Origin of the sequence: Streptomyces mangrovi, from assembly GCF_900114215.1 — a bacterium.
Lineage (GTDB): Bacteria > Actinomycetota > Actinomycetes > Streptomycetales > Streptomycetaceae > Streptomyces > Streptomyces barkulensis.
Genome location: NZ_FOSG01000019.1, coordinates 57,085 through 111,433, shown reverse-complemented (window position 1 = coordinate 111,433; position 54,349 = coordinate 57,085). Strand labels below are relative to the sequence as shown.

At 73.6% G+C, this 54,349-nt stretch carries 58 protein-coding genes, 1 tRNA gene and 2 pseudogenes (2 of these 61 running past the window's edge); 31 read left to right on the top strand and 30 right to left on the bottom strand.

The features are described from left to right. From mshC to BM237_RS22945, 4 genes are all read right to left on the bottom strand, one after another. Positions 1-1,050, bottom strand: the 5' portion of a protein-coding gene (gene mshC / locus BM237_RS22960; protein ID WP_093851637.1) for a cysteine--1-D-myo-inosityl 2-amino-2-deoxy-alpha-D-glucopyranoside ligase. Its footprint begins 180 nt before the window's first position; the window shows 1,050 of its 1,230 coding nt (coding positions 1-1,050); the start codon lies at positions 1,048-1,050; its stop codon lies beyond the left edge, outside the window. A 170-nt stretch (positions 1,051-1,220) separates the two neighbouring features. Continuing rightward, positions 1,221-2,126, bottom strand: a complete 906-nt coding sequence (locus tag BM237_RS22955; RefSeq protein WP_093851612.1) for an SCO1664 family protein — start codon at positions 2,124-2,126, stop codon at positions 1,221-1,223. After that, positions 2,090-2,680, bottom strand: coding sequence for a DUF3090 domain-containing protein (locus BM237_RS22950; protein ID WP_093851611.1), 591 nt, complete (start codon positions 2,678-2,680; stop codon positions 2,090-2,092). Before BM237_RS22950 ends, BM237_RS22955 begins: the two co-directional genes overlap by 37 nt. Before the next feature lie 191 nt (positions 2,681-2,871). Continuing rightward, on the bottom strand, positions 2,872-3,576 hold the full coding sequence (locus tag BM237_RS22945; protein WP_093851610.1) for a histidine phosphatase family protein: 705 nt from the start codon (positions 3,574-3,576) through the stop codon (positions 2,872-2,874). A gap of 98 nt (positions 3,577-3,674) precedes the next feature. Between BM237_RS22945 and corA the strand changes: the two genes are divergently transcribed. Then, positions 3,675-4,667 carry a magnesium/cobalt transporter CorA gene (gene corA / locus BM237_RS22940; RefSeq protein ID WP_093851609.1) on the top strand — a complete coding sequence of 331 codons (993 nt, stop codon included), beginning with the start codon at positions 3,675-3,677 and terminating at the stop codon, positions 4,665-4,667. On the opposite strand, the gene BM237_RS22935 is transcribed toward corA, so the two are convergent. Both BM237_RS22935 and BM237_RS22930 read right to left on the bottom strand, forming a co-directional pair. Beyond that, positions 4,645-5,556: a ferritin-like domain-containing protein gene (locus BM237_RS22935; RefSeq protein WP_139238157.1), complete on the bottom strand. Its 912-nt coding sequence runs from the start codon at positions 5,554-5,556 to the stop codon at positions 4,645-4,647. The genes corA and BM237_RS22935 overlap by 23 nt on opposite strands. 305 nt (positions 5,557-5,861) lie before the next feature. Then, on the bottom strand, positions 5,862-6,914 hold the full coding sequence (locus BM237_RS22930; RefSeq protein WP_093851607.1) for an LLM class F420-dependent oxidoreductase: 1,053 nt from the start codon (positions 6,912-6,914) through the stop codon (positions 5,862-5,864). Between the two features lie 75 nt (positions 6,915-6,989). Here BM237_RS22930 and BM237_RS22925 point away from each other — a divergent pair, with 75 nt between their 5' ends. Then, a complete protein-coding gene (locus BM237_RS22925; protein ID WP_093851606.1) occupies positions 6,990-7,973 on the top strand; it encodes an aldo/keto reductase in 984 nt (327 codons plus the stop codon). A 77-nt stretch (positions 7,974-8,050) separates the two neighbouring features. Further along, on the top strand, positions 8,051-10,057 hold the full coding sequence (locus tag BM237_RS22920; RefSeq protein ID WP_093851636.1) for a helix-hairpin-helix domain-containing protein: 2,007 nt from the start codon (positions 8,051-8,053) through the stop codon (positions 10,055-10,057). A 76-nt stretch (positions 10,058-10,133) separates the two neighbouring features. On the opposite strand, the gene BM237_RS22915 is transcribed toward BM237_RS22920, so the two are convergent. Then, complete coding sequence (locus tag BM237_RS22915) at positions 10,134-10,841, bottom strand: hypothetical protein (RefSeq protein WP_093851605.1); 708 nt, start codon at positions 10,839-10,841, stop codon at positions 10,134-10,136. A 47-nt stretch (positions 10,842-10,888) separates the two neighbouring features. Between BM237_RS22915 and BM237_RS22910 the strand changes: the two genes are divergently transcribed. Continuing rightward, positions 10,889-11,077, top strand: a complete 189-nt coding sequence (locus BM237_RS22910; protein WP_093851604.1) for a DUF5703 family protein — start codon at positions 10,889-10,891, stop codon at positions 11,075-11,077. Between the two features lie 100 nt (positions 11,078-11,177). Here BM237_RS22910 and BM237_RS22905 read toward each other — a convergent pair whose 3' ends face one another. The 3 genes from BM237_RS22905 to BM237_RS22895 all read right to left on the bottom strand — a co-directional run bounded on the left by BM237_RS22905 (position 11,178) and on the right by BM237_RS22895 (position 13,967). Further along, positions 11,178-12,068, bottom strand: coding sequence for a chaplin (locus tag BM237_RS22905; RefSeq protein ID WP_093851603.1), 891 nt, complete (start codon positions 12,066-12,068; stop codon positions 11,178-11,180). 167 nt (positions 12,069-12,235) lie between these two features. After that, the gene (locus BM237_RS22900) at positions 12,236-12,469 is read right to left on the bottom strand and encodes a chaplin (protein WP_093851602.1); all 234 of its coding nucleotides are present in this window, start codon (positions 12,467-12,469) and stop codon (positions 12,236-12,238) included. Positions 12,470-12,629: 160 nt separating this feature from the next. After that, positions 12,630-13,967, bottom strand: coding sequence for a M20/M25/M40 family metallo-hydrolase (locus tag BM237_RS22895; protein WP_093851601.1), 1,338 nt, complete (start codon positions 13,965-13,967; stop codon positions 12,630-12,632). A 139-nt stretch (positions 13,968-14,106) separates the two neighbouring features. Here BM237_RS22895 and BM237_RS22890 point away from each other — a divergent pair. Next, positions 14,107-14,191, top strand: a tRNA-Leu gene (locus tag BM237_RS22890). Positions 14,192-14,316: 125 nt separating this feature from the next. Here BM237_RS22890 and BM237_RS22885 read toward each other — a convergent pair. Then, the gene (locus BM237_RS22885; protein WP_093851600.1) at positions 14,317-15,972 is read right to left on the bottom strand and encodes an FAD-binding dehydrogenase; all 1,656 of its coding nucleotides are present in this window, start codon (positions 15,970-15,972) and stop codon (positions 14,317-14,319) included. Between the two features lie 94 nt (positions 15,973-16,066). Here BM237_RS22885 and BM237_RS22880 point away from each other — a divergent pair, with 94 nt between their 5' ends. The 7 genes from BM237_RS22880 to BM237_RS22850 all read left to right on the top strand — a co-directional run bounded on the left by BM237_RS22880 (position 16,067) and on the right by BM237_RS22850 (position 21,856). After that, complete coding sequence (locus BM237_RS22880) at positions 16,067-16,615, top strand: NUDIX domain-containing protein (RefSeq protein WP_093851599.1); 549 nt, start codon at positions 16,067-16,069, stop codon at positions 16,613-16,615. A gap of 10 nt (positions 16,616-16,625) precedes the next feature. Further along, complete coding sequence (locus BM237_RS22875) at positions 16,626-17,036, top strand: YidH family protein (protein WP_093851598.1); 411 nt, start codon at positions 16,626-16,628, stop codon at positions 17,034-17,036. Continuing rightward, positions 17,033-17,389: a DUF202 domain-containing protein gene (locus BM237_RS22870; RefSeq protein ID WP_281253951.1), complete on the top strand. Its 357-nt coding sequence runs from the start codon at positions 17,033-17,035 to the stop codon at positions 17,387-17,389. Before BM237_RS22875 ends, BM237_RS22870 begins: the two co-directional genes overlap by 4 nt. 17 nt (positions 17,390-17,406) lie before the next feature. Next, positions 17,407-17,880, top strand: coding sequence for a gluconokinase (locus tag BM237_RS22865; RefSeq protein ID WP_093851634.1), 474 nt, complete (start codon positions 17,407-17,409; stop codon positions 17,878-17,880). 153 nt (positions 17,881-18,033) lie between these two features. Further along, entirely contained in the window at positions 18,034-19,056 is a 1,023-nt protein-coding gene (locus tag BM237_RS22860) for a phosphotransferase family protein (protein WP_093851597.1), read from the top strand. A gap of 6 nt (positions 19,057-19,062) precedes the next feature. Next, positions 19,063-20,289, top strand: a complete 1,227-nt coding sequence (locus tag BM237_RS22855; protein WP_093851596.1) for an acyl-CoA dehydrogenase family protein — start codon at positions 19,063-19,065, stop codon at positions 20,287-20,289. A 76-nt stretch (positions 20,290-20,365) separates the two neighbouring features. Next, entirely contained in the window at positions 20,366-21,856 is a 1,491-nt protein-coding gene (locus tag BM237_RS22850) for an ATP-binding protein (RefSeq protein WP_093851595.1), read from the top strand. 73 nt (positions 21,857-21,929) lie between these two features. On the opposite strand, the gene BM237_RS22845 is transcribed toward BM237_RS22850, so the two are convergent. Next, on the bottom strand, positions 21,930-22,721 hold the full coding sequence (locus BM237_RS22845; RefSeq protein WP_093851633.1) for a DUF4037 domain-containing protein: 792 nt from the start codon (positions 22,719-22,721) through the stop codon (positions 21,930-21,932). A 142-nt stretch (positions 22,722-22,863) separates the two neighbouring features. Here BM237_RS22845 and BM237_RS22840 point away from each other — a divergent pair, with 142 nt between their 5' ends. Beyond that, entirely contained in the window at positions 22,864-23,265 is a 402-nt protein-coding gene (locus BM237_RS22840; protein ID WP_093851594.1) for a hypothetical protein, read from the top strand. 74 nt (positions 23,266-23,339) lie between these two features. Here the strand turns inward: BM237_RS22840 and BM237_RS22835 are convergent, their stop codons facing one another. Together BM237_RS22835 and BM237_RS22830 are read right to left on the bottom strand one after the other, a co-directional pair. After that, on the bottom strand, positions 23,340-23,822 hold the full coding sequence (locus tag BM237_RS22835) for a nitroreductase family deazaflavin-dependent oxidoreductase (protein ID WP_093851632.1): 483 nt from the start codon (positions 23,820-23,822) through the stop codon (positions 23,340-23,342). Between the two features lie 131 nt (positions 23,823-23,953). Continuing rightward, positions 23,954-24,601, bottom strand: a complete 648-nt coding sequence (locus BM237_RS22830; RefSeq protein WP_093851631.1) for a TetR/AcrR family transcriptional regulator — start codon at positions 24,599-24,601, stop codon at positions 23,954-23,956. Positions 24,602-24,878: 277 nt separating this feature from the next. On the opposite strand from BM237_RS22830, the gene BM237_RS22825 reads away from it, so the two are divergent. Together BM237_RS22825 and BM237_RS22820 are read left to right on the top strand one after the other, a co-directional pair. Continuing rightward, complete coding sequence (locus BM237_RS22825; RefSeq protein ID WP_093851593.1) at positions 24,879-25,664, top strand: DUF6928 family protein; 786 nt, start codon at positions 24,879-24,881, stop codon at positions 25,662-25,664. A gap of 112 nt (positions 25,665-25,776) precedes the next feature. Next, complete coding sequence (locus BM237_RS22820; protein WP_093851630.1) at positions 25,777-26,379, top strand: 3'-5' exonuclease; 603 nt, start codon at positions 25,777-25,779, stop codon at positions 26,377-26,379. A 158-nt stretch (positions 26,380-26,537) separates the two neighbouring features. Here BM237_RS22820 and BM237_RS22815 read toward each other — a convergent pair whose 3' ends face one another. From BM237_RS22815 to BM237_RS22800, 4 genes are read right to left on the bottom strand one after another with little or no spacing between them, the layout of a single operon-like run. Next, positions 26,538-26,810 carry a hypothetical protein gene (locus BM237_RS22815; protein WP_093851592.1) on the bottom strand — a complete coding sequence of 91 codons (273 nt, stop codon included), beginning with the start codon at positions 26,808-26,810 and terminating at the stop codon, positions 26,538-26,540. Continuing rightward, positions 26,807-27,232, bottom strand: a complete 426-nt coding sequence (locus tag BM237_RS22810) for a hypothetical protein (protein ID WP_175541102.1) — start codon at positions 27,230-27,232, stop codon at positions 26,807-26,809. The genes BM237_RS22815 and BM237_RS22810 overlap by 4 nt, the downstream gene beginning before the upstream one ends. Further along, complete coding sequence (locus tag BM237_RS22805; protein WP_139238156.1) at positions 27,229-27,855, bottom strand: hypothetical protein; 627 nt, start codon at positions 27,853-27,855, stop codon at positions 27,229-27,231. Before BM237_RS22805 ends, BM237_RS22810 begins: the two co-directional genes overlap by 4 nt. Positions 27,856-27,857: 2 nt before the next feature. Then, positions 27,858-28,256, bottom strand: coding sequence for a hypothetical protein (locus BM237_RS22800; protein ID WP_217655910.1), 399 nt, complete (start codon positions 28,254-28,256; stop codon positions 27,858-27,860). Positions 28,257-28,616: 360 nt separating this feature from the next. Between BM237_RS22800 and BM237_RS30090 the strand changes: the two genes are divergently transcribed. The 6 genes and pseudogenes from BM237_RS30090 (at position 28,617) to BM237_RS22780 (ending at position 32,612) form a co-directional block, all read left to right on the top strand. Continuing rightward, positions 28,617-28,817 carry a hypothetical protein gene (locus BM237_RS30090; RefSeq protein WP_245793950.1) on the top strand — a complete coding sequence of 67 codons (201 nt, stop codon included), beginning with the start codon at positions 28,617-28,619 and terminating at the stop codon, positions 28,815-28,817. Further along, positions 28,814-29,695 (top strand): hypothetical protein, encoded by an 882-nt coding sequence (locus BM237_RS22795; RefSeq protein ID WP_245793947.1) that lies wholly within the window; start codon positions 28,814-28,816, stop codon positions 29,693-29,695. The genes BM237_RS30090 and BM237_RS22795 overlap by 4 nt, the downstream gene beginning before the upstream one ends. 208 nt (positions 29,696-29,903) lie before the next feature. Continuing rightward, positions 29,904-30,809 (top strand): aminoglycoside phosphotransferase family protein, encoded by a 906-nt coding sequence (locus BM237_RS22790; RefSeq protein ID WP_093851589.1) that lies wholly within the window; start codon positions 29,904-29,906, stop codon positions 30,807-30,809. Between the two features lie 136 nt (positions 30,810-30,945). Next, positions 30,946-31,428, top strand: a pseudogene (locus tag BM237_RS30085) (HD domain-containing protein); the annotation flags it as partial. A gap of 20 nt (positions 31,429-31,448) precedes the next feature. Then, complete coding sequence (locus tag BM237_RS30080; RefSeq protein WP_245793945.1) at positions 31,449-31,925, top strand: hypothetical protein; 477 nt, start codon at positions 31,449-31,451, stop codon at positions 31,923-31,925. Positions 31,926-31,967: 42 nt separating this feature from the next. After that, positions 31,968-32,612, top strand: coding sequence for a GNAT family N-acetyltransferase (locus BM237_RS22780; RefSeq protein WP_093851587.1), 645 nt, complete (start codon positions 31,968-31,970; stop codon positions 32,610-32,612). A gap of 461 nt (positions 32,613-33,073) precedes the next feature. Here BM237_RS22780 and BM237_RS22775 read toward each other — a convergent pair whose 3' ends face one another. From BM237_RS22775 to BM237_RS22760, 4 genes are all read right to left on the bottom strand, one after another. Continuing rightward, entirely contained in the window at positions 33,074-33,646 is a 573-nt protein-coding gene (locus tag BM237_RS22775) for a GNAT family N-acetyltransferase (protein WP_093851586.1), read from the bottom strand. A 245-nt stretch (positions 33,647-33,891) separates the two neighbouring features. Next, positions 33,892-34,884, bottom strand: a complete 993-nt coding sequence (locus BM237_RS22770) for an NADPH:quinone oxidoreductase family protein (protein ID WP_093851585.1) — start codon at positions 34,882-34,884, stop codon at positions 33,892-33,894. An 89-nt stretch (positions 34,885-34,973) separates the two neighbouring features. Then, positions 34,974-35,582, bottom strand: coding sequence for a TetR/AcrR family transcriptional regulator (locus tag BM237_RS22765; protein ID WP_093851584.1), 609 nt, complete (start codon positions 35,580-35,582; stop codon positions 34,974-34,976). A 27-nt stretch (positions 35,583-35,609) separates the two neighbouring features. Beyond that, the gene (locus BM237_RS22760; RefSeq protein WP_093851583.1) at positions 35,610-36,389 is read right to left on the bottom strand and encodes an SDR family oxidoreductase; all 780 of its coding nucleotides are present in this window, start codon (positions 36,387-36,389) and stop codon (positions 35,610-35,612) included. Positions 36,390-36,606: 217 nt separating this feature from the next. On the opposite strand from BM237_RS22760, the gene BM237_RS22755 reads away from it, so the two are divergent. Both BM237_RS22755 and BM237_RS22750 read left to right on the top strand, forming a co-directional pair. After that, positions 36,607-37,143 carry a hypothetical protein gene (locus BM237_RS22755; protein WP_245793942.1) on the top strand — a complete coding sequence of 179 codons (537 nt, stop codon included), beginning with the start codon at positions 36,607-36,609 and terminating at the stop codon, positions 37,141-37,143. A 231-nt stretch (positions 37,144-37,374) separates the two neighbouring features. Continuing rightward, positions 37,375-37,839 carry a MaoC family dehydratase gene (locus BM237_RS22750; RefSeq protein ID WP_093851582.1) on the top strand — a complete coding sequence of 155 codons (465 nt, stop codon included), beginning with the start codon at positions 37,375-37,377 and terminating at the stop codon, positions 37,837-37,839. A 19-nt stretch (positions 37,840-37,858) separates the two neighbouring features. On the opposite strand, the gene BM237_RS22745 is transcribed toward BM237_RS22750, so the two are convergent. Together BM237_RS22745 and BM237_RS22740 are read right to left on the bottom strand one after the other, a co-directional pair. Continuing rightward, the gene (locus tag BM237_RS22745) at positions 37,859-38,599 is read right to left on the bottom strand and encodes a TetR/AcrR family transcriptional regulator (protein ID WP_093851629.1); all 741 of its coding nucleotides are present in this window, start codon (positions 38,597-38,599) and stop codon (positions 37,859-37,861) included. Positions 38,600-38,683: 84 nt separating this feature from the next. Beyond that, complete coding sequence (locus BM237_RS22740; protein ID WP_093851581.1) at positions 38,684-39,844, bottom strand: acyl-CoA dehydrogenase family protein; 1,161 nt, start codon at positions 39,842-39,844, stop codon at positions 38,684-38,686. Between the two features lie 66 nt (positions 39,845-39,910). Between BM237_RS22740 and BM237_RS22735 the strand changes: the two genes are divergently transcribed. Continuing rightward, on the top strand, positions 39,911-40,579 hold the full coding sequence (locus tag BM237_RS22735) for a TetR/AcrR family transcriptional regulator (protein WP_093851580.1): 669 nt from the start codon (positions 39,911-39,913) through the stop codon (positions 40,577-40,579). On the opposite strand, the gene BM237_RS22730 is transcribed toward BM237_RS22735, so the two are convergent. The 3 genes from BM237_RS22730 to BM237_RS22720 all read right to left on the bottom strand — a co-directional run bounded on the left by BM237_RS22730 (position 40,576) and on the right by BM237_RS22720 (position 45,644). Then, positions 40,576-41,658 (bottom strand): Zn-dependent alcohol dehydrogenase, encoded by a 1,083-nt coding sequence (locus BM237_RS22730; RefSeq protein WP_245793939.1) that lies wholly within the window; start codon positions 41,656-41,658, stop codon positions 40,576-40,578. The genes BM237_RS22735 and BM237_RS22730 overlap by 4 nt on opposite strands. Positions 41,659-41,772: 114 nt before the next feature. After that, positions 41,773-43,191 carry an aldehyde dehydrogenase family protein gene (locus BM237_RS22725; RefSeq protein ID WP_093851579.1) on the bottom strand — a complete coding sequence of 473 codons (1,419 nt, stop codon included), beginning with the start codon at positions 43,189-43,191 and terminating at the stop codon, positions 41,773-41,775. 56 nt (positions 43,192-43,247) lie between these two features. Continuing rightward, positions 43,248-45,644 carry a molybdopterin-dependent oxidoreductase gene (locus BM237_RS22720; RefSeq protein WP_093851578.1) on the bottom strand — a complete coding sequence of 799 codons (2,397 nt, stop codon included), beginning with the start codon at positions 45,642-45,644 and terminating at the stop codon, positions 43,248-43,250. A 213-nt stretch (positions 45,645-45,857) separates the two neighbouring features. Here BM237_RS22720 and hmgA point away from each other — a divergent pair, with 213 nt between their 5' ends. From hmgA to BM237_RS22705, 3 genes and pseudogenes are all read left to right on the top strand, one after another. Next, a complete protein-coding gene (gene hmgA, locus BM237_RS22715) occupies positions 45,858-47,198 on the top strand; it encodes a homogentisate 1,2-dioxygenase (RefSeq protein WP_093851577.1) in 1,341 nt (446 codons plus the stop codon). Between the two features lie 153 nt (positions 47,199-47,351). Then, positions 47,352-48,101: a GntR family transcriptional regulator gene (locus BM237_RS22710; protein WP_093851576.1), complete on the top strand. Its 750-nt coding sequence runs from the start codon at positions 47,352-47,354 to the stop codon at positions 48,099-48,101. Positions 48,102-48,229: 128 nt separating this feature from the next. Continuing rightward, positions 48,230-49,298, top strand: a pseudogene (locus tag BM237_RS22705) (type ISP restriction/modification enzyme). Between the two features lie 219 nt (positions 49,299-49,517). On the opposite strand, the gene BM237_RS22700 reads toward BM237_RS22705, so the two are convergent. Continuing rightward, on the bottom strand, positions 49,518-49,784 hold the full coding sequence (locus BM237_RS22700) for a hypothetical protein (RefSeq protein WP_093851575.1): 267 nt from the start codon (positions 49,782-49,784) through the stop codon (positions 49,518-49,520). A gap of 177 nt (positions 49,785-49,961) precedes the next feature. On the opposite strand from BM237_RS22700, the gene BM237_RS22695 reads away from it, so the two are divergent. The 3 genes from BM237_RS22695 (at position 49,962) to BM237_RS22685 (ending at position 52,802) form a co-directional block, all read left to right on the top strand. Next, on the top strand, positions 49,962-51,017 hold the full coding sequence (locus tag BM237_RS22695) for a serine/threonine-protein kinase (protein WP_093851574.1): 1,056 nt from the start codon (positions 49,962-49,964) through the stop codon (positions 51,015-51,017). 64 nt (positions 51,018-51,081) lie between these two features. Continuing rightward, positions 51,082-52,212 (top strand): DUF5925 domain-containing protein, encoded by a 1,131-nt coding sequence (locus BM237_RS22690; RefSeq protein ID WP_175541100.1) that lies wholly within the window; start codon positions 51,082-51,084, stop codon positions 52,210-52,212. Beyond that, the gene (locus BM237_RS22685; RefSeq protein WP_425443732.1) at positions 52,209-52,802 is read left to right on the top strand and encodes a riboflavin biosynthesis intermediates N-glycosidase; all 594 of its coding nucleotides are present in this window, start codon (positions 52,209-52,211) and stop codon (positions 52,800-52,802) included. The genes BM237_RS22690 and BM237_RS22685 overlap by 4 nt, the downstream gene beginning before the upstream one ends. Before the next feature lie 7 nt (positions 52,803-52,809). Here BM237_RS22685 and BM237_RS22680 read toward each other — a convergent pair whose 3' ends face one another. Together BM237_RS22680 and BM237_RS22675 are read right to left on the bottom strand one after the other, a co-directional pair. Further along, complete coding sequence (locus tag BM237_RS22680) at positions 52,810-53,190, bottom strand: GntR family transcriptional regulator (RefSeq protein ID WP_093851571.1); 381 nt, start codon at positions 53,188-53,190, stop codon at positions 52,810-52,812. 176 nt (positions 53,191-53,366) lie between these two features. After that, the gene (locus tag BM237_RS22675) at positions 53,367-53,822 is read right to left on the bottom strand and encodes a MarR family winged helix-turn-helix transcriptional regulator (RefSeq protein WP_093851570.1); all 456 of its coding nucleotides are present in this window, start codon (positions 53,820-53,822) and stop codon (positions 53,367-53,369) included. A 120-nt stretch (positions 53,823-53,942) separates the two neighbouring features. Between BM237_RS22675 and BM237_RS22670 the strand changes: the two genes are divergently transcribed. After that, positions 53,943-54,349, top strand: partial view of a dioxygenase family protein gene (locus BM237_RS22670; RefSeq protein ID WP_093851569.1) — the start only. Its footprint extends 409 nt past the window's final position; 407 of the gene's 816 nt are visible here — the first part of the coding sequence; its start codon is at positions 53,943-53,945; its stop codon lies off the right edge, out of view.

Genomic DNA, 54,349 nt, shown 5'->3' with positions numbered 1-54,349 from the left:
CGGGCCGTCGGGGCGGGAGACGGCGGCCCGCCAGCGCCCGAGCCGGGCCACCGCCTCGTCGAGAACGGCGTCGGTCCACTCCCAGTCGGCGCGGTAGTGGTGGGCCAGCAGGGCCAGGCGGACGGCGGCCGGGTCGGTGCCGTCGCGGCGCAGCGCGCTGACGAAGACCAGGTTCCCCTTGGACTTGGACATCTTCTCGCCGTGGAGGGCGACCATCCCGGCGTGGACGTAGGCGCGGGCGAAGGGGTACTGACCGGTGAGCGCCTGCGCGTGCGAGGCGCCCATCTCGTGGTGGGGGAAGGCCAGGTCGGAGCCGCCGCCCTGGACGTCGAAGCCCATGCCCAGGTGGTCCAGGGCGATGGCGACGCACTCGACGTGCCAGCCGGGGCGGCCGGGGCCGAGCGAGCCGCCGTCCCAGGAGGGCTCGCCCTCTCGGGCGGCCATCCACAGCAGCGGGTCGAGCGGGTTCTTCTTGCCGGGGCGGTCCGGGTCGCCGCCGCGCTCGGCCGACAGGTGCCGCATCGCCTCGGCGTCCAGACCGGAGACCTCGCCGAAGTGGGGGTCGGAGGCGACGGAGAAGTAGACGTCGCCGTCGAGGTCGTAGGCGGCGCCGGTCTCCCGCAGCCGCTCGATGACGGGGACGATCCCGGGTATGGCCTCCACGGCCCCGATGTAGTGCCTGGGCGGGAGCATCCGCAGGGCGGTCATGTCCTCGCGGAAGAGGGCCGTCTCGCGCTCGGCCAGCGCCGTCCAGTCCTCGCCGGTGGCGGCGGCCCGCTCCAGCAGCGGGTCGTCGACGTCGGTGACGTTCTGCACGTAGTGGACCTGCCGCTTGGTGTCGAGCCACACGCGCTGCACGAGGTCGAACGCGTTGTAGGTCGCCGCGTGCCCGATGTGGGTCGCGTCGTACGGCGTGATGCCGCAGACGTAGAGGCGGGCGACGGGACCGGGGGCGAGGGTCACCCTTCCGCCGGTCGCGGTGTCGTGGAGGCTGAGGTCTCGGCCCTGACCTGGCAGGGCGGGCACCTCGGAAGCGGGCCAGGCATGCATGGTCATGAGCGTAACCGGCACGCTGTGCCGTCCACGAACGGGATGCGCGCAATGGCCTGAACCGGGGCGCCGCGGCCGATGTGGCCCGCTTGACGGACCGCCGCCGGACGGGTCCGTCCCTCCGCCCGGACGGGGCGGGCAGGGCCGGCAGGGCGGACGGGTCCGACGGCTCAGACGGGTGGCCAGGGGATCGCGGGCCAGTCACCGCCGGGCAGCGGGTGGCGGCCGGCGGCGATCAGGGTGTCGGTCCGCTTGCGCAGGGCGTCCAGCTCGGCGGAGGTGATCAGTCCGGCCAGCCGGGTGGCGAGCGGCCCGCCGTCGGCCAGCGCGGCGGACAGGCCGCGCAGCGCTTCCAGCGCCTCCTCGGGCAGCGGCTCGCCCGCCCAGCCCCACAGCAGGGTGCGCAGCTTGTCGTCGGTGTGAAAGGTCACACCGTGGTCGATGCCGTACAGCTTTCCGTCCGGGGCGGTCAGCAGATGCCCGCCCTTGCGGTCGGCGTTGTTGATCACCGCGTCGAGCACGGCCAGCCGGCGCAGGCGGGGATCGTCGGCGTGCACCAGCAGCGCGGTGCGGTCCCCGCCCACGCCGACCGGGACGACGGACTTCCAGCCCGGTCCCGGCTCCCCCTCCTCGACCAGCGCGAGCAGTTCCGCCGCGGCGGGCCCGCCGTCCTCTCCCGGCTCCTGCGTACCGTCCGGCCGGGGCCCGATCCACAGCTGGCACATGCCCTCGCCGTACGGGCCGTCGCGCAGCACGGTCGGCGGCACCAGATGCCAGCCCAGGGCCTCGGAGACCTCGTAGGCGGCCACCTCGCGCCGGGCGAGACAGCCGTCGGGGAAGTCCCACAGCGGGCGCTCCCCGCGTACCGGCTTGTACACGCAGGGCACCTCCCGCCCGCCGTCCCCGCCTTCCGCGCCCGCCTCGGCGACCGTGCAGTACAGCACCGTGTTGGAGGCGCCGCCGAGGCGTCCGCGCACCGTCAGCTCACCGCCGGCCAGCAGTTCGGCCGGCGGTGAGCCGCCGTGGTCCGCCTCCGGCCTCACAGGCCGCGGCGGTATCCGTTCTGGCGCGGGCATACGTGTCCCTCCGGGTCGAGCGGCAGACTGCACAGCGGGCACGGCGGCCGGCCGGCCTTGACGACCTCCATGGCGCGCTTGGCGAAGGCCCGGGCCATGGTGCCGCTGATCCTCACGCGCAGCACCGGCGGGCCGTTCTCGTCGTCCCTCAGCAGCCGCTCCTCGGCCTCGGCCAGATCCTCGTCGGAGTCGGCCTCGATCTCGACGAGGGCCTGCGCCTCCACGATCACGCACTCGTCCTCGCCGTCCCAGGCCAGCGCCATGGTGCCGACCCGGAACTCCTCCTCCACCGGAGCCCTCAGGGGAGCGTTGTCGGCCGTCTCGGCGGGCGCGACGGCCGGGACCGGGGCACTGCCGCCGGTGCGCCGCACGACCTCGTCCAGCAGTTCGTCTATGCGCTCGGCGAGCGCCTCGACCTGCGCCTTCTCCAGGGCGACGCTGGTGGTGCGGCCGGCTGCGGACGCCTGGAGGAAGAACGTCCGGCGGCCAGGCAGCCCGACCGTGCCGGCCACGAAGCGTTCCGGGGGGTCGTAGAGGAACACCTGACGGGACACGTTCCTGCTCCATCGGTCGACTGCTGGGACACTGGCACCCTACTGCGCCCGGCGATCACCGTGCCGACCACCGCACCCGCCACCGTGTCCACCGCCGCGCCGGGTGCCGTGCCGGGTGCCGCGCCGGATGCCGTGCCGGACGGACGCCCGTATGGTGCGGGCGGCTTCCGGGTGGTCTCCGGGTCGTGCTGTCAGGCGCCGCCCCCGACGACCGCGTCCCCGTCACCGCCGGCCCGAGGCGTGCCGTGCGCGGCGTCCGCCTCGCGCGGAGCGAGCGAGGCGAGGTCACCGGTGTCGCCCAGCCTCAGCAGGAAGGGGCGCAGCGGGGTGTAGCGGATGGCGGTGACCGAACAGGGCTCGACGTGGACGCGCTGGAAGAGGTCCAGGTGCATGCCGAGGGCGTCGGCGACCAGCGACTTGATGATGTCGCCGTGCGAGCACACCAGATAGGTGGCGTCCGGTCCGTGCTCCCGCTCGATCCGCTCGTTCCACTCCCGTACGGCCTCCACCGCCCGGGCCTGCATACCGCGCATCGTCTCGCCGCCGGGGAAGGCCGCGGCCGAGGGGTGCTGCTGGACGGTGGCCATCAGCGGCTCCTCGTTCAGCTCGGCGAGCTTGCGGCCGGTCCAGTCGCCGTAGTCGCACTCGCCGACGCGCTCCTCGGTGTGCAGCGGCAGGTCCGGCCTGGCGGCGGCCAGCGGCGCCAGGGTCTGGCGGCAGCGCTCCAGCGGGCTGTGGACGGCGGCGGCCAGCGGGAGCGCGGCCAGGCGCGCGGGGAGGGCGGCGGCCTGGGCGGCACCGAGCTCGTCCAGCTCGACCCCGGGGGTTCGTCCGGCCAGCAGTCCGGAGGTGTTGGCGGTGGACCGGCCGTGCCGGACGAGGAGCAGCGTGGGCATGGCAGCCAGCGTAGGCGAGGGCGGCGGGGCCGAGTAGGGGCGGGGGGCGGAGGCCGGGCGGGTGGCCGCCGCACACGCCGCCGGGCCGGCGGGGGAGAATCGTGGGTGTGATTGTGGACTGTGCGATCTACCGGGACGGGCGCCGCGCCGAGGACCCATCCGGCCTCGCCGAGGCCTTCCGGGCGGCCCGCGCGGACCGCGAGGCCTTCGTGTGGATCGGACTGCACGAGCCCACCGAGGAGGAGTTCGGTCAGGTCTCCCGGGAGTTCGGGCTGCACCCGCTGGCGGTGGAGGACGCCCTGTCGGCCCACCAGCGGCCCAAGCTGGAGGTCTACGAGGACTCGCTGTTCCTGGTGCTCAAGCCGGTGGACTACGACGAGGCGGCCGACACGGTGCACACCGGGGAGCTGATGCTGTTCCTCGGCGACTCCTTCGTGGTGTCGGTGCGGCACGGCACGACCAACCCGCTGGGCTCGGTGCGCGAACGGCTGGAACGCAACCCGCGGGTGCTGCAGCACGGTCCGACGGCCGTGCTGTACGCGGTGAGCGACGCGGTGGTCGACCACTACATGGAGGTGGCCGCCGAGCTGCAGATCGATCTGGAGGAGCTGGAGGAGGAGGTCTTCACCCCCGGCGGAACGGCGCGCGGCACCGTGGCGAGCCGCATCTACGCCTTCAAGCGCCAGGTGCTGGAGTTCCGCCGGGCCACCGGGCCGCTGGTGGAGCCGATGGAGCGGTTGGCGGGCATCGGCGTACCGTTCGTGCACGACGACTCGCGTCCGTTCTTCCGCGACGTCAGCGACCATCTGACCAGGGCGAACGAGCAGGTGGAGGCGTTGGACCGGCTGCTGTCGGACATCCTGTCGGCCTATCTGGCGCAGGTGGGCGTCCGGCAGAACGACGACATGCGCAAGATCTCGGCGTGGGCGGCCATGGCGGCGGTACCCACCATGATCGCCGGGGTGTACGGCATGAACTTCGACCACATGCCCGAGCTGACCCACCCGCTGGGGTATCCGGGGGTGGTGGTGCTGATGGTCGCCGTGAGCACCGGCCTGTACCGGTTCTTCAAGCGCCGGGGCTGGCTGTAGCCGCGTCCCCGGGCCAGGCCCCCGCCCCGTTCCCGGGCTCCGCCTCGGAGTCGGGCTCCGCCTCGGGGTCGGGCCCGCGCCCGGGTTCGGGCAGTGCGGGCAGTGCGGGCAGTGCGGGCAGTACGGGCAGTACGGGCAGTACGGGCAGTACGGGCAGCGGATCCAGACGCACGGCACGGTGCCGGCCGACCAGCCGCTCGTAGGCGTACCGGGCCTGGACACCCCCCTCCAGCACCACCGACCTGGCCATGCTCCAGCCCAGCAGATGGCCGGTGCGGGCCAGTACGGCGAGGGCGGCGTCGCGGTGGGCACGGGCCTCCGCCAGCGCGTTCTCCCTGAGCACCAGTTCGACGGCGGCGACATGGCCGGCGCGGGCGAAGCCCAGCATCCCCTCGCGGCACCAGGCCAGGTACTCCCGTTCGGCGCGGCAGACCTCCCGGACCGCCTCGCCGGCCCCGGGACGGGCGAAGGCGTACCCGGCCAGACGGGCGAGCCAGCCGGCGGCGCGGGCCGAGGCGGCGTGCCCGTGGGCGAGGTGGGCGAGGACGTCCCGCTCGCTCAGCGGCTGCCCGCACCGCATCCGGGCGTGCGCCGGGCAGCTCCCCCGCCGCTCCAGGAGGGCGGCGTGGTCCGCCTCGGGGGGCACCTCGGCCGGTTCCGGACCGCAGTCGGCGAGCAGCCCGGTCAGCAGCCGGGCGTGCCGCTCCTGGAGCTCGCCGTACCGGGCCATCGCGGGGGCGAGGCCGCGCCGGCCCTGGGGGACGAGGGCGGCGATCCGGCGGTTCTCCCGGCCGTTGCGCGCCTGGGCCGCGGCGGCCAGCGAGCACAGCAGCCGGAAGGACGCGTCGTCGTCGAGGACCTCCCGCACCAAATCCCTTCTGCGCAGCATGGCCCGACACCTTCCGTGGACGTATCCGCAGAAATCCGAGTCAACCGGCGCGGGCGGGCGGCGGCAACAGCTCACCTGCGCCCCTGGGCCGAACGGACGTGTCCGCCGTGCCGGGCGTGACCCCGGCGGCTCCGCGCCGTTGTGCCGGGAGACGGCCGTGGCGGGGAGGACCCCCGAGCCCCCACCGCGGCCGTGGGCACGTCCCGGCGCGGGGTGCGGCCGGACGGCCCGGTCCGGCCGCGCCCCGCGCGGCGTTCACGGCGGGGGCGGGACACCGGAGGCGGAGGGCCGGATGCGGCGGCTCCTCAGGAGGCGGCCCCGGACCGCTCCAGGGCCTCCACGCCGGCCCGCAGCGCGGCGATCCGCTCCTCCAGGGTGAAGCCGGCCGGCGCCAGCGACAGGGTGGTCACCCCGGCCTCGGCGTAGGCCCGCATCCGGTCGGCGATCCGCTCGACGGGGCCGAGCAGCGTGGTGGAGTCGATGAGCTGCCGGGGCACGGCGGCCGCGGCGCCCTCCTTGTCCCCGGACAGGTACCTGTCCTGGATCTCGGCGGCCTCCTTCTCGTACCCCATCCGTCGGGCGAGCCGGTTGTAGAAGTTCTGCTTGCGGCTGCCCATGCCTCCGACGTACAGGGCGGTGTACGGGCGGAAGGTGTCGGCCAGGGCGTCGACGTCGTCGCCGAGGGCCAGCGGCACGGTGGGCGCCACGTCGAAGCCCTCCATGGTCAGGCCCGCCTTCTCGCGTCCGGCCCGCAGCGCGCCGAGCGTGGTCTCCTCGGCGTGCTCGGGGGCGAAGAAGATCAGCAGGGCGCCGTCGGCGATCTCACCGGTCTGCTCCAGGTTCTTCGGGCCGATGGCGGCGATGTACAGCGGGATCCGCTCACGGACCGGGTGGACGGTCAGCTTCAGCGGCTTGCCGGGGCCGTCGGGCAGCGGCAGCGTCCAGTGCTCGCCGGAGTGGGTCAGCCGCTCGCGGGACATCGCCTTGCGGACGATCTCCACGTACTCGCGGGTGCGGGCGAGCGGCTTGTCGAACCGCACCCCGTACCAGCCCTCGGACACCTGCGGTCCGGAGACGCCCAGGCCCAGGCGGAAGCGTCCCTTCGAGAGGGTGTCGAGGGTGGCGGCGGTCATGGCCGTCATGGCGGGGGCGCGGGCGGGGATCTGGAAGATGGCCGAGCCGATGTCGATCCGCTCGGTCTGGGCCGCCACCCAGGCCAGGACGGTGGGGGCGTCCGATCCGTAGGCCTCGGCGGCCCAGCACACGGAGTAGCCCAGCCGGTCGGCCTCCCGGGCGACCGCGAGATTGTCGGCGTCCATCCCGGCGCCCCAGTAGCCGAGGTTGATCCCGAGCCTCATCCGCGTCCCCTTACCGATCGGTAACGTGCCCGTCGCCGGGACTCTAGCGCGCGGCCGCAAGTACTCTCAACGCCCATGAAGCACAGGCACGTGGGCCGCACCGGCCTCCGCGTATCCCGGATCGGGCTCGGTACTCTCACCTGGGCGAGGGACACCGGGGAGCGGGAGGCGGCCGACCTGCTGAAGTCCTTCTGGGAGGCCGGCGGGACGCTGGTGGACACCGCCGACGTGTACGCCGACGGCGGTGCCGAGTACCTCCTGGGCCGGCTGGTGCAGGATCTGGTGCCCCGCCGGGATCTGGTGATCGCCACCAAGGCGGGCGGCGTACCCGACCCCGAGCGTCACTTCGACTGCTCGCGCGGTCATCTGCTGGCCGCGCTGGACGCCTCCCTGGAGCGGCTGGGCACCGACTACGTCGATCTGTGGCAGGTCCACGCCTACGACCCCTTCACTCCCCTGGAGGAGACCCTCCAGGCCCTCGACACCGCGGTGGCCAGCGGCCGCGCCCGCTACGCGGGGGTGGCGGGCTTCTGCGGCTGGCAGCTGGCCAAGGCCGCCGCCTGGCAGCTCGCCGCCCCGGGGGCGCGCGCCCGGCTGGCCGGCGTCCAGATGGAGTACTCCCTGCTCCAGCGCGGTGTGGAGCGGGAGGTGCTGCCGGCCGCGCTGGACCTGGAGGTGGGGCTGCTGGCGTCCTCGCCGCTGGGCCGGGGCGTGCTCACGGGCAAGTACCGGCACTCCACCCCGCCGGGCTCGCGCGGGGCGTCGGAGCATCTGGCGCCCTTCGTGGAGCCCTACCTGGACGACGCCGCGGCGCGGATCGTCGACGCGGTCGCCACGGCCGCCGACGGACTGGCCGTCACCCCGCTCCAGGTGGCACTGGCCTGGGTGCGCGACCGGCCCGGGGTGGCCGCACCGGTCATCGGCCCGCGTACGCCGCAGCAGCTCGGCGAGGCTCTGTCAGTGGAGGGCCTTACGCTTCCCGACGAGATCTGCCGGGCGCTGGACGATGTGTCGGCCCCCGTGCACCGCTATCCCGATCACGACTGGAGCACGCTTTGACCGCGTCCGGCGCCGACAACGCCGATCAGGCCCGCCAGCCCGCCGCCCCGGGCGCCCCGGACAAGGCCGCCGAGCTCATGGCCGCCGTACGCGCCGTGGAGAGCGGCGAGCGCTCGGCCGCCGAGTTCTTCGCCGAGCCGAAACCCGCGCCCCGGCCCCGGCGCGCCGCCCCGGCCGCCCGTCCCGGGGGCGGCCCCGGCGGTCCGCAGGCCGTACCGGGCGGCGGCCCGGTGGCCGTGCCCGAGGGCGTCACCGCGCTGCTGGCCGAGGGCGGCGCGCCCGCGGCGCTGGGCACGGCCGTGGTGGAGACCTTCGGTGAGGGTGCCGAGGAGGTGCTGCGCGCCGATCCGTGGGAGCTGCTGGCCGTTCCGGGCGTGGCGCCAAAGCAGGCGGACGGCTTCGCGCGGGCGCTGCTGGGGCCGGACGGCGGTCCGGGCGACGAGCGGCGCTGCCGGGCCCTGGCGGTGTGGCTGCTGGAGCGGGCGGCGCTGTCCGGGCACACGGTGCTCGGCCCCCAGGCCCTGGCCGAGGGCCTGGCCCGGTACGGCGTACCGGACGCGGAGACGGCGGTGGGCGAGGCGATCGACGCGGGCGCGGTGCTGGCCTTCGAGGACGCCGGCGAGGAGGACCCCGCAGCCGGGGCCGGGGAAGCCGGGGCAGCCGGAACCGGGAGCACCGCGGCGGGCGAGGAGGAAGAGGAGGGCGGGCGGCCCGTACGGCTGCTCGTCGGCCTGGAGCGCCACGCGCTGGCCGAGGAGAGCCTGGCCGAGGGCCTGGCCCGGCTGAGCAGCACCTTCGTCCCGCCCGGCGAGGAGGAGGCGGCCCGCTGGGAGGAGGCCGCGGGCAGGGCGCCCGGCCCGTCCGCGGCCGAGCTGGTGCGCGCCGCCGCCCGCGGCGGTCTGGTGGCGCACACCGGCGGCGAGGCCGCCCGTGCCGAGCCGGCGGCGCTGGTGGCCGCGGCCCGGGCGCTGGGGCTGCGGGCGTACGCCGCCGCGCACAGCGAGGACGGCAGGCGGCGGCTGGCAGAGCTGCTGGACACCGAAGGCGGTGGCGGGGGCGGCCGGAGCGACGGTCAGGACGGGGACGGCCCGGACGGCGGTATGGGCCCGGCGGCCGTCACCGTCGACGGACTGCTGGCCGGCCGGGAGGGCCCCGGACGCGACGAGGAGGGCGCGTACGCGCTGGATCTGCTCGCCGTGCTCGACGCCCCCCAGCTCGACGCCGAACGCGCGGCGATGCTGGTCGAGGCGGTGCCGGACGGTGCGCGGCTGGTCCTCAGCGGCGATCCGCACCTGCTCGGCTCGGCGGGTGCCGGTCAGGTGCTGGCCGATCTGCTGGCGGCGCGCGTCTGCCCACAGGTGGTCTCCCGCACCCCGGATCCCGGGCCGGTCGGCGAACTGGTCTCGGGCATCGGGATCGGCGAGCTGAACCAGGTGGAGGCGCCCGGCCGGGAGGTGGTGATCGTCCCGGTGCGCGACGCCGGGGAGGCGGTGCACCGCACCGTGCAGCTCGTCGCCGACTCGGTGCCGCGTGCGCTGGGGGTGCCCGCCGAACTGACGCAGGTGATCACGCCCGGCCACGGCGGCGCCGCGGGCACCCGGGTGCTCAACGCCGCGCTCAAGGAGCGGCTCAACCCCGGCCCCGGCCGGTTCGGCGGCTTCGACCCGGGCGACCGGGTGGCCCACTCCCCCGCCCCCGGACACACCGCGCTGGGCACGGTGGTGTCGGGGGACGAGGAGGGGCTGCGGCTGGACTGCTCCGGCCGCGCCGTCACCGTCCCGCGCGAGCGGGTGGCGCGGACGGTGCGGCACGGCTGGGCGATCACCGCCCACCAGGCCGTCGGGACGCGCTGGTCGGCTGCCGTGGTGGTGCTTCCGGGCGACGCGGTCCCGGCGCTCAGCCGCGCCTGGGTGTACACGGCGTTCGGCCGCGGCGAGCGGCATCTGTCCGTGGTGCACGGTGTGGATCAGGCGCTGCCGCGGGCGGTGGAGCGGATCCCGGCCCCGGAGCGCACGACACGTCTGCGCACACTGCTGCGCGCGCAGGCGGCGCAGGCGGCCCCGTCGCCGGAGACCGCGGACTGACCTCCGGCGGCGCGTCCCTGCCACCGGAGGCCGCCGGGCCACGGGCCGGCATCCCGGTGGCAGGGGCGGGCCCGGGTCAGTCCGCGGCCCGGAGCACCGGCCCGCGGTCCCCGTCCTCGCCGTAGAGGTCCTCCTCCTCGTCGAAGACGGTGCTGACGTCGAAGCGGCAGACGACCTGCTCGGGGTCGGCCCCGTCGAAGGGCGAGCCCAGCCACTCCCCCGGCTCGGCGGGCTCGTCGCCCGCGATCACCCAGAGCGTGGAGTCGCCCTCCTCCAGGCCGAACTCCTCGTGCCGGGTGGCGATCTCGTCGGGTTCGTACTCGCCGAACAGCACGCTGAGGGCGGCGTGCACCCCGCTCCCGGCGAAGGGGCCCTCCAGCGCCTCCTCGTCCGCGTCCGCCGAGTCCGGGTCGAGCGCGGTGACGCGCTGCGCCTGGGCCATCAGCCGCTGCGGCTCCACGACTGTGTAGTCGCGGCGGATGAGGACGCCGATGGTGCTGGGCTCCTCCGGCCCTGCGTAGGCGGGCATGCTGTCGCCGCCCGGGATCTCGAAGGGTGTGACCTCGTCGTAGACGTCGTACAACAGCTCGTCGTACGCCTCGCCCGCCGCGGCGAGTTCGTCGAAGGCGGCGTGGACGGCGGCCTCGGCCCGGGCGGCCCCGGCGCCCGAGCCCCCCTCGGCAGACCGTCGTTCGACGGCTTCGAGGTGACGGTCCAGCGCGGTCTTCAACGCTTCGGCGGCGGCTCGTACCTCGGCAGCACCGGGCTGCGCAGCATCAGACATAGTGCAGACGCTATCCGTACCGGGGCCCCGCACGCACAATAGATTTGATGCCGGAATACGAATTTCGTGATGTGTACGTCCCGCGCGGGGTCTCCCGCAGGGCCGCCACACGTCTGCTGACCGAACACGCCGAGTACGGACACTGGGAACTGGACCGCCTCAGGCTCAACTCCGACGGCAGCCGCCAGGTGCGGCTGCGGCGGCGGATCATCCGCCAGTTGCGCGCCACCTGGTGACGCGGAAGGCGGAAGGAGCGGGCCCCGACCCCGGTAAGGGGCGGAGCCCGCTCCTCGTCGTGCTTTTGGCCGTGGTCCCTGGCGTGGCCCCCGGCGCCGGTCAGCCCCGCATGGCGCGGGCGCGCCGGTAGAGCAGGGCGCCGCCGAGCAGGACCCCGGCGCCGACCGGGACGACCGCGCCCAGCCCGCTGCTGCCGGTCTGGGCCAGCTCACCGCCCATGACCTGGGGAGCGGGCTTCCCGGGGGCCTCGGCACGGGGCTCGTCCCCCTTCTCCGGCTGCTTGGGCTCCTCCGGGTGCTTGGGCTTCTCCGGCTTCGGCTTCTCCGGCTTCGGCTTCTCCGGGTGCTTGGGCTCCTCGGGCTTCGGCTTCTCCGGGGACGGCCTGTAGTCGCTCACGTTGGCGCACTCGTTGCCGGCGGCCGGGTTGAGCGCGCCCACCACGTTCACGGAGTTGCCGCAGACGTTCACCGGCGCGTGCACCGGGGCCTGGACGGTGTTGCCGGACAGCACGCCCGGCGAGCCCGCGGCCACGCCCTCGGCCCTGGCGCCGCCGTCGCCGGCGTGCTTCCCGTGCTGCTTCCGGCCGTGGCCCTCGCCGTGCTCCCTGTCCTGCTCCCAGTGCTGCCCGCCGCGGTCCTCCTGGTGGCCGCCCTGGTGCCGGCCGTCCTGGTGGCGGCCTCCCTCGTGCCCGTCTCGGTGCCGGCCGCCGTCGCGGTCGCCCTGCTGGTGGCCGCCCCGGTGGTCGTCCACGTTGGCGCACTTGTTGCCGAAGGCCGGGTTGAGGCCGCCGCCGACGGTCGCGGTGTTGCCGCAGGCGTTCACCGGCGCGTGCACCGGGGCCTGGACGGTGTTGCCGGACAGCACGCCCGGCGAGCCCGCGGCCACGCCCCGGGCCTCGGCGTCCGCGTGGGCGGCGTGGCCGCCCGTCATGGCCAGCACGCCGCCGGCCGCGGCGATGGTGATCAGGCCCTTCCTTGTGACCTGTCGCATGTGTACTTCCCCTTGCCCTCTGATGTGCGGGTGGCTTGCGGTCTACGGGTTGTGCGCGGGCAGGAGGCACTCCTCGACTCCCCGCCCGCCGAAACAGCGGCCCCGGAGCGCATGGCGCGCGCTCCGGGGCCGCCGCGCACAGGCCCTTCGCGGGCCCGGGCGCGACGTCAGTCGTTGACGCAGAAGTTGCCGAAGGCGGGGTTCAGCAGCCCGATCACGCTGACCGTGTTGCCGCAGACGTTCACCGGGACGTGGATCGGCGCCTGGATGACGTTGCCGGAGATGACACCGGGGGAGCCGATGGCAGCGCCCTGGGCACCGGAGTCGGCGGCGGCCACACCCGCGCCCGCGAGCACGAGACCACCGGTGGCAGCCGCGACGGCGACGACCTTCTTGATCATTCTTCCTCCTTGTTGGCAATGCGATCCCAGCCGCGGACCGCACTCCCTGTAACGACACCGGAGGAGGCGGGCTACGGCCCGAGGGCGCATTCACCCGTCCTGGTCGCACACGCACACATGGACGATTACCGAGGAGGCCGGACGTACGGTGCCGGGCCGGTCAGCACTGGTCGAGGAAGCGGTCCAGCACCCGCACTCCGAACTTCAGCCCCTCCACCGGCACCCGCTCGTCCACCCCGTGGAACATCCCGGCGAAGTCCAGCTCCGGCGGCAGCTTCAGCGGGGCGAACCCGAAGCAGCGGATGCCCAGGTCGTCGAAGGACTTGGCGTCGGTGCCGCCGGAGAGCATGTACGGCACGGCCCGCGCGATCGGGTCCTCGGCCTTCAGCGCGGTCTGCATGGCGTCCACCAGGGCGCCGTCGAAGCCGGTCTCCAGCGCCTTGTCGGCGTGCACGTCCTCGCGCCTCACGCGCGGGCCCAGGATCCGGTCGAGGTCGGCCAGGAACTCCTCCTCGTGGCCGGGCAGGAAGCGCCCGTCGACATGGGCGGTGGCCTGGCCGGGGATGACGTTGACCTTGTAGCCGGCGCCCAGCATCGTCGGGGCCGCCGTGTTGCGCAGCGTCGCCCCGATCAGCTTGGCGATGCCGCCCAACTTCTCCAGGGTCGCGTCCATGTCCTCCGGGTCCAGCTCCACGCCGAGGGCGTCGGAGAGCTCGTCGAGGAAGGAGCGCACCGTCTTGGTGACCCGGACCGGGAACCGGTGCCGGCCCAGCCGTCCGACCGCCTCGCACAGCTCGGTGATCGCGTTGTCGGTGTTGGTCATCGAGCCGTGCCCGGCGGTGCCGTCCACGGTGAGCCGCATCCAGTGCATGCCCTTCTCGGCGGTCTCCACCAGGTACAGCCGCAGCTTCTCGTTGACGGTGAAGGAGAAGCCGCCGACCTCGCCGATCGCCTCGGTCACGCCCTCGAACAGCCCCGGGTGCCGTTTGACCAGGTGCTTCGCCCCCCAGGTGCCGCCCGCCTCCTCGTCGGCGAGGAAGGCCAGCACGATGTCGCGCGGGGGCCTGCGGCCGCTGCGCAGCCGGTCGCGCACGACCGCCAGCGTCATCGCGTCCATGTCCTTCATGTCGACCGCTCCGCGGCCCCACACGCAGCCGTCGGCGATCTCGCCGGAGAACGGGTGGTGGGTCCAGTCCTCGGCGTTGGCCGGGACGACGTCGGTGTGCCCGTGGATGAGCAGCGCGGGCCGGGAGGGGTCCTCGCCCTCGATCCGGGCGACGGTCGACGCCCGGCCCGGGTGCGACTCGAAGATCTCCGGCTCCAGTCCCACCTCCGCGAGCTTCTCCGCCACGTACTCGGCCGCGGCCCGTTCGCCCGGTCCCGAGTGGTCGCCGTAGTTGCTGGTGTCGATCCGGATGAGATCGCGGCACAGGTCGACGACCTCGTCCTCGCCCCTGACCGCGTCGGCCGCGGTGGTGGTCGCGTTCGGCTCGCTCACACTGCCTCCTCGTGTTGCGGGGTCCGCGCCCATCCTCCCGTCTCCGGGGTCCGGGGCACAGGAGCCGGGGTGATCGCCCGGCTCCGCTCCAGTGCTATGGTTTACACGTCGCCACGACCACGGTCGGCGGCACGCACCTGTCCGGGTGGCGGAATGGCAGACGCGCTAGCTTGAGGTGCTAGTGCCCTTTATCGGGCGTGGGGGTTCAAGTCCCCCTCCGGACACAGAGAGAGGTAAAGGCCCCGCGGACGTCCGCGGGGCCTTCGCCGTTTCCGGTCCACCGGCGGGGCGGCGGGCCCGGTCCGGGCGCGGTTGCCCGTCCCGGGCCGGCCTGTCGGCCCGGGACGGCTCAGCCCACCGCCTTCGCCGCCGCGCGGCCGGCGGTGCGGCCCGAGAACAGGCAGCCGCCCAGGAAGGTGCCCTCCAGGGAGCGGTAGCCGTGCATGCCCCCGCCGCCGAAGCCGGCGGCCTCGCCCGCCGCGTAGAGGCCGGGCAGCGTCTCGCCTTCGGTGGTGAGGACGCGGGAGGACAGATCGGTCTCCAGGCCGCCGAGGGTCTTGCGGGTGAGGATGTTCAGGCGCACGGCGATCAGTGGGCCCGCCTTCGGGTCCAGCAGCCGGTGGGGCGGGGCGACGCGGATCAGCTTGTCGCCGAGGTAGGTGCGCGCTCCCCGGACGGCGGTGATCTGGAGGTCCTTGGTGAAGGGGTTGGCGATCTCGCGGTCGCGGGCGGTGATCTCGCGGCGCAGGGCGGCCTCGTCGATCAGACCGTCGCCGGTGAGCGCGTTCATCCCGCGCACCAGGGCGGACAGGTCGCGTTCGACGACGAAGTCGGCGCCCTTGTCCATGAACGCGCGTACCGGGCCGGGCGCTCCGGATCGGGCCCTGCCGAGGACCTGGCGGATGCTGCGGCCGGTGAGGTCGGGGTTCTGCTCGGAGCCGGAGAGCGCGAACTCCTTCTCGATGATCTTCTGTGTGAGGACGAACCAGGTGTACTCGTACCCCGTGCCCATGATGTGTTCGAGGGTGCCGAGCGTGTCGAAGCCGGGGAAGAGCGGCACCGGCAGCCGGCGGCCGGTGGCGTCCAGCCACAGGGACGAGGGGCCGGGCAGGATGCGGATGCCGTGCCGCGCCCAGATGGGGTCCCAGTTCTCGATGCCCTCGGTGTAGTGCCACATCCGGTCGCGGTTGACGATCCGGCCGCCGGCCTCCTCGGCGATGCCCAGCATCGCGCCGTCGACGTGGGCGGGCACTCCGGAGAGCATCCGCCTGGGCGGAGTGCCCAGCCGTTTCGGCCAGTTGGCGCGCACCAGGTCGTGGTTGCCGCCGATGCCGCCGGAGGCCACGATCACCGCCTGGGCGCGCAGTTCGAAGACGCCGGTCACCTCCCGGCCGCTGGCCGTGCCGCGTGCGGCGCCGCTGGGGGCGAGCACCTCGCCGGTGACGGTGTCCACCGCTCCGGCGCTGCGGGCCAGCCCCGTGACGCGGTGCCGGAAGCGCAGGTCCACCAGGCCCCGTTCGGCGCCCTGGCGCACCCGCCGCTCGAAGGGTTCGACCAGGCCCGGTCCGGTGCCCCAGGTGATGTGGAAGCGCGGCACCGAGTTGCCGTGGCCGCCGGCGTCGTAGCCGCCCCGCTCGGCCCAGCCGACGACGGGGAACAGCCGCACGCCCTGGGCGCGCAGCCAGGCGCGCTTCTCCCCGGCGGCGAAGTCGACGTACGCCTCGGCCCAGCGGCGCGGCCAGGCGTCCTCCTCGCGGTCGAAGCCGGCCGTGCCGAGCCAGTCCTGCCAGGCCAGCTCGCGGCTGTCGCGCACGCGCATACGGCGCTGCTCGGGCGAGTCGACGAGGAACAGCCCGCCGAAGGACCAGTGCGCCTGGCCGCCCAGGGACGCTTCGGGTTCCTGGTCGAGCAGGATCACCTTCCGCCCGGCGTCGGCCAGTTCGGCGGTGGCCGCGAGCCCGGCCAGGCCCGCCCCGATCACGATCACATCGGCGTCGTACGCCATCGGCCCATCCGTTCCTCGGTCCGTCCCGCTGGTGACCGGAGAGTAACCCGCCGCCCGGAGGCGCGGCACCCCCGCGGGCTGCTTTGATGATCGGATGACAAATAAGGAGGCGGCGGGTAGATCCGCGGACGAACTGCTGGACATCGTGGACGGGTACGACCGTGTGGTCGGCCGGGCCCGGCGCGGCACGGCCACCGCCCGGCGGATGCGGCACCGGTGCGTGTCGGTGCGGGTGCGGGACGCCGAGGGCCGGATCTTCGTGCACCGCCGCACCCCGGGCAAGCTGGTCTTCCCCTCGATGTACGACCTGGTGGTCGGAGGTGTGGTCGGCGCGGGCGAGAGCTACGACGAGGCGGCGCTGCGCGAGGCCGAGGAGGAGCTGGGGGTGAGCGGGCTGCCGCATCCGGAGCACCGGCTGACGTTCCTGTACGAGTCGCCGGAGCACACCTGGTTCCTGGCCGTCTACGAGGTGCGGTGCGAGCTGCCGGTGCGCCCGCAGCCCGAGGAGGTCGCCTGGTGGGACTTCCTGCCGGAGGACGAGGTGGAGCGGCGGCTGGAGGAGTGGGACGTGGTGCCCGACGGGCTGGAGTGCCACCGGCGGCTGGGGGAGTGGCACCGGGAGCGGGGCGGGGGTCCCGCGTAGTGTCGGAAGCATGATCAAACGGCTCTGGTACGGACTGCGGGACCCGCTGCGTCTGTGGCTGGCGCCGGAGCGGATGCGGGCCGAGGGCACCACCCCCGACTACCGCTTCTCGCTGGCCAACGAGCGCACCTTCCTGGCGTGGATCCGCACCGCGCTGGCACTGGTGGCGGGCGGCTTGGCGGTGGACCAGTTCCTGACCGGGCTCCGCCCCGGCCCCCGGGCGGCGATCGCCGTGGTGCTGCTGGCCGGCGGCGCGCTGTGCGCGGTACGGGCGGTCAACCACTGGCTGCGCACCGAGCGGGCCATGCGGCGCGGCGACGATCTGCCGCTGTCCCGCTTCCCCGTGCTGCTGGCGCTGGGCACGGCGGTGGCCGCGCTGGTGGTGGTCGCCGGAGTGCTGCTGGGAGAGCTGGGCCGGTGAGCGCGGACCGCCGGCCGCACGGGGACGGGCCGCACGAGGACGGGACGGCCGTACGCGATCCGGCCGCGCAGCCGGAGCGCACCCGGATGGCGTGGCGGCGCACCACCCTGGCCTTCGCGGCCGTGGTGGCGCTGCTGGCCCGCGGGACGCTGCACGACGGCGGGCCGCCGCAGGCCTACGCCCCGGCCGCGCTGGGGGCGCTGGTGTGGCTGGGGTTCCTGGCGCTGGCCCACCGCCGCATCCGCGCGCTGGATGTGCCCCGGCCGGGCCCGCTGGGTACGCGCACGGCGTACACGGCGGCCGTCTGTACGCTGTCCGTGCCGATCTTTGGAGTGGTGGTGTGGCTGTGGTGAGTCCGCTCGTCGTGGTGATGGGTGTGTCCGGGTCCGGGAAGACGACGGTGGGCACGGCCCTGGCGGAGCGGCTGGGGGTGCCGTACGCGGAGGCCGACGACTTCCACCCGCCGGAGAACGTGGCGAAGATGGCCTCGGGCGTCCCGCTGACGGACACCGACCGCGCGCCATGGCTGGACACGATCGCCGCCTGGCTCAAGGCCCAGGGAGGGGCGGGCGGCGTGGTCACCTGCTCCGCCCTCAAACGCGCCTACCGCGACCGGCTGCGCCGGGCCGCGCCGGATGTGTTCTTCCTCCACCTGGACGGCCCGCCCGAGCTGATCGGCGAGCGACTGACGGGCCGCACCGGGCACTTCATGCCGTCCGCGCTGCTCAAGTCCCAGTTCGAGACGCTGGAGGCGCTGGACGCGGACGAGGCGGGCGCGGTCGTCCCCATCGACGGGACGCCGGACGAGGTCACGGAGCTGGCCGTCGCCGCCGTCCCCCGCTGATCCGGCCCACGTACCCCCCTCGTATCGGCCTCGACACCGTCTCCGCGCGGTGTCGAGGCTCTCTTTTCGCCCCCCTCTCTGGACTCCATACCGACTGGTCGGCATCATTACCCGGTACGCACGACCACCCTCTTCCCGCCGAGGAGCCTGCCGATGACCGAGCACCACCCACCGGGCCTCGATCCCGCGCGGCTGCGCGCGTACCTGGACGGCGAGCGCCCGGGGCTCGTCCAGGGGCCCCTGAGCGCGGAGCTGATCGAGGGCGGCCGCTCGAACCTGACCTACAAGGTGAGCGACGGGGCCTCGCGCTGGGTGGTGCGGCGCCCTCCGCTGGGCCACGTCCTGGCCACCGCGCACGACATGGCCCGCGAGCACCGGGTGATCAACGCCCTGGGCCCCACCGACGTGCCCGTGCCCGGCGCGGTGCTGCTGTGCGAGGACACGTCCGTCCTCGGCGCGCCCTTCTACGTGATGGAGTACGTGGAGGGCACCCCCTACCGCACCGCCGAGCAGCTCGCCCCGCTCGGCCCCGAGCGCACCCGCGAGCTGGTGCTCGGCCTGTCCGACGCCCTGGTGAAGCTCCACTCGGTGGACCCGGAATCCGTCGGCCTGGGCGACTTCGGCCGCCCCGAGGGCTTCCTGGAGCGGCAGCTGCGGCGCTGGGGCAAGCAGCTGGACGCCTCCCGCAGCCGCGAACTGCCCGGCATCGACGAGCTCCACGCCCTGCTCGGCAGCCGGCTGCCCGACTCCCCCGCCCCGGCGATCGTCCACGGCGACTACCGGCTGGACAACGTGCTCATCGGCGCGGACGACGAGATCGCCGCCATCCTCGACTGGGAGATGTCCACCCTCGGCGACCCGCTGACCGACCTGGGCCTGCTGGTGATGTACAGCAGCCAGCAGCGCATCCCCGGCGCCCCCATCGCCACCACCCGCGAGGCCCCCGGCCACCCCGACGCGCGGGAGCTGATCGAGCGGTACGCCTCCTCATCGGGCCGCGACGTCTCCGGCATCGCCTGGTACACGGCGTTCGCCTACTTCAAGCTCGCCGTGATCCTGGAGGGCATCCACTACCGCTACACCCTCGGGCAGACCGTCGGCGCGGGCTTCGACCGCATCGGTGCGCTCGTCCCCCTCTTCGTCTCAGAAGGCCTCACCACCCTGCAGGAAGGCTGACCCGCCATGGACTTCGGATTCGACGCACGCACCGAGGAGCTCCGCGAGAAGCTGCTGGCCTTCATGGACGAGCACGTCTACCCGGCGGAGGCCGTGGCCGACGAGCAGCGGGCGGCGCTGGACTCGCCGTGGCGCACCCCGCCGGTGGTGGCGGAGCTGAAGGCCGCCGCCCGCGAGCGCGGCCTGTGGAACCTCTTCCTGCCCGATGCCGAGCACGGCGCCGGACTGACCAACCTCCAGTACGCGCCGCTGGCCGAGATCACCGGCCGCAGCCCGCAGCTCGCCCCGACCGCCACCAACTGCGCCGCGCCCGACACCGGCAACATGGAGGTGCTGGCCCAGTTCGGCAGCGCCGAGCAGCGCGAGCGGTGGCTGAAGCCGCTGCTGGCCGGGGAGATCCGCTCGGCCTTCGCCATGACCGAGCCCGAGGTCGCCTCCTCGGACGCCACCAACATCGAGACGCGCATCCGGCGCGAGGGCGACGAGTACGTCATCACCGGCCGCAAGTGGTACATCTCAGGGGCGATGAACCCCGACTGCGCGGTCTTCATCGTGATGGGCAAGACCGACCCGGACGGCGACGACATCCGCCGCCAGCAGTCGATGGTGCTGGTGCCGCGCGACACCCCGGGCGTCGAGGTGCGCCGCGCGATGACGGTCTACGGCTACGAGGACCACTGGCACGGCGGCCACGCCGAGGTCCTCTTCCACGACGTGCGCGTCCCCGCCGCCAACCTGATCGGCGAGGAGGGCGGGGGCTTCGCCATCGCCCAGGCCCGCCTGGGCCCGGGCCGCATCCACCACTGCATGCGGCTGATCGGCATGGCCGAGCGGGCGATCGAGCTGATGTGCCGCCGGGCCAACACCCGTACCGCCTTCGGCAGGCCGCTGGCCGCGCAGGGCGTCGTCCAGCAGTGGATCGCCGACGCGCGGGTGTCGGTGGAGCAACTGCGGCTGCTGGTGCTCAAGACGGCCTGGCTGATGGACACCGTCGGCAACCGGGGCGCGCACACCGAGATCCAGGCCATCAAGATCGCGGTGCCGCGCGAGGTGGTGGGCATCCTGGACCGCGCGGTGCAGCTGCACGGCGCGGGCGGCGTCAGCCAGGACTTCCCGCTGGCCGAGCTGTGGGCCGGCGCCCGCACCCTCCAGCTCGCCGACGGCCCGGACGAGGTCCACCAGCGTTCCCTGGCCCGCCGCGAACTCAAGCGCTTCGCGCCTGCTCAGGCCTGAGGCCCCGCGCCCAGCGGGCACGCGAAGGTGTTAGGACTACACTCCTAAGGAGTGTAGTCCTAACACCTGGAGCGAGATGCCCCGCCCGAGTCTCCCCGCCAAACCACCCCACGTCTTCGGCCGGGACGCCGAATGGGACGGCCTCTCAGCCTTCGCGGCCCGCCCGCTGCCGCACGCCATGCTTGGAGTCGTCAGCGGCCGGCGGCGCATGGGCAAGACCTATCTGCTGCGCGCCCTCGTGGAGCAGCGGGGCGGTTTCTACTTCGGTGCCACGACCGCGACCGCCGCGGAGTCGCTGCGCCAGTTCGGCGCCACTCTGGCCGAATACACCGGCTCCCCGGCCCCGTTCTCCTTCGCCACCTGGGACGACGCGATCTCCTATCTGTTCGGGCTGGCCCTGCCCGAACGCGGCGAGGGACCGGTGCTCGTGGTCATCGACGAGTTCCCCTACCTGGTGAAGACGGCTCCGGAACTCCCCTCCTTGATCCAGCGGGAGATCGACCGCTTCCAGGTGCGGGAGAGCCGGATGCGGCTGCTGCTGTGCGGCTCGGCGATGTCCGTCATGGGCGGGCTGCCGGCGAGCACCGCCCCTCTGCGCGGCCGGGCCCAACTGGAGCTCGTCGTGAGGCCCTTCGGATACCGGGAGGCGGCGGACTTCTGGGGCGTGGCGGACGATCCCGCCCTCGCGGCCCGCCTCCACGCCGTCCTCGGCGGCACACCCGCGTACCGGCGGCAGTTCCTGGCGGACGACGTTCCCGGCAGCCTGGAGGAGTTCGACGACTGGCTCTGCCGTACCGTCCTCTCCCCCCTCAGCCCGCTCTTCCGGGAGGCCCGGTACCTGCTGGCCGAGGAGGCGGACATCCGCGACACCGCGCTCTACCACTCGGTCCTCGCCGCGGTGGCCCAGGGCAACACCTCCCGGGGCGCGATCGCGGGCTACATCGGCCGCAAGTCGGTGGACATCTCCCACCCCCTCCACGTCCTGGAGGACAGCCATCTGCTGGTCCGCGAGGCGGACGTCTTCCGAGCCGGGAAGTCGCACTACCGCATCAGCGAGCCGCTGATCACCTTCTACGAGGCCGTGATGCGACCCTCCTGGGCGCGACTGGAGAGCGGTCAGGCCGCACAGGTGTGGGAACGGTCGGCCGAGCGCTTCGCCTCCCAGGTGGCCGGACCGCACTTCGAGGCGGTGTGCCGCGAGTACGTGCTCGGCCCGGGGCAGGCCCTGCTCGACTCCTTCCCCGGGCAGGTGGGCAGCGGCGTCGTCACCGACCCGGCGGCGCGCAGACAGATCGAGATCGACGTGGCAGCGGTCGAACCGGGATCGGGGGCGGGCAGATCGTCTGTGGCCCTGCTCGGCGAGGCCAAGTGGGGCACGGTCATGGGCGTGAAGCACCTGGAGAGACTCAGGCGGGCCCGGGAGATCCTCGCCCAGCGGGGCACGGCGGACACCGGTGGATGCCGGCTGGCCTGCTTCAGCGGCGCGGGCTTCAGCGACGCCCTGCGCGCCGAGGCAACACGCGACGGCGACGTACTGCTCATCGGCCTGGAGGACCTCTACGCCTGAACGGCGCGGCGGCCCGCCGGGACTTGGGCGGATGGCCTGCGGCGCGCGGGTCCCACGCTCGGGGCAGGCACCGTCACCCGGTGCGGCTCCTCAGCACGGCGACGGTCTCCCCGACCAGCGCCCGCGTCTCTGCCACCATCGCCGCCAGCGACTCCGAAGTCTCGCCGGGCGCCCCCAGCAGGCGGCGGGCCCGCGGGCCGAAGCCGGCCGGCGCGGCCGGCAGCGTCTCGGCGACGGCCAGCGCGCCCTTCTCGTTGAGGCACCAGCGCCGGTCCTCGGCGAACACCGCCTGCACCAGCACACCGACCGCGCGGGACAGGCAGAGCGAGACGTAGAGGGTGTCCGCCCCTGCCACGCCCTTCGCCGCGGCGTCGACCAGGAACTCCGCCTCCCAGGCTGCCGCGGTCAGCGCCTCCCGCAGCGGCTCTGGGTAGACCGCGGTCCTGCGCCGAAGATCAGCCAACTCGCCGGACGGGTCGGCCAGTACCTTGCCGAGCGCCACCTCGCCCGCATAGCACGGCGACCAGAATCCGAGCGGGTGACCCGCCTGTACGCCCACCTCGTACCGGCCTTCCCGGCAGTCCGCCCACACCCGCTCGACCCGGTCCAGGTCCCGCAGGATCCAGTCCACCGCCACACCGTCGATCCGCAGCCACGCACCGCCGTTCACCCAGGGTCCCCATCCGCCCGGACCGGCCACCTCCACTTCGGGACCGGCCAGCACGCGCAACGCGGCGAGATCGAGATCGCCCCGGTAGTAGACGCCGAGGTCCCAGTCCGAGCCGGGCCAGTGCTCCCCGCGTGCCCGGCTGCCGCCGAGCATCACCCCGACCACTCCCGGCACCTCGGCCAGACGGCCCGCCATGTCCTCGATGATCGCCCGCACGGAACGAGTCTGGCAGCCGGCGACATGTCGGGCCGGCGGATGACGCTCCTCACATGGCCGGTGTCTCCCGCCAGGATCCACCCTTGACCTCAACCTCGCTTGAAGTAAGAAACTCAAGCGCATGGATACCACGAGCAGCGGCACCATCCTCTTCCGCAACACCATGCGCATCACCGACGGCCACCTCGACGGCTTCCGCCGCGCCATCGCGCAGGCGGTGGCGTTCGCCCGGGAACACGGCCCCCAGCTGATGGTGGAGGTCTTCATCGACGAGGAACGGATGCTGGCGCACAGCTTCCAGCTCTACCGCGACTCAGACGCCATCCGCACCCACTGGCGGCTGTCGGACCCGTACATCCGCGAGGTGATGGAGCACTGCACCGTGCAGCACTTCGAGGTGTTCGGCGAACCGGACCACGACATCGTCGCGGCCCTCAAGACCCCCGGCGGCGAATCCTTCCCCTTCACCGTCTCGCCCCGCCTCGCCGGCTTCAACCGCCTTGCGGAGCCAGGGCGGGGGTGAAGCACCCGCCGAGGCGGCCGGTGCCGTGCCGCCCGGCAGCCGTCACACCGGCCGGCGCCGGAAAACCGCCCGCTTCACGGCCGGCGTGGGCTGAGGCGCACGAAGGGCAGTCGGCGTCCGACCGCACGGTAGTCCTCCGGTGTGCCGTCGACGGAGAAGCCCATGAAGCGCACGAGTCTGCGTGCGGCCCGGGGGTGGCGGGATGCGTAGCGGGCCATGAGGTCGCCGCCTTCCTCCCCGTCGAGCGGGTGTGCGGTGACGGGGAGGGTGCGCAGGCCGACCTGGACGCCGGCCTCGGGTGTGGCGAGGAGGTTCCGGTACCAGGCGGCCTTGGCGCCGAAGCCGGAGCAGACCACGTAGCTGCCGTCGGTCCGGTCGTGCTCGATGACCTCGATGACGACCTGACGGCGCTTGCCCGAGACGCGTCCGGTGTGGTTCAGCAGTAGCAGCCGGCCGCCGAAGACCCAGCCGAGGCGCAGTCGGTAGAGGTGGACGGGGGCCCGGAACAGCAGGCGGCGGATGCCGGTGGGCGGGGCGGGGCGCGTGGTGATCTCCATCGTGGGTGCCCTTCGGGTGCAAAGGAGGGTGCTGGTGGTGTCGCCGTGGCCGCGGCGGGGTCCGTACGCCTTGCGCGGACCCCGCGCCCGGAGTACGGCCGTGGCGCTCGGCGCGGCGTTCGCCGCGGTGGTCATGGAGCGATGTCCCCTTCGGGTTCTCCCTCGGGTGCGGCGGTGAGCCCGCCGGAATAGATCGCGAGCACCTCGGGCCCCCAGCGGGCCATGCCCTCGGCCGACAGCGGGTCGGCACCCAGGACGGCGGTGAGGTGGTCGCGCAGCAGCAGCACGGCCAGGTCGTTGGCCATCAGAACCGCCGCGCGCGCCGCCGGGTCCCGGCCCGGCGCGGCGAGCCCGGCCCCGGCCATCGCGTCGAGAGTCGCCCGGCTCAGCTCGTGGAGCCGGGCGAAGAGCCGCCGCCCGGAGTCGCTGCCGGACAGCAGGAGCCGGGAGAGGTAGGAGGGAATCGGGGAGTTGGCCGGCAGATGCTCGAGCATCGCCTCGGTCAGCGACCCGTATGCGGCCGGGGCGGTGGAGTCCGGCGCGCCGTCTGCGGTGATCGAGCCCAGCACCTGGTCGAACACGTCGAGCACATACCGGTCCACCTCTTCGCGGAGCCCGTCCTTCGAGCCGAAGTGGTGCAGTACCAGGCCGGGAGAGACCCCGGCAGCGGCGGCGATCTGCCGCACGGAGACGCCGTCCGGGCCCTTCTCGGCGAAGAGACGGAGCGATTCGTCGCGGAGGACCGCGCGAGTGGTCCTGTCCTCAGACACTGAACGCATGTTCAGCATCCTAAACGATCGTTCAGCAAGGCGGTGCATCGGATACTCCTGCGTCCACGTGCCCACCGGCTCTGTTCGGCCCGATCGAACCGGGATCTCTTCACCACCCAGGTCGACGCTGTCCGATTGAGAGGAGCCGCCCTGGTGAGCGACACCACTCCTTCCGCACGTCGCGGCAGGCGACCCCGGCCGACTCACAGCGGTTGGGGGCGGTCCTGGTGTCGGTGCGGGCGGCTACGGTGCGACGACACGGACGGGGACGATCTCGGGAGGGGTTTTGGGGGCCAAGACGGGGCTGCTCGTATACGCCGACGGGGACGTGCCGGACCTTCTGCGGCAGGCGGGGGCGGCGGACCCGGCACGGACCTCCGCTCTGCTGCGTCGCCTGTATCCGGGCCGGGAGATCGAGGAAGGCGCGGGCTCAAGCCTGCGGGGCGGCGTGTACCCGCCGGACGGGACGGTGTACGCGGCCTGCCGGCCGGGTCTGGAGATCGTCTGCGACCGGGAGGTGATGATCGACTTCCCGTCGCAGCTTCCGGAGCACCTCGTCGCGGCGAGCACCGGCCGACGGCTCGTCCTGCACGCCATGCACAGCGTGGTCGACTGGTTCGCGTTCGCCGTGTGGGAGGACGAGCGCCTCGTCCGCTCCCTGAGCCTGTCGCCGGACGACGGGATCATCGAGAACGTCGGCGAACCGCTCCCCTTCGAACTGCCCTACTGGGCCGGGAACCGTCCCGCCGATGTCATCCCCTGGCCTGACGAGGATGGGGAAGAGGAGGAGGAAGAAGAAGAGGAGGAACCGTACCCGTTGCCCTTCCATCCTCTTGAGCTCGGCGAAGACGCGCTGCGCGCACTGTTCGGGTTCGTCCTGGAAGGACGCCCCGAGCCCGACGACATCGACGCGGGAGCCGTCGAACTCCACGGTTTCCGTGTACGGGACGCGAGCGGACCCGGCCCCGCCGAGCGAGAAGCGGAACCGAGGCAGGCCGTGGAGGCCATGGGCCCACCACGCTTCTACACCCTGGGCCCCGACGGCTCACTGACCAGGCGCGACAGCCTGTGACTCGCCCTGAGACCTCAGCTCATGGCCGGGCACACTCACACGCTTTGAGTGGGGGGTGGTCGGCCTCGAAAATGAGGTGCTCCAACTGTTACGCCTCCTTACGCTTCCTGCCATGGACAGCACCTGGGCCGAAGGCCTCGTCAACGTCGTGGACGTCGAAGCGACGTGTTGGGCTGGTTCCCAGCCGTCTGGCGAGGTCAGCGAGATCATCGAGGTCGGGCTGACTGTCATCGACCTGGACGTCGGCGAGCGCCTCGCCCGGCACCGGATCCTGGTGAGGCCCGCCCGGTCCACGGTCAGCGAGTTCTGCACGGAGCTGACCGGTCTCACTCAGCAGGATGTCGATCAGGGAGTCACTTTCGCCGAGGCGTGCCGGCTACTGGCGGCCGAGCACCGCGCGGGCGCCCGGCCGTGGGTCAGTTGGGGCGACTACGACCGTCACCAGTTCACACGGCAATGTCAGGCCACACGGACGCCCTACCCTTTCGGCCGCCGTCACACCAACGCGAAGGCTGTCTTCACCGAGGCGTATGGCCTGCGCAAACGCCCTGGCATGGCACAGGCCCTGAAAATCGCCGGGCGGCGGCTCGAAGGCCGTCACCACCGGGGCGAGGACGACGCCTGGAACATCGCGGCCCTCGTGCTTCACCTCTCCGAACGAGGAGCCTGGCCGGCCACGGCAGAACGTCCCGTCCGACGCACCCGCCCGGTTTGAAGGGCATCCTGCGACGGTCCATGTCACTCCAGGTCAGCGGTGCTCCCTCCACGGGGTCGGATCCGACCAGTTGAACTGCGGTTCTCCCAAGAGGGCTTGGATGGTCGATCGCAGTACACGAGGACATGTTCCCTTCCGGCGGTTGCCGCTCAGCTTGATCACTCTGCGGTACGGCGGTCGTGCTCGATGGTGTAGGCGACCGTCTCGGCGCAGTGGACGACCAGCTGGAGGCGGTTGAGCACGTCGCGGCGGGCGGCCTCGATGAGGTCTTGGTGGGTGGGGGTCGGTTCGGTGCTGGTGTGGGGTGTCCAGAAGCCGCGGTGGCTGTGTTCGGTGACGATGTCCTGGCAGGCGCGGACGACGGCGTTCAGGGCGGCGGTGATCTCGTAGCGGTACAGCTGCTCGTTGTCGGCGGCGCGGTCGAAGGTCACGGGTGGGGCCTTGTGGTCGGGTGGGCGGTGAGCAGGTAGCGGACGGTGTCGTCGCGGATGGTGTGGGCGTAGGGCGTGCCGGAGGCGAGGACGGCCAGGGCGTGCTCGTGGGCCCGGTCGTCGTGGAGCCAGGCCAGGAGGGGCCGTGCGGCCGGTGGGTCGAACTGGTCGCCGATGTGGCGGGCGCGGTCCCGGAGCCAGCGCAGGGTGAGGCGGGGTGAGTCGGCCGTATGGGTGCCGAGGGGGAAGATGCGGCCGTCGTCTGGGGCGTGGGCGATGGCCTGGCACCGGTAGAGACGGAGTGCAGGTCCGAGGAGGCGGAGCCCGGTGGCGGCCGTGGCGCCTCGCGGTGGTCGGCGTACGTCCTGGTGGCAGAACGGCTCGGATACCTGCGTCTCATGGAAGGGCCAGGGCCGGTTCACAGGAGCCGTCCGGTGTGGAGGTCGACCAGGGTGCAGCCGTTGAGATTGCGGGCGGCCTGGGCGGCCAGCGTCCAGCGGATCTCGGGTTGTTCGTACAGGACGACGATCTGCCGGTCGGGTACGAGGCGGCCGTTGTGGAGGCGGTGGGTCTGGCCATGGACGCCGTCGAGGGAGGAGTCGCGGACGCGGACCGCCACCGCTCCGGTGCCGCGCAAGTGGGGGCAGAGCCCGGCGGCCTTCGGCGCGCAGGGCAGGCAGACGGGCGGATGGACGGTGACCAGGCCCTCCGGCCAGCCGGCCCAGTCGGCGCGGTCGTCCTCCAGCAGCCACAGCACCCCGTGCTCGTCGCGGTCGGCCGGAGAGCCGCAGATCTGGCACAGCAGCCGGGCCATCGCCCGGCGTTGCCGCTGGGGATGGACGCGGGAGTAGCGCGGCCTGCCCCGGCCCGGATGCAGGGCGCGGCGGACCCACAGCGCGCCGTCGGCGTCGCGGTCGAGAGGCACCTCGTCGGGGTAGGCGATGCCTCGTGCGGTGGCGATCACCGCAGGGGTGAGGCGCTGTTCGCCGCTCCAGGCGGTGATGTACGGCACCACGTCCGGCCGGCTCCGAGGCTGTGCGTTCACGGTCACCGCGCCTCCCCTGCCGGTGCGGCGGCGGTGCACGGCCGCCTGCCGTTGACCGCCACCAGATGCACGAACCGCACCGGGTGGGCCCGCCAGGTCAGCCGGTGCCCGTCGCGGTAGACGGTCAGCGCGCAGGGGCGGCCCCGGTGCAGCCGGACGTAGTCCTGGAGCGAGCCGGGCCCGTGCACCCAGTGGTCCAGCACGTACCCGGCCTGCAACGGTCCCAGCGACGACGCCGCCGCCCGCGCCCCGACCCGCAGCCACCGGACCGCCGCCTCCGGCGACGCGGCGGCGTACGCTCCGCGCCGCTCCTCCGCGCCCGGTTCGCTCTCGGCGGCGGTGACCGCCTCGCACCACACACCCGGCCGGACGAGAGCGGCACGGGGCAACACCTCCCGCATCTGTGCGGAAAAACAGACGAAGAGGCGCCGCGCTTGGGTCGCACTCCAAACCGTCGGGCGAGCGTTGTCGAGGTGTGGACGCACTGTTTCCTGCCTTCGTCGGAAAACCGCACTCCTGCTCGCCTCCCCAGGGAAAGTGCATCGCCCGGGGCGAAGCCTCCGTTTCCCGGCGAGGCGAGGTGCGTCAGGTTCGCCGTGGCGGCAGGGGGCGAACAACCCGGAGAAATCACGGATGGTGCCCAACGCGCGGCTTTTCCCGGTTGACCGGGGCAAACCCGCGAGAAGTCACGGGTTTCCGTCACGGAGCGTGGAGACGATCACTACGCTCGATGACTGCCCGGGTGAAATGGAGGTAGGAGCGTGCAGGGACAGCACCGCCCCTCATGCGCCAAGCGCTGGCGGGAGCACGCGACCGCCGAACAGTGGGCCGTAGAGCGGACGGTGGATGCCATCCACGGCTGCTGCGGAGTGAGCAGGCTGCGGGCGCACCGGCTGGCCCGTGGCTGGACGCTGGGCACCGCCGTGGCCGAGTTCCGCGCATGTGCTCCGAGGCGGGCGTGACCTCGCCACCGAAAGTGGACGAGGACCAGCTCGCCCTGTGGGAGAAGCGCCCGGACCGCCGCCCCAGAGCAGCGACGGTGGATCTCCTCTGCCGTCTGTACCGGACCGACTCCCAGGGCATCGGTCTGGTCGGGGATTACCGCCGCTCCTCTCGGTTGGAAGCTCCGACTCCCTGTTCCCCGTCGGGGTACGTTCAGGAGAACTCGGCGAGGGGGCCTTCCGCCGCCGCCCGTTCGGAGGGCGGCACGATCACCGATCTCCCGGCCGATCCCATCGAACGCGTGGCGGGAGCGGTACGCCGGTCCGTCGACAGGACGCTGGCGTCCACCAGCGTGAGCAACGGTCAACTCGACCTGTTGGACGAGCGGTTGCTGTGGCTGCGTACGCAGTACATCTCCACGCCGCCGGAGGCGATGCTGGGGGTGCTGCTCGCGGACCTCGAAGAAGTCCGGACGCTGGCGGCCGAGCGGCAACCGGCCGCGGCGCAGGTGCGGCTGTCGGAGACGATCGCGCTCCTGGCGACCCTCGTCGCCGACTGCCTGATGAAGCTCGGCCGCCTCAGGCAATCACGTGCGTGGTACGCCACGGCCCGTACGGCGGCGGACGACAGCGGGAACATCGAGATCCGCGCCAGGGTGCGCGCTCAGGCGGCGATGCTGCCCTACTACTACGGCCCGCTGGAGTCCGCGATCTCGCTGGCCCGGGAAGCCCGTCTGCTGCTGCGCCACCGCTTCAGTGTCACGGGTGCCTTCGCCGCAGCCGCCAGGCCCGTGAAGTCCAGCAGCGGGCACTGTCCTTGTATCCGAGCCACAGCGGTATCGACCCCGCGCTACTCAGACTGGAGCAGGCCATCTGCCTCGCCCGTGAGAAGAACCTGACAGAGGCGTGCAGACTGGCGGGTGCGGCCTACCTTCAGGCATCCCCGGCCCATCGGACGACGATCCTGGGAGCACGGGCACGGCACGTCATCGAGGCGCTGCCACCCTCGGCGAGGTCCGCCCGAGCCGTGCGGGAACTGGGCGAGATCCTGGCGCTTCCTCCGGGGACGGTGTGACAGGCATGCGCACCCTCGGCCAGCCTTGGTCCATGACTGCACCGCTGCCCCGCCACGGTGGGTTCGCCGAATCCGAGCTGCGACACGTGTTGGAACGCGCCTGCGAGACGGCCGGGCTGGACGGCACCGGCGCGGTGCTGCTGCGCGGCCACACCAATGCCGTCGTACGCCTCGCCCACATGCCCGTCGTCGTCAAGATCGCGCGGCGGGGCTCGCACCCGGCCGGGGTCGAGAGCACCGTCCGCTTCGTCCGGTGGCTGATGGAGCGGGACTTTCCGACCGTCCCGCTGTATCCGGGCCCGGATCAGCCGGTCGTCATCGACGGCCATCCGGTCACCTTCTGGACGTACCTCCCCCAGCCCGGCAAGCCGATGACCGCAGGCAGCCTCGCCGGGCCGCTGCGCGCCCTGCACCGGCTGCCCGCCCCGCCGTTCCGTCTCAGGACGCTGGACAACGTGTCGGCGATCCGGGCCTCCCTCGCGGCGATCACCTCGCTGCCTCAGGAGTCGGTCCGCTTTCTCTCCCAGCGTGTGGATCAGCTGGAGAAGCAGCTCACCGATGTCGTATACGAACTGCCCGAGACCGTTCTCCAGGGCGATCCTCAGCACCGCAATGCCCTGTACGACGGCGATCGCGCCGTGCTGTGCGACTGGGACACCGTGGCTTGGGGTCAGCCGGAGTGGGATCTGACGACCATCGAGATCCACTGCCGCCGCTTTGGCCACGGCACCGAACACTACGAGCGGTTCGCCCGGGCCTATGGCTACGACGTCACGGGCTGGTCCGGTTATCCGGTCCTGCGTGACATCCGGGAGCTGAGGATGGTCACCACCAACGCCCGCAAGGCGGCCCACACCCCCGGTTCCCTGGCAGAGGTGGAACGCCGCGTCGTGGGATTGCGGGAATCGGACACCCGGCTGCGCTGGAACATACTCTGATGCCGTATCCGCCCCTTCCCACCACATACAGGAATGCCGGGCGCGATGCCGGCAGTGAACGGGACAACGGCCCATACACCGAAAGGCGGGGAAAGAGTGCTCGACCCTCGACGACCGCTGTGAAGGGAGTGTCCGCATGACTGACGAGCAGGGCGCCAAGGGGACCGTCGGCTATCTGATGGAGATGGGCGCCCTCAAGCGCGGCAAGCGAAGCGGTTGGTGGATCGTCGGGGTCAAGGATCCCGAGACAATCGCCGAGCACTCGTTCCGTACGGCCGTCATAGGGGCTGTGCTGGCCATGATGGAGGGCGCCGACCCTGCCAAGGTCGCCCTGTTGTGCACTTTCCACGACACTCAGGAAACCCGGGTGGGTGACATTCCGTGGATCGGTCGGCGCTACCTCCGGGCGGCCTCGAACGAGGAGGTCACCGCCGACCAGGTCGCGGACGCGCACCCCGCCGTGGCAGAGGGCATCAGGGCCGTGGTCCACGAGTACGAGAACGGTGAATCGCTGGAGGTGCTCGTCGCGCGTGACGCCGACAAACTGGAATGCGTGATTCAGGGGCTGGAGTACCTGGAACAGGGCTATTCCAACGCCCGGGAGTGGGTGGACACCACCCGGGCGAAGCTGAAGACGCCATGCGCGTGGGAATCACCGGGCATCGCGGACTGCCCGAGCCGGTCGCCGAGCGGGTTCGGGCCATGCTGGAGGTGGAGGTGCGGCAGTACCCGCCGGGTGAGCTGGTGGCAGTGTCGTGCCTGGCGGACGGGCCGGACGCATGGTTCGCCGAGTATGTGCTCGACCATGGCGGGCGCGTCGAGACCGTCCTGCCCGCCGAGCGGTACCGCGACGATCTGCCAGAGTGGCACCACCCGGTGCACGACGGCCTGCTGGGGAGCGCGGCCGAGGTGCACCGCACCGGGCTGGTCGAGTCCGGATCCCACGCCCACCAGGCGGGCAGCGAGATCCTCGTCGGCCTGGTGGACCTTCTGCTCGCCGTCTGGGACGGGAAGCCGGCGCGCGGCTACGGAGGCACGGCGGACGTGGTGGCCTACGCCCGCCGCACCGGCGTCCCCGTCCGGGTGCTGTGGCCCGAGGGCGCCTCCCGGGACTGACGGCATTGCCGCCCCACCCGGTCCGGCGGAAGAATCCGTGGAATGCGTGATCGACTGCGGTTACCGGCCGGGCTGTGCCTGCGTCCGTGGGCGCTGTCCGATGTCCCCGCCGTGCTGGAGGCGTTCGCGGAGCCGGTGATGGGGCGGCAGGCCGACGCGCCCGTCACCACGGCGGCGGAGGCCGAGCAGTGGGTCCGGCGGCGGCGGGACCAGTGGCGCCGTGGAGTGGCCTACGGCTTCACCGTCGCCGACGGCGGCGACACGGCTCTGGGCGGTGTCGCGGTGGGCGGCGTCAACACGCGGCACGGCACCGGTTGGATCTCCTACTGGACCACCGCCGCCGCCCGTGGCAGGGGTGTGGCGTCCCACGGCTGCCAGGCGCTGGCCGACTGGTGCTTCACCGACCTGGGCCTGTTCCGCCTGGAGTTGGGGCACCGCACCGACAATCCGGCCTCCTGCCGCGTGGCCCGCGCGGCGGGGTTCGCACCCGAGGGCCTGCAACGGCAGAAGCTCGCCTACGACGGCGTCCGCTACGACGTCGAGCTGCACGCGCGGCTGGCGACGGACCCGCACCCGGAGCGGCAGGAGCACGAGTCGCGCATCAGCCGCCACTTCGAGCGTGCGCGCAAGTGGGGTGCTGTTGAAGACGCCGAGCGCCTGCACGAGGCGGAGAAGCGCAACCGGTGATCCACTTCTCGACACCTCCGGCCTCGCCCGGCTGCTGAGCGACCCCGAACCGCAGTCGGTCCGGCACGACGCGACCGACGCCGGACGCATGTCGACCGCGGATGTTGATCGGCCCGGCTCGGGGTGTTCACGGGAAATGGCGACGGCTGCCGGGGCCTCGCGGATCATGGGCAGGGTGGGCATCCTTCCTCGCCAGAGGTAACGCTCACCTGCGATCCCGAAGCCGCGGCTCGGATAGAACCGGATCGCCCGTTCGTTGCAGTCGGCGCCCCCCGGCCGGATGCGTGCGGAACCTGCCCGGGCGAAGAACTCGGCCATCAGGCGGCCCTGCGAGCTACTGGGTGCTCCAGCGGCGCGGACGGCCAGGACCGGTGGAGCAAGCGAAGACACTGAGCTTGCCGGAGCGGCCCACGGTGACTTCGGCGGGGGTGCGGGCCGAAAGGCGGGGGCAGGTCTCGGTCCTAGTGGCCGGCCGTCGGCGTGGCCGTGGGGTGCCACTCGCGGCGGAGGATGCCGAAGACCCAGGAGTCGGAGACATCGCCGTTGACGACGCAGTCCTCGCGGAGAGTGCCTTCGCGGACGAAACCGAGCTTCTCCAGGACCCGGGCGGACGCCACGTTGCGGGTGTCGGTCTCGGCCTGGACGCGGTTCAGGTCCAGGGTGTCGAACGCCCACCGCAGGACGGCGTGCGCGGTCTCCGTGGCGTAGCCGTGGCCCCACGCGGCGGCGTCGAAGGCATAGCCCAGGGACGCGCTGCGGAAGTCCGGGTTCCAGCTTGTCAGACCGCACCAGCCGATGAACGCACCGTCGCAGACGCGATCGACGGCCACCCGCGCTCCCGTGCCTTCCTCCTCGATCCTCCGGCAGGTCGCGATGAAGCGCTGGGCGCGGGCCGGTTCGGTCCACGGCGGGGAGTCCCAATAGCGCAGCACGTGGGCGCTGCTGTGCAGCGCGTAGAGCGGCGCCGCGTCGGCATCGGTGAACGGCCGCAGTCGCAGGCGGGCGGTGCGCAGCTCGGGGGTGGTCAATGCCATGCGGAGCATCCTGCCGCATCACGCTCGCCCCCGGCCATCCGTTTGTCCGGACGGCCGGGGGCGCGCACATCCCCGGTGACACCGGACGCGCCGCATGGGCGGTGGGTCCGCGGTACGCGATCAACCGGGCTGGTGAACATTTCGATTCCCTCTCGGGCGGCTGCTGCCTCCCAGACCTGTGCACATCCGCTGCCCGTTCCCGCGCGGACAGAGCCACACGGTGCAGGCGGGCGGGCCGGAGAGGCTCAGGGCTGGATGACGACGCGGCCGGTGGTGGTGCCGTCGGCGACGCGCTGGACGGCGTCGGCCGCGCCCTCCATCGGTACGCGCTCGCTCACCAGCGGCTTGATCGCGCCCTGCTCGGCGAGCCTGGTCAGCTCCTCGTGGCAGGCGCGGACGGCGGCCGGGTCCTGGGTGTTGTACAGGCCCCAGTGCAGGCCGAGGATGGCGTAGTTCTTCACCAGGGCGTGGTTGAGGCCGGGGCTGGGGATGGTGCCGCTGGCGAAGCCGACGACCACGATCCGGCCCTCGAAGGCGACGCACTTGGTGGAGGCGGTGTACGCGTCGCCGCCCACGGGGTCGTAGACCACGTCGGCGCCGTGGCCGCCGGTGGCCTCCTTGACCGCCTGGGCCAGGCCCTTGACGCCGTCGACCGCGCGCCGGTCGATCACCGTCTCGCAGCCCAGCTCCCGGGCGACCGCGGCCTTCTCGGGGCCGCCGACGACGCCGATCACCTTCGCGCCCGCCGCCTGGCCGAGCTGGACGGCGGCGCTGCCCACTCCCCCGGCGGCGGCGTGGACCAGCAGGGTCTCGCCGGCCTGGAGGCGGGCGCGGCGGTGGAGGCCGAACCAGCCGGTCTGGTAGCCGATGTGGAGGGCGGCGGCCTCGGCGTCGTCCAGCGCCGCGGGCGCGGGGGCGCAGTGGGACTCTTCGACCGCCACCAGTTCGGCGAAGGCGCCGTGGGGCAGGTCGGGCTGGGCGATGACGCGGGTGCCGGTGGCGGTGGACGTGCCCTCGCCTGCCGCCACGACCTCGCCGCACAGCTCCACGCCGGGGGTGAAGGGCAGCGGGGGCCGTACCTGGTAGTGGCCGCGGCACAGCAGCGCGTCGGGGAAGTTGACGTTCGCCGCCCGTACGCGCAGCAGGAGGCGGCCGGGGCCCGGCTCGGGGTCCGGGACCTCCTCCAGCCGCATCGCCTCGCGCGGTTCGCCGTTCTCGTGGACGCGCCATGCCTTCACTGAGGCCTCCGCCTTGGGTAGTGGGTCGTGTGGGGTCGTGGGTCGTGCCGGGTTCTTCGGGGGGTCCGCAAGGCGCCGAGCCGGGGGCTTTACGGCCGCAGGGCCCGCAGCAGCAGGTCCGCCAGGTGGTCGGCGACCTCCTGCGGGGTCATGCGCCCGCCGGGCCGGTACCAGGTGCTGAGGTGGTGGACGGAGCCGAAGTGGTAGTCCACCACCAGGTCGGCCGGGGTGGCGGTGGAGAACACCCCCGCCTGCTGCCCCTCCTCGATCAGGGCGCGGAACCGCTCGTGGTAGCGGCGGCGTTCGGAGCGCACCTGCTTCTGCTTGTCCTCGCTGAGCTGGTGCATGGAGCGGAAGAAGATCGAGGCGTCGTCGAGGTTGTCGATGGTGGTGACGACGACGTCGGCCGCGGCGTCGCGCAGCCGCCGCTCCACGGGGGCGTCGGAGGAGGCGAAGGCGTCCAGCCGCTCCTGCTGCAGGCGCAGCACCCGGCCGTAGATCTCGTGCAGCAGGTCGTCCTTGGAACCGAAGTAGTGGTAGAGGGCGCCCTTGGTGACGCCCGCCGCCTCGACGATCTCCTGGACGGAGGTGCGGTCGTAGCCGCGGTCGGCGAACAGCCGGGTGGCGGCGGCCAGCAGCCGCTGCGGGACAGGCTGGGTGGGGGCGTCGTCCTGCCGCTGGTTCGCCGGGCTCGTCATGGCGGTTCCTCCTGCTTTTCGGTGGCCTTACCGGGCCTGCCGGCCCCGCTGGATTGTCTCCAGCTTCCGCTGCACATGATTCATGCCGTCCAGCCACTTGTCGGTGTCGGATGCGCGCGCGACGGCGTAGCGGGCGGCCTCCGGGTGCGGAAGGACCAGGAAGCGCCCGGCGTCGACGGCCTCCAGGGTGGCGCGGGCGACGTCCTCCGGCTCGATGGCGGTGGGCCTGAGCACCAGGTCGCCGGCGGTGGAGGCGGAGGCGAGCATGTCGGTGCGCACGCCCTGCGGGCACACGGCGTGGACGTCGATCCCGCGGTGGCGGTAGGTGAGCGACAGCCACTCGGCGAAGGCGAGGGCGGCGTGCTTGGAGACGCTGTAGGGCGCGGAGCCGACCATGGTGAGCATTCCGGCGGCCGAGACGGTGGCGACGAAGCGGCCGCGGCCGCGCTCGAGCCACTCGGGCAGCAGCTCGCGCGCCGCCCGGACGTGGGCCATGACGTTGACGTCCCAGGCGGCCTCCCAGACGGCGTCGGCGGCCTCGGGGCCACCGCCGGGGGCGATGCCGGCGTTGGCGCAGAAGACGTCGACACGGCCGCCGAGGGCCTCGCGGGCGGCGGGGACGATTCCCGAGGCGTCGCCGGGCACCGCCGTGGCGCCGATCTCCCGTGCGACGGCCTCGGCCTTGCCGGCGTCGAGGTCGTTGACGACGACCCTGGCGCCGCGCGCGGCGAAGGCGCGGGCGAGGGCGGCGCCGATGCCGCCGCCCGCCCCGGTCACCACGACGCCCGAGTCCCGCAGGTCCTCCATGTGCCCACCCTCCGTCTCGTTCCGGTCGCCGGTGGTGGCCGTGTGGGGGCCGCGCCGGGGCCGTGTCCGGCCCGCTCCCGGTGATCCATGGACTTCCCTCACAGACTAACCAGTCGGTATGTGGCATCGGAAGATTCGGGGGCACACGGATCCATTGGAGGGTCCGGTACGTCCCAGCGATGACGGCTGTGGTCGATTACGTCGGAGGTGGTACACGTTGGCCGGTTTCAATGCCCTGGCGGAACAGGTCCGTGATCCCGGAAGAGACCCGTCCCAGCGCAGGCAGGCCCTGCGCAAGTGCCTGGAGCGCTTCGCCCCCTACGGGCACCGCGCCACCTGGCACCATCTGTGCGCCCGCGCGGGCATCTCCCCCGACGACCGCAGCCCCGATCCGGAGCGTCTGGTGGCCGCGCTGGAGGAGCTGGAGGAGGCCCGGGAGGTGTGGCTGGCGTACGAGCGCGACTTCGCGCGGCGGCGCAGGGAGCAGAAGCACGTCGGCGTCCGGCAGCCGCCGGGCGACGCCTGGCACCGCAGGTGCTGGGGTGGTCGCGGGCTGCTGCCCGTGGAGGATCCCGGCGCCGCGCCGCCCGCCCCGCTGGCGGAGGTGCTGCGGCGGCTGGTCCGTGAGGCGGAGGCGCGCGAGGCGCGGCGTGCGGCGCAGGCGATGCACAGCGCCGAGCAGGCCCCGCGGGCCCGGCGGCCGGGGACGGTGGCGCACGGCAACGGCGCGGGAAGGGTGGCGGTCGGCGGCTGACACCCGCGGTCGGCACGGGCGGCCCGGATGCCCCGGGCGGCCCGGTGGAGCATGACGCGTCACGGCGGGTCCCGGAAGCTCCGGGGCCCGCCGTGACGCGTCGCGCACGCGGGGGACGGGCCCGGCCGTTGACATGCCCGACGCCCCCGACCATGCTGAGCAAGCGCTTAGTAGCGTGTACCGACACCACGGACACACGGACACCACGCATGGTTGGGGAGGCGAGCTTCGATGGCGGAGCCCCGGGTTTTCACATCGGTAGACGAACTGAAGGCCGCTGTCGGCGAGGAGTTGGGCACCAGCGACTGGCTGGAGGTGGACCAGAAGCGGATCGACCTGTTCGCGGACGCGACCGGCGACCACCAGTGGATCCACGTCGATCCGGAGAAGGCCGCCGCCGGTCCGTTCGGCACGACCATCGCACACGGCTATCTGACGCTCTCGCTGCTGCCGGTGCTGGTACCGCAGCTGATCCGCGTCGAGGGCGTGCGCATGGGCATCAACTACGGTGTGAACAAGGTCCGCTTCCCCTCCCCCGTGCCGGTCGGTTCGCGGGTGCGCGCGACCGCGCGGATCACCGAGGTCTCCGAGGTGGGCGAGGGCTGCGTCCAGCTCGCCTCGCTGGTGACGATCGAGCGGGAGGGCGGGGAGAAGCCGGTGTGCGTCGCGGAGAGCGTCGTGCGCTACTACATCTGACCCGCGCCGTCCGCCGGGCTCACGCGCCCCGGTCGGCCCCGCCCGCGGATTCACCGGCGGGCCCGGCCGGGGCGCCGGCCATCCTCAGCACCAGTCCGGCGTAGAGCTCGCCGAGCTCCTCGGGGGTGCGCGTGCCGCCGGAGCGGAACCAGCGGGCGACGTCGACGCAGAGCGAGAGCACGGCCAGAGCCGTGCCCCGGGTGTCGGGGACGGTGAAGTCCCCGGCGGCCACTCCGTCCTCCAGGATGCCGCGCAGGATCTCCTCGCTGCGCCGCCGCAGGGCGACGATCTCGGCGTAGTGCTCCTCGGCCAGCGCGTTCAGCTCGTACTGCACCACCCGGGCCGTGGTGTGGCGCTCGGCGTGCCAGCGCACGAAGGCGCGCACCGCGGCGGCGAGCCGGTCGGCGGGGGTCACCGCGCTGTTGCCGGCTTCGGTGAGGATGCGCACCGAGCGCTCGTGGCCGACCCGGCTGATCTGGTAGAGCAGCTCTTCCTTGGTGCGGTAGTGGATGTAGAGGGCGGCGGGGCTCATCCCGGCGCGGGAGGCGATGTCCCGGGTGGTGGTGGCGTGGAAGCCGCGCTCGGCGAAGGCCTCGACGGCCGCCAGCAGCAGCCGGCGGGCGGCGTCGGGGGCCACCTCGCCCCAGGAGTCGTCCGGCTCCCCGGCGCCGTCCTCGGCGTCCCGGACACCCTCCTCGGCATCCGCGCCCTCCTCGGCGTCCGCGCTCTCCACGGACTCCGCTCCCGTCTCCGCAGCCATCAGCACCTCGCCCGTTCGTCCCGCCGGGCGAACACCATACAACGGTTGCTGAGCAGCCGCTTAGGGAGCGGGCGCCGCAGGGCGTCAGAAGGCGGAGACCCCGGTCAGCGAGCGGCCGATGAGCAGCTTGTGGATCTGGCTGGTGCCCTCGTACAGGGTCATCACGCGGGCGTCGCGCAGCAGCTTGCCGACGGGGTACTCGTCGATGTAGCCGTAGCCGCCGAAGACCTGGAGGGCGTTGTTGGCGGCGCGCACCGCGGCTTCGGAGGCGTAGAGCTTGGCCACGGAGGACTCGGTGGCGAAGGGCAGGCCCCGGTCTATGCGGTCGGCCACGCGCCAGGTCAGCAGCCGGGCGGCGTCGACGTCCACGGAGATGTCGCTGATCAGCTCCTGGACGAGCTGGTGGCGGGCGATGGGCTTGCCGAACTGCTCGCGCTCGGTGGCGTAGGAGACGGCCGCGTCCAGCGCCGCCTGGGCGATGCCGACGCAGCCGGCCGCCACCGACATGCGTCCCTTGGCGAGGGCCGACATGGCGACGGAGAATCCCTTGCCCTCCTCGGCGATGCGGCAGTCGTCGGGGACTCGGACGCCGTCGAGCACCAGCTCGGCGGTGGCCTGGCCGCGCAGGCCGAGCTTGCCGTGGATCTCCCGGCGGGTCAGGCCGGGGGTGTCGGTGGGGACGAGGAAGGCGGTGATCCCCCTGTGGCCGGGCTCGGTGCCGGTACGGGCGAAGAGCAGCACCACGTCGGCCCAGGTGCCGTTGGTGATGAACATCTTGGTGCCGTCGATGATCCAGTCGCCGCCGGGGCCGCCGTCGCGGCGGGCGCGGGTGGTGAGGTTGGCGGCGTCGGAACCGGTGCCCGGCTCGGTCAGGCCGAAGCAGCCGATCGCCTCGCCGGAGCAGAGCCGGGGCAGCCACCGCCGCTTGTGCTCCTCACTCCCCCAGGCCGCGATCGACTTGGCGACCAGGCCGAGGGAGACCGACAGCACCCCGCGCACGGCCGAGTCCCCGCGCCCCAGCTCCTCGGTGACCAGGCAGTACGCCAGGTGGTCGCCGCCGGACCCGCCGTACTCCTCGTCGATGGTCAGGCCCAGGAAGCCCAGGTCGCCCAGGGACTTCACCACGGACCGGTCGATGCTCTCGGCGCGGTCCCACTCGGCGGCGTGCGGGACGATCTCCCGGTCGACGAACTCCTTGGCGAGCTGCCGTACGGCAGCCTGCTCCTGAGACAGCTCCAGATCCATGCCCAATAAACTAGCAGCGCTAGTTGCAGCTTCACAGATGCCGGACGAGACCCGAGGATGTGATCCGTGGCACGCCCACGTACCCCCCTGCTGAGCCGCGAGCGGATCGTGGCGGCGGCGCTCGCGCTGGTGGACGGCGAGGGCATGCCCGCGGTGTCCACCCGCAGGCTCGCCGCCGAGCTGGGCGTCAGCGGCCCGTCGCTGTACAACCACTTCCGCACCAAGGACGAGATCCTGGACGCGGTGGCCGACACGGTGTGCGCCGATGTCGACCTGTCGATGTTCACCGACGGCACCGACTGGCGCGAGGCGCTGGTGGCCTGGGCCCGCTCCTACCGGGCGGCGCTCAGCGCGCATCCCAACATCGTCCCGTACCTGGCACAGGGGCCGGGCCGGCGCCCCAGCCAGCTGCGGATGGCCGACGCGGTCTACGGCGCGATGCTGGACGCCGGGTGGCCGCGCGCCCACGCGACCCGCATCGGCGCGCTGATGCGGTACTTCGTGGCCGGCTCCGCCCTGGGCTCCTTCGCCCGCGGCTTCGTCGACGACGCGGCGCTGTACGAGCGCGACTACCCGCATCTGGACCAGGCCCATCTGCTGGCCGAGCACCAGCAGCGCGTCGACGAGGGCGCCTTCGAGACGGGCCTGCGCGCCCTCGTCGACGGGCTGGCGCTCCGCTTCCCGGACCGGGGGCGGGCCCGGGAGGCGGAGGACGGCGAGGGCCGGGCGCGTTAGAAGACCACCAGCGCCCGGCCGCCGCGTCCGGCGAGCATGGCCTCGAAGGCCGCCGGCACCTCCTCCAGACCGATCCGGTCGGTGACCAGCGCACCCAGGTCCAGCCGCCCCGAGCGGACGTGCTCGGCGAGGACGGGCAGGTCGCGCGCGGGGTCGCAGTTGCCGAAGACGCAGCCGGACAGGGTGCGGGCGAAGTGGAAGATCTCCAGCGGCGAGAAGGAGACCTGGCTGTCCTTGCCGCCGATGCCCACCACCGAGGTCCGCCCGCCGCGCCGGGTGGAGGACCAGGCCGCCCGGATGGTCTCCGCGCGGCCGACGCACTCGACGGCGGCGTCCGCGCCCAGCCCGCCGGTGATCTTCCGGACCTCCCTGGCCGTGGCGTCGGAGGCGATCAGGAAGTCGGTGGCACCGGCGCGGCGGGCCAGTTCCTCCTTGCCCGGGGAGACGTCCACGGCGACGATCCGCTCCGCGCCCGCGATCCGCGCCGCCTGGATCACCGCCAGGCCGACCCCGCCGGCGCCGAAGACGGCCAGCGACTCGCCCTCGCGCAGACGGACGCTGTGGTTGACCGCGCCGTAGCCGGTCAGGACCGCGCAGCCCAGCAGGGCCGCGTCGACCAGCGGCACGCCGGCGGGCAGCGGCAGCACGCCTCGCTCGGCGACGACCGTCTCCTGCGCGAACGCGGCCGTGCCCAGCCCCGGATACAGGTCGCGGCCGTCGGCCGAGCGGGCGTAGGGGACGCCGCTGGCCGCGTTGGCCTCGGTGCACAGCCAGGGCTCGCCGAGCTTGGCGCAGAAGTGGCAGCTCCCGCAGGCGGGCGCCCAGTTGAGGACGACCTCGTCGCCGGGGGCCACGGTCGTGACGCCCTCGCCCACGGCGGTCACGGCGCCCGCGCCCTCGTGGCCGAGGACGGCGGGCACGGGCTGGCGCAGGGTGCCGTTGGACAGCGACAGGTCGGAGTGGCAGACCCCGGCGGCGGTGAGGCGGACCCTCACCCGGCCGGGGCCGGGCTCCGGCAGATCGATCTCCCCCATCTCCAGCGGGGCTTTGACGGCGGGCAGGACCACGGCGCGGACCACGTGGCGTCTCCTCTCACGTCCTGGGCGGACGGGCTGCTTGCGTTGCGTTGGGGTCGGGCGGGGGACCGGGCGGCCGGCTGGACGCGCGGCCGGGCATGCGGCCGGGCAAGGCGCTCAGAACTGCAGGGACTTGGTCTGGAGGTACTCGGTCAGGCCGTGCGGGCCCAGCTCCCTGCCCACGCCGGACCGCTTGTAACCGCCGAAGGGCGCGAGCGGGTTGAACCGGCCGCCGTTGATGTCCACCTGGCCGGTCTGCAGACGGCGGGCGAAGGCGGTGGCCGTCTCGTCGTCGGCGGCCCACACCGCGCCCGACAGCCCGTATTCGGAGTCGTTGGCGATCCGGGCGGCATCGTCGGCATCCTGGTAGCGCAGGATGCTCAGGACCGGGCCGAAGATCTCCTCGCGGGCGATGGTCATGTCGGGTGTGACGCCGGCGAAGACGGTGGGGCGCACGTAGTAGCCGCGTTCCACCCCCTCGGGGGCGTCCGCGCCGCCCGCGACGAGGGTGGCGCCCTCCTCGATCCCGGTGCGGATGTAGCCGGTGACGCGCTCGCGCTGCCCGGCGTTGACCACCGGGCCCAGCCGGGTGGCGGGATCGGTGGGGTCGCCGGGGACGTACTTGGCCGCCGCGGCGGCGGCGATCTCCACGGCCTCGTCGTAGTGGTCGGCGTGGACCAGCATGCGGGTCCAGGCGCTGCACGTCTGGCCTGCGTTGGCCATCACGTTGCCCACGCCGATCTTCACGGCCTTCACCAGGTCGGCGCCGGGCAGGATCACGTTGGCGGACTTGCCGCCCAGTTCCAGCGCGACCCGCCTGACCGCGCCTCCGGCGATCGCGCCGATGCGGCGGCCGACGGCGGTGGAGCCGGTGAAGGAGACCATGTCCACGCCGCCGTGCTCGGCCAGCGCCTGCCCGGCGACCGGGCCGCGCCCGGTGACGAGGTTGAACACCCCGGCCGGCACCCCCGCCTCGGCCACGGCCTCCGCGAACAGCCGCGCGACCAGCGGGGTGTCCTCGGCGGGCTTGAGGACCACCGTGCAGCCGGCCGCCAGGGCCGGGGCGACCTTGGCGACGATCTGGTGCAGCGGGTAGTTCCAGGGGGTGATGGCGCCGACGACGCCGACCGGCTCGTGCAGTACGCGGGAGTTGCCCAGCCTCTCCTCGAAGGGGTGCTCGGCGGCGAGCTTCGCGTACGTCCCGGCGACCGTGACGGGCAGGTCGGCGTGGACGGCCTGCGAGAAGGACAGCGGAGCGCCCAGCTCCGCGGTGACGGTGGCCGCGATCTCCTCGCGGCGGGCGGCCAGGGCGTCGTGCAGCGCGCCGAGCCGGGCCGCGCGCTCGGCGGGCGGTGCGGCGGCCCAGCCGGGCAGGGCCGCGCGGGCCGCCGCCACAGCCGCGTCGACGTCCTCGGCGGTGCCCGCCGGGACGGTGCCGATGATCTCCTCGGTGGCCGGATCGACGACCTCGATCGTCTCCGCGCCCGCGGCGGGGCGCCACTGTCCGTCGATGTACATGCCGTTGTGTGCCTGCATGACCCCAAACTAGCGGCGCTAGTTTGGGGTGTCAGCAGGACGGCGCATGCCGTGGATCACACGGAGGACCCGGCGGCGGCCGAGGAGGCCGGTCCGGCCTCCTCGGCGGGTGTCACCGCGGCCTCCTCGGCGGGCGCCGCGGCAGGCACAACCCGGACCGGGAAGCCGTTGAGCACGGCGGTCCCCGACAGCGGGTCCAGCAGCCGCCCGTCCAGGAGCTGGTTGACGTTGGCCCCGGGTTCGGCGGAGGCCACCGGCGTCCGGGTGCCGGGCCGGTCGTGGCCCCAGCCGTGCGGCAGGCTGACGACCCCCCGGGCCACCTCGTCGGTCACCTCCACCGGTGCCCGGACGGCGCCCCCGTCGCCGGTGACCTCGGCGAGGGAGCCGTCGGCCAGGCCGAGCCGGGCGGCGTCGGCGGGGTGGACGTGGAGGGTGCAGCGGTTGCTCCCGCCCTTCAGACCGGGGACGTTGTGCATCCAGCTGTTGTTGGAGCGCAGATGGCGGCGGCCGACCAGCACCAGGGCCCCGGGGTCTCCCTGACGACCCGCCAGGGACCGGCGCAGCCGGGGTATGTCGGCGGCGATCGGCTCCGGGCACAGCTCGACCGTGCCCGAGCGGGTGCGCAGCACCTCGGGCAGCCGGGGGCGCAGCGGGCCCAGGTCGATGCCGTGGGGGTGCTCCAGCAGCTTCGCCAGGGTCAGGCCGTCGGGGTCGGCGCCGAAGCCGTCGCCGTAGGGGCCCAGCCGCAGCATCATGTCCAGCCGCCGCTCGGGGCCGCTCTCCCCGCTCAGCAGGCGGGTCAGCTCTGCGGTGTCCCGGCCGTGGACCGGGGAGAGCGGGTCGGCGACGGCGGCGGACAGGGTGTGCTCGACGACCATGGCGTCGACCGACTCCGGGTCGGCCTCCGGCGCGCCGGAGGCGCACAGCACCAGGCGGGCCAGGATCGCGCTCTCGCTCATCTCCCCCTCGCCCAGGGGGATCACGGGCCGGGTGTAGCGCACCTGGTTGCGGACGGCCAGGGCGTTGAAGCTGAAGTCGAAGTGCGGGGAGCGGGAGGGCGGGGGCGGCGGCAGCACCACATGGGCGTGGCGGGAGGTCTCGTTGAGGTACGGGTCGACGCTGACCATGAAGTCCAGCCCGGCCAGGGCTCGCTCCAGCCGGGCGCCGTCGGGCGCGGAGAGCACGGGGTTGCCGGCCACGCAGACCAGCGCCCGCACCCGCCCCTCGCCCGGGGTGTCGATCTCCTCGGCCAGCGCGGCGGCCGGGAACTCCCCCTTGACCTCCGGGTGTCCACTGACCCGGCTGCGCCTGCGGCCGGTGGCGAAGCCCCGGCCCGGGGCGGGCGGCCGGGGGGCGCGGGCGGTGGCCGACAGCGGGAACATCGCGCCGCCGGGCCGGTCGAGGTTGCCGGTCAGCGCGTTGAGCACGTCCACCAGCCAGCTCGCCGTGGTGCCGAACTCCACGGTGGTGCTGCCGATGCGGCCGTAGACCGCGGCGCGCTCGGCGGCGGCCAGTTCGCGGGCGAGGGTACGGATGACCTCCGGCTCGACGCCGCAGGCGCCGGACACGGCCTCGGGGGTGAAGTCGGCGGCGAGGCGGGCCACGTCCTCCACACCGCCCAGGTGCTTCCCGGCCGCGCCGGTGTCGACCAGTTCCTCGGCGAAGAGGACCTGGACCATCGCCATCAGCAGCAGTGCGTCGCCGCCGGGCCGCACGGCCACGTGCCGGTCGGCCAGGCGCGCGGTGCGCGTGCGGCGCGGGTCGACGACGGTGAGGGTGCCGCCGCGCCGCCGCAGGGCCCTGAGCCGGCCGGGGAAGTCGGGGGCGGTGCACAGACTGCCGCCCGAGTCCAGCGGGTTGGCGCCGACGACCAGCAGGTGGTCGGTGCGGTCCAGGTCGGGGACGGGGATGGCCAGGGGGTCGCCGTAGAGCAGCACGCTGGAAGCGTGCTTGGGCATCTGGTCGAGGGTGGAGGCGGTGAAGACGTTGGGGGTGCGCAGCGTCTTGACCAGCAGGGGCGGGTAGAGGGCCCCGGCGACGGTGTGGACGTTGGGGTTGCCCAGGAAGAGGGCGACGGCCCTGGGGTCGCCGCCGGCCAGGACGCCACCCAGCCCCTCGGCGACCGCCGCGAACGCCTCCTGCCAGCTCGCCTCCCGCAGTTCGCCGTCGCGGCGGACCAGTGGGCGGGTCAGCCGGTGGGGGTCGGCGTCCAGCTCGCCGAGGAGGGTTCCCTTGGGGCAGACGAAGCCGCGGCTGAGGACGTCGTCGCGGTCGCCGCGGGCCGCGGTGATCCGCTCCCGTCCGCCGTCGCCGGGGGCGACGGTGACGACCAGGCCGCAGGTGGCCTCGCACAGCGGGCAGATCCGCAGCGCGGTACGGGAGCCGGCGCCCGCGGACGGTCCGGTGCGTGCGCCGGGCTGTGCGCCGGGCTGCTTGGTGACACTCTCCGGCATCGATCCCCCTGGTGAGCGGTGTCCGGGTGGGCGGTGCGGTCCGGCGGCCCCATACCGACCGGACGGTAAGTGAACCTTAGCCCCGTCACCCCCCGGCCGCCCAGAGGTGGGAGCCGAAACGGCGGCGCGCCCGTCCAAGACGCGCCGTTGACGTGCGGACCCCCGCATTCCTATGGTTGACAACAGGAAACCCTGAGCACCGGGAGCGTTGCGATGAGTGGCACCACAAGCGGTTTCGAGCAGGCGCGCAGGACCGCGGAGGGGCTGGCGTACTCCTCCGGCTTCGGCAACGAACACGCTTCCGAAGCCGTTCCGGGAGCGCTCCCCGTCGGCCGCAACTCCCCCCAGCGCGCCCCTCTGGGGCTCTACGCGGAGCAGCTCAGCGGCACCGCCTTCACCGAGCCGCGCGCCCACAACCGCCGCTCGTGGCTGTACCGCATCCGCCCCTCGGCGGCCCACCCCCGCTTCGTCCGCGCCGATGACGGCTCCCTGCGCGGCACGCCCTTCACCGAGACCGAGCCCGACCCCAACCGGCTGCGCTGGGACCCGCTGCCCGACCCCGCCCCCGGCACCGACTTCCTGGACGGACTGTGGACCCTGGGCGGCAACGGCGACGCCACCCGGCGCGAGGGCGTCGCCATCCACCTGTACGCCGCCAACGCCCCCATGGAGCGCCGGGTGTTCAGCTCCGCCGACGGCGAGCTGCTGATCGTGCCCGAGCGCGGCGGCCTGCTGCTGCGCACCGAGTTCGGCCTGCTGCGCGCCGAACCGGGCCACATCGCGCTGATCCCCCGCGGGGTCCGCTTCCGCGTCGAGCCGCTGGATACGGTGGTGCGCGGCTACGTCTGCGAGAACATGGGCCGCCCCTTCGTCCTGCCCGACCTCGGCCCCATCGGCGCCAACGGCCTGGCCAACCCCCGGGACTTCCTCGCCCCCACCGCCGCGTACGAGGACGTGGAGGGCCCGGTGGAGGTGGTCAACAAGTTCTGCGGCGGCCTGTGGACGGCCACCTACGACCACTCCCCCCTGGACGTCGTCGCCTGGCACGGCAACCTGGTGCCCTACGTCTACGACCTGCGCCGCTTCAACGTGATCGGCAGCATCAGCTACGACCACCCCGACCCGTCGATCTTCACCGTCCTCACCTCGCCGTCGGACACCCCGGGCCTGGCGGGCGTGGACTTCGTCGTCTTCGCCCCGCGCTGGCTGGTCGGCGAGGACACCTTCCGGCCGCCGTACTTCCACCGCAACGTGATGAGCGAGTACATGGGCCTGATCGAGGGCGCCTACGACGCCAAGACCGCCGGCCCCGGCGGCTTCGTCCCCGGCGGCGGCTCGCTGCACAACATGATGTCCGCCCACGGCCCGGACCGCGAGACCTTCGACCGGGCCGGCGCCGCCGAGCTGGTCCCGCAGAAGGTGGACGACGGGCTGGCCTTCATGTTCGAGACCCGCTGGCCGGTGACGCTGACCGCCCGGGCACGCGACGCCGGACACCTCCAGCACGGCTACGACGACGTGTGGCAGGGCCTGGAACGCCACTTCCGGCAGTGATCCGGCAGTGATCCGGCAGTGAGGGGCCGCATCCGCAGGCGATGGCGCGTACCGTGACCCACGACGTACCGCCGCACCGCCGCCGCGTCATGGCATCGTGACGCGGCGGCCCGGCAACACCCGGCAACCCAGCCTGGCCGTCCGGAGGCCGACGTGACCACCTTCGCTCCCGACTCGCTCGCGCTGAACCGCAAGCTGCCGCTGTGGTATCAGGTCTCGCAGTCCCTGCGCGCCTCGATACTCGGCCGCTCCCCCGGCGCACCCCTGCGCCTGCCGACCGAGGAGCGGCTCGCCGAGCACTACGGCGTCAGCGTGCTGACCATGCGCCAGGCGCTCAAGGAGCTGGAGAACGAGGGGCTGATCTCCCGGCACCGCCGGCGCGGCACCTTCATCGAGCCGAGTGCCCGCAGCGGGTCCCCCGTGCGGCTGCTCGGCTCGGTGGACGCCATCGTGGCCCAGCAGTCGGGCGAGGAGACGGTGCTGCTGGGGCACGGCGCCGGACCGGTCCCCGGGGAACTGGCCGAGTACTTCCCGGACCTCGCCGAGGCGGTGGCCTACCGGCGGCTGCGCCGCGACCGGGAGACGGGCGAGCCGACCAACTGGGCGGAGAACCTCGTCCGCCCCGAACTGGCCGACCGCATCGACCTGGAGGACCTGGCGCGCTGGCCCATGACGAAGGTGCTGCGCGACGCCGTGGGCGTGCGCATCAGCCGCATCACCGACACCGTCCAGGCGCGGCTGGCCGACCCGGAGACGGCCGAACTGCTCCAGGTGCCGCTGCTCAGTCCGATCCTGCACTACACCGGCGTCACCTACGACGAGAGCGGACGGGTGGTGGACGTGGCCCGCATCCACTATCGCGGCGACCGCTTCTCCTTCTCCGTCACCGTGGAGGCGGACTGATCCGCGCCGGACCGATCCACGTCCGTGGCATGCGTGCGGCAGGCCGTACGGAAAGGACAGCAGGGAGGGAAACGGTGGGTGCCGGAACGGACGGCGACCGCGGCCAGGACGTCCCGCTCGACGAGCTGATGCCCTGGTCGGTCCGGACGGTCCGGCCGGGCCGGGACTGGGTGACGGCGCCGGACGCGGCGTCGCTGCGGTCCCGCTGGGCCGCGCTGCTGCGGGCCTCCGGCGACGAGCGCGCGGCGCTGTTCGTCCCCACCCGCGCCCGCACCACCCGTACCGCCGTCTCCCGGCTGCCCGGCCCCGCCGCGGACGCGGGCGCCCCCACCGGCCGGCTGGACCGGGAGGACGGGCCGTGCCCGGAGCCGGTGCGGGTGCTGTGCGGACCGTACGACCGGCAGTGGCTGATACCGGACCACCGCCTGCTCGACGCCGCCCGGCCGGAGCTGTGGCGGGTCGCCGACGACCGGCAGATCCTCCTGGTCGAGCCCCCGGCCGCGCCCCGCTCCCCCGCCCCGGAGCCGGTCTTCACCGAACTGCTCCCGCTCGGGGCCGCCGCGTCCCGGACCGGCCGCGTACGCCCCCTGTACCGGCGCCCCGGGCGGCCATGCCGTGCCGCTCACCGCGGACCCCGGGATGTGGCGGGAGGGCGTCGCGCTGGGCCGCGAGGTGCTGCGGGCGCACACCCGCGGCGCCCGCTGCGGCGACGGCGCCCGCCCGCGCCTGCCGGGCGGGCGGCGCCCCTACGTGCGGGCCGCGCTGCCCGAGCGCCCGGCCCCGGACGCGCTGCGCCACGACGCGCGGGAGGAGACCCTGTGGGTGGGGGACGGCCGGATAGCGCCGGTGGCGCGCGGCGCCTGGGAGTTCGAGGCCGGCGGCGTCCGGGTGCTCGCCGACTGGTTCGCCCGCCGTACGGCCCCGGCCGCACCCGGCCCCCTGGCGGCGGTGCGCCCGAAGGCCTGGCCGCCCCGGTGGACCTCGGAACTGCTGGAGCTGATCACCGTGCTCACCCTCCTCGACGGGCTGCGCGGGGCGCGCACCGAGTTCACCGGCCGGCTGGCCGGGCGTCCGGCGGTGGAGGTGTCCGCGCTGCGCGGGGCCGGTGTACTGCCGCCGCCTTCTGCGGCGCGGCGCCCGGCCTCCGTGCTGGACCACCGCGAGGAGGGGCCGGAGGGGCAGCTGGCGCTGCTGTGAGAAGCCGTTTCCCACCGGCGGCGGGCGGCCGCCGGCCGTGGAAGCGGGGGTGCGGGCAGGGAGAGTGCGCCGGGAGAGTGCGGGACGCGGCCGGGGACGGGCTGTGACGCCCGGCCCGCCGCAGGGGAGGCCGGCCTCCCGGAGCCCTGAGCCGAAACCTTTATCCTCCGGCCCGGGCGCTCCAGATGCTCCAGATGCCGCGGGTACGGCCGGGCGTGGTCAGGCATGGCCTCCGAAGAGGGAGCGCCGCAGCCGCCGCAGCGGCGCGAAGAGGGAGACCCGCGCGCCCCTGTTGCGGGAGCGCATGTGCACCGCGTCGCGCGCGGTCAGTTCGCGCATGAGCAAGGTCGCCTCCGCCGTGTCATCCTGGGAGACGGCGGGCCCCGCCAGCACGCTCAGGTGCCGGTCCAGGCGCGAACCGGTCGCACCGCTCCCGCACTGGATCGCAGGGATCCGCGCCCTGCTGCGTACCGTTATCTGTTCCATGACACTCCCCACCCAAACGAGGGCTCCCGGCCCGGGCAGGGTAACCCTATCTCCCGACCGTGACCCACGGGTATTCCGGTCACTCGATCCACCTTCCCCGCAAGGGGGTTGACGAACACCGTACGAGACAACAGCATCCGACCGGCCCCATGGCGGGGCCGGGGACGGGGGACGAGGATGAACACCGGTGACAACGGACGGCTGCTCGCCGACCGCTATCGTCTCGCCGCCGAGCTGGGCCGCGGCGAGGTGGGCGTGGTTTGGCAGGGACGCGACGAGGTACTGGGCCGCGAGGTCGCGGTCAAGGAGGTGCGGGCCGCAAAGGAGCTCTCTCCGGCCGAGGTGCGCGCCCTCTACTCCCGCCTGGAGCGGGAGGCCATGACCGCCGGGCGCATCTCCCACCGCAACGCCACCACCGTCCACGACGTGGTGATCGAGGACGGCCGCCTGTGGATCGTGATGGAACTGGTGCGGGGCCTGTCACTGGCCGCCGCGCTGGAGGCCGAGGGGCCGATGTCCCCGGCCGGTGCCGCACGGATCGGCGCCGAGGCCGTCTCGGCGCTGCGCAGCGCTCATGAGGCGGGCATCACCCACCGCGACATCAAGCCGTCCAACATCCTGCTGGGAAACGACAACAGGGTCGTCCTCACCGACTTCGGCACCGCGCAGGTGAAGGCCGGCACGGCGCACGACCGGCCCGGTGCGCCGGTCGGCCGGCCCGAGTTCCTCGCCCCGGAGTGCGCGCGGGGACAGGACCCGGGTCCGGCCGCGGACCTGTGGGCCCTGGGCGTGGTGCTGTATCTGGCCGTGGAGGGCGTCTCGCCGTTCCGCCGCGACACCCCCGAGGCGACCCTGCGCTCCCTCGCCGCGTACACCGACGCCGATCTGCCGCCCATGCGGCGGGCGGGCGCGCTGGCGCCGGTGCTGGAGGGGCTGCTGCGGGCGGACCCGGCCGAGCGTACGGACGCCGCCCGGGCGGAACGGCTGCTGCGCGTGGCCGCGGCCGGCGGCGGCCCGCGCGCCGCCGTTTCCTCCTCTTCCTCCTCCCCTCCGTCCCCACCCGCCTCCGGTGAGGGTGCGGGCGGTGAGGATGTGGACGGCGGGAGCGGCGGACGCCGGGACGCGCCGGGCCCCTGGGGCGCCGACCGGGGACCGCGCGGGGTGCTGGCGATCGTCGCCGGACTGCTGATCCTGCTGCTGGCCGCCCTCGCCGTGGCCGTCGCCCTGCGCTGAGCGTCCGCCGAATCCCGGCGAGGTGCCGGAAACCTGCGTGCGCACGGACCCCCCGTGCCGGATCATGGGGGCCATGTGTGCCGACCGTCGTGCCGTGCCGACCGAGGAGTCGCTGCCCATCCGACTCAACATCGACGACAGCGACTCCCCCTCCGACGTCATCGACGCCCTCTTCCTGGGGCGCTTCACCACCGGTGAGCAGCCGCACGCCCGCAGCCGCTCCCTGGAGCGGGTGCGCAAGGGCATGGCCCTGCTGCCGCCGGGAGCGGCCGTGCTGCGCTCGGCCCGCGACGGCGACCGCGGCGCGACGCTGGCCGAGGGCGACGGCTGGACGGTGCTGGTCTCCCGCTGGTCCCGCGGTGCCGACGTGACCGTGACGGCCGTCAGCGAGGAGCTGGCGGAGCGGACTCTGAAGGCCGCGGTGGAGGACGCGGAGGACGAGCCCGAGCCCCGGCCGGACGACGTCACCATGGGCTTCTGGTACAACTCCCCGCGGCGCGGCCCGTACCGCACCACCCGCCGGATCACCGCCGGGAGCTGGGAGGAGATCCGCGGCAACTACACCGCCCCGGTCGCCGAGGCCATGGACGGGCTGATGAAGACCACCCCGGACGACATCACCGGGCGGCTGCTGCTGCTCCACGGCCCGCCGGGCACCGGCAAGACCTCCGCCCTGCGGACGCTGGCGCGCTCCTGGCAGGACTGGTGCCAGGTGGACTGCGTGCTCGATCCGGAGCGGCTGTTCAACGAGGTCGGCTATCTGATGGACATCGCCATCGGCGAGGACGACGGCGCCCCGGACCGGCCGGGCCGGGAGCGCTGGCGGCTGCTGCTCCTGGAGGACTGCGACGAGTTGATCCGCGGCGAGGCCAAGCACGCCACCGGCCAGGCCCTGTCCCGGCTGCTGAACCTCACCGACGGGCTACTGGGCCAGGGCCGCAACGTCCTGGTCGGCCTGACCACCAACGAGGACCTGGAGCGGCTGCACCCGGCGGTCGTCCGCCCCGGACGCTGCCTGGCCCGCATCGAGGTCGGCCCGCTGACCCGCTCCGAGGCCGTGAACTGGCTCGGCGCCGAGGAGGGCGTCGGCCGCGACGGGGCGACCCTGGCCGAGCTGTACGCGCTGCGCCGCGGCTCGGGCCCGGCCTCGGTTCCGTCGCAGCCCGGTCGGTCGGACGAGGGGATGTACCTGTGACTCCTCCCCGGCGGGCGCCCGAGGGGCGCGTGGACGATCCGGTGGCGGAGCTGGTCGAACGGCAGGCGCGCGGAGAGCGGATCAAGTACCTCCACTTCTGGGGGCACACTCCGCCCCGGGGACGGGACGACGGCTCGCCCGGCCCGTGGTGCCTCAGCCAGTGGTGGTCCTCGCCGTTCACCGTGGACGGCGTCCCCTACCCCACCGCGGAGCACTGGATGATGGCCGCCAAGGCGCGGCTGTTCGGCGACGCGGCGGCCGGGGAGCGGATTGCGGCCACGCCGGAGCCGGGCGCGGCCAAGGCCGCGGGACGTGCGGTGCGGGGCTTCGACGAGGAGGTCTGGGCCCGGCACCGCTTCGGCGTCGTGGTCGAGGGCTGCGTCCACAAGTTCGGGCAGCACGGCGAGTTGCGGGCGTTCCTGCTCGCCACGCGGGGGCGGGTGCTGGTGGAGGCCAGCCCGCTGGACCGGGTCTGGGGCATCGGGCTGGCCGCCGACGACGAGCGGGCGTCCGACCCGTCGCGCTGGCGCGGGCTCAACCTGCTGGGCTTCGCCCTGATGGCCGCCCGGGAGCGGCTGGAGGAATACTGAGGCGACGTCAGTCCCGCCGGTCGTACTCGGCGGCGACCGCCTCCCCGGCGGCGGCGAGTGCGGCGGCCCGGTCCAGGCCCAGGCGCCGCGCCCGCCGGGCGTACGACCGCGCCGCCGACGCGGCCTCGCGGGCGGCGGTGTCCCCGCCGGCGGCGATGAAGCTGCCGTGGCGGCCCCGGGTCTCGATCACCCCGTCGGCCTCCAGCGCGCGGTAGGCCTTGGCCACCGTGTTGGCCGCCAGTCCCAGCTCCTCGGCGAGTCCGCGCACGGTGGGCAGCCGGTGACCGACCGGCAGCCCGCCGCCACGGGCCTGTTCGGCGATCTGGGCGCGCACCTGCTCGTAGGGGGCGGCGGGGGCGTCCGGGTCGACGGTGATGCTCAGGGGCACGGCACTTCTCCTGCGGCGGGGTCGGAACGTCGGATGGCGCGGGGTGCGCGGGTGCGCGGGTGCGCGGGTGCGCGGGTGCGCGGGTGCGTCGATTGTGCACCAGCACGTCAGCCGCGCTCCCAGATCCCGGTCTCCGGCGCCCAGCGGTACTCCGGCCGGCCCTTCGTGCCGTCCGCTCAGTCGCGCAACCGCCGGCCCACTTCACCCAGCGCCCGCGCCAGGACGGCGAGTTCCTCGCGGTCGAGGACGTCGATGAGCGTCTCGCGCACCGTCGCCACATGGCCGGGGGCCGCGGTGCGCAGCAGTTCGCGCCCCTCCTCGGTGAGGACGGCGAAGACGCCGCGGACATCGGTGGGGCAGGCGCGGCGCCGCACCAGACCGCGCCTCTCCAGCTGGCCGACCTGGTAGGTCAGACCGCTCTTGGAGGTGATCAGCCGTTCGGCCAGTTCGGTCATGCGGATCTCGCCGCCGGGGGCCTCGGCGAGGTGGACCAGGATCTCGTACTGCGGGTGGGACAGGCCCGCCTCGTCCTTGAGCTGCTGCTCCAGCCGTCGGGTGACGCGGTTGCCGGCTTCGAGGAAGCCCTGCCAGGCCGCCATCTCCAGCTCGTCCAGCCATCGGGGCTCCTTCATGCCCCCATCGTACTCGGTTGTTCAAATTCGAACCACACTGTACGCTCGCCATCGGCAAGTGGTTCGAATTTGAATCACCATGAATCGACCCGATCCGATCCGACCCGGGAGGACGCCTCCATGACCGCGACCACTCCGTTGGCCCCGGACAGCTCTGCGGCAGGCCGCATGCCCGTGCTGTACCTCAGCCACGGGGCCCCGCCGCTGGCCGACGACGCCCTGTGGACCGCGCAGCTCGCGAACTGGTCCGCGAAGCTGCCGCGGCCCGAGGCCGTGCTGATCGTCTCCGCCCACTGGGAGTCCGCGCCGGTGACGCTGGCCGCCACCCGGACCGTCCCGCTGGTGTACGACTTCCACGGCTTCCCCGAGCACTACTACCGGGTCGCCTACCCGGCTCCGGGCGCCCCCGGTCTGGCCGCGAAGGTGCGGGCCCTGCTCGCCGGGCCGGGCACCCCGGTGCACGACGCGCCGGACCGGGGCCTGGACCACGGCGCGTACGTGCCGCTGGCCGAGATGTACCCCGACGC

Coding starts and splice junctions, on each gene's coding strand:
- BM237_RS22955 (WP_093851612.1), bottom strand. CDS start 2,126: ATGCCCGCGCCAGAACGGATACCGCCGCGGCCTGTGAGGCCGGAGGCG.
- BM237_RS22945 (WP_093851610.1), bottom strand. CDS start 3,576: ATGCCCACGCTGCTCCTCGTCCGGCACGGCCGGTCCACCGCCAACACC.
- BM237_RS22935 (WP_139238157.1), bottom strand. CDS start 5,556: ATGCTGCGCAGAAGGGATTTGGTGCGGGAGGTCCTCGACGACGACGCG.
- BM237_RS22930 (WP_093851607.1), bottom strand. CDS start 6,914: ATGAGGCTCGGGATCAACCTCGGCTACTGGGGCGCCGGGATGGACGCC.
- BM237_RS22925 (WP_093851606.1), top strand. CDS start 6,990: ATGAAGCACAGGCACGTGGGCCGCACCGGCCTCCGCGTATCCCGGATC.
- BM237_RS22920 (WP_093851636.1), top strand. CDS start 8,051: ATGGCCGCCGTACGCGCCGTGGAGAGCGGCGAGCGCTCGGCCGCCGAG.
- BM237_RS22915 (WP_093851605.1), bottom strand. CDS start 10,841: ATGTCTGATGCTGCGCAGCCCGGTGCTGCCGAGGTACGAGCCGCCGCC.
- BM237_RS22910 (WP_093851604.1), top strand. CDS start 10,889: ATGCCGGAATACGAATTTCGTGATGTGTACGTCCCGCGCGGGGTCTCC.
- BM237_RS22905 (WP_093851603.1), bottom strand. CDS start 12,068: ATGCGACAGGTCACAAGGAAGGGCCTGATCACCATCGCCGCGGCCGGC.
- BM237_RS22900 (WP_093851602.1), bottom strand. CDS start 12,469: ATGATCAAGAAGGTCGTCGCCGTCGCGGCTGCCACCGGTGGTCTCGTG.
- BM237_RS22885 (WP_093851600.1), bottom strand. CDS start 15,972: ATGGCGTACGACGCCGATGTGATCGTGATCGGGGCGGGCCTGGCCGGG.
- BM237_RS22880 (WP_093851599.1), top strand. CDS start 16,067: ATGACAAATAAGGAGGCGGCGGGTAGATCCGCGGACGAACTGCTGGAC.
- BM237_RS22875 (WP_093851598.1), top strand. CDS start 16,626: ATGATCAAACGGCTCTGGTACGGACTGCGGGACCCGCTGCGTCTGTGG.
- BM237_RS22865 (WP_093851634.1), top strand. CDS start 17,407: ATGGGTGTGTCCGGGTCCGGGAAGACGACGGTGGGCACGGCCCTGGCG.
- BM237_RS22860 (WP_093851597.1), top strand. CDS start 18,034: ATGACCGAGCACCACCCACCGGGCCTCGATCCCGCGCGGCTGCGCGCG.
- BM237_RS22855 (WP_093851596.1), top strand. CDS start 19,063: ATGGACTTCGGATTCGACGCACGCACCGAGGAGCTCCGCGAGAAGCTG.
- BM237_RS22850 (WP_093851595.1), top strand. CDS start 20,366: ATGCCCCGCCCGAGTCTCCCCGCCAAACCACCCCACGTCTTCGGCCGG.
- BM237_RS22845 (WP_093851633.1), bottom strand. CDS start 22,721: ATGGCGGGCCGTCTGGCCGAGGTGCCGGGAGTGGTCGGGGTGATGCTC.
- BM237_RS22840 (WP_093851594.1), top strand. CDS start 22,864: ATGGATACCACGAGCAGCGGCACCATCCTCTTCCGCAACACCATGCGC.
- BM237_RS22835 (WP_093851632.1), bottom strand. CDS start 23,822: ATGGAGATCACCACGCGCCCCGCCCCGCCCACCGGCATCCGCCGCCTG.
- BM237_RS22830 (WP_093851631.1), bottom strand. CDS start 24,601: ATGCGTTCAGTGTCTGAGGACAGGACCACTCGCGCGGTCCTCCGCGAC.
- BM237_RS22820 (WP_093851630.1), top strand. CDS start 25,777: ATGGACAGCACCTGGGCCGAAGGCCTCGTCAACGTCGTGGACGTCGAA.
- BM237_RS22800 (WP_217655910.1), bottom strand. CDS start 28,256: ATGCGGGAGGTGTTGCCCCGTGCCGCTCTCGTCCGGCCGGGTGTGTGG.
- BM237_RS22790 (WP_093851589.1), top strand. CDS start 29,904: ATGACTGCACCGCTGCCCCGCCACGGTGGGTTCGCCGAATCCGAGCTG.
- BM237_RS30080 (WP_245793945.1), top strand. CDS start 31,449: ATGCGCGTGGGAATCACCGGGCATCGCGGACTGCCCGAGCCGGTCGCC.
- BM237_RS22780 (WP_093851587.1), top strand. CDS start 31,968: ATGCGTGATCGACTGCGGTTACCGGCCGGGCTGTGCCTGCGTCCGTGG.
- BM237_RS22775 (WP_093851586.1), bottom strand. CDS start 33,646: ATGGCATTGACCACCCCCGAGCTGCGCACCGCCCGCCTGCGACTGCGG.
- BM237_RS22765 (WP_093851584.1), bottom strand. CDS start 35,582: ATGACGAGCCCGGCGAACCAGCGGCAGGACGACGCCCCCACCCAGCCT.
- BM237_RS22760 (WP_093851583.1), bottom strand. CDS start 36,389: ATGGAGGACCTGCGGGACTCGGGCGTCGTGGTGACCGGGGCGGGCGGC.
- BM237_RS22750 (WP_093851582.1), top strand. CDS start 37,375: ATGGCGGAGCCCCGGGTTTTCACATCGGTAGACGAACTGAAGGCCGCT.
- BM237_RS22745 (WP_093851629.1), bottom strand. CDS start 38,599: ATGGCTGCGGAGACGGGAGCGGAGTCCGTGGAGAGCGCGGACGCCGAG.
- BM237_RS22740 (WP_093851581.1), bottom strand. CDS start 39,844: ATGGATCTGGAGCTGTCTCAGGAGCAGGCTGCCGTACGGCAGCTCGCC.
- BM237_RS22725 (WP_093851579.1), bottom strand. CDS start 43,191: ATGCAGGCACACAACGGCATGTACATCGACGGACAGTGGCGCCCCGCC.
- BM237_RS22720 (WP_093851578.1), bottom strand. CDS start 45,644: ATGCCGGAGAGTGTCACCAAGCAGCCCGGCGCACAGCCCGGCGCACGC.
- hmgA (WP_093851577.1), top strand. CDS start 45,858: ATGAGTGGCACCACAAGCGGTTTCGAGCAGGCGCGCAGGACCGCGGAG.
- BM237_RS22700 (WP_093851575.1), bottom strand. CDS start 49,784: ATGGAACAGATAACGGTACGCAGCAGGGCGCGGATCCCTGCGATCCAG.
- BM237_RS22695 (WP_093851574.1), top strand. CDS start 49,962: ATGAACACCGGTGACAACGGACGGCTGCTCGCCGACCGCTATCGTCTC.
- BM237_RS22690 (WP_175541100.1), top strand. CDS start 51,082: ATGGGGGCCATGTGTGCCGACCGTCGTGCCGTGCCGACCGAGGAGTCG.
- BM237_RS22675 (WP_093851570.1), bottom strand. CDS start 53,822: ATGAAGGAGCCCCGATGGCTGGACGAGCTGGAGATGGCGGCCTGGCAG.